Genomic DNA, 57671 nt, shown 5'->3' on the forward strand with positions numbered 1-57671 from the left:
GCGCTGCGCGCTCGGGTCGAACCCTTGGTCCGGCTGTTGGGGGTTCGAACCTCCCGGATCCCGGTTATATGACGAAAAAACCGGCCTTCGGCCGGCTCTTTCGTCATATGGCGCGCCCGGGAGGATTAGCTCGGCCCTGCGGGCCTCGTGCTCTCGCGCTGCGCGCTCGGGTCGAACCCTTGGTCCGGCTGTTGGGGGTTCGAACCTCCCGGATCCCGGTTATATGACGAAAAAACCGGCCTTCGGCCGGCTCTTTCGTCATATGGCGCGCCCGGGAGGATTCGAACCCCCAACCTCCTGATCCGTAGTCAGGTGCTCTATCCAGTTGAGCTACAGGCGCGTTGTGAGAGCCGCGGATTATGGGGGGTTTGGAGGGCAGCGTCAAGATCGTCGCTGGTCGCCAGCCTCGGGCGAATTGGGGCGAAACGGACAGTTGATCGGTTATGCTTTGGTGTATCGGAAAGGACGTGAGGGAATCGGGATGAGGATCATCGGAACGGCAATCACCACCACCTGCGGCATCCTGTTGGGCCTCGGTCTGGCAAAGGCGGAACCCGTTCAGATCGAGGTCGCCAAGACCGCCAGCTGCGGGTGCTGCAGCGCCTGGGTGGATCACCTAAGGGACAACGGCTTTGAGGTCGTGGCCCACGATGTCAGCCACCAGCAACTCAACGGCATCAAGGCACAGCTGGATATCGATCCGGTCCTCACCTCCTGCCACACGGCGATGGTGGATGGCTATTTCATCGAGGGCCACGTCCACGCCGATGAAATCCGCGATCTGCTCTCCGAGCAACCCGAAGCCCGTGGGCTGACCGTCCCTGGGATGCCGATCGGTTCGCCCGGCATGGAAATGGGTGACCAGCAGGATGCCTACGAGACCCTGCTGGTGATGGATGACGGCGTGACGGCCGTTTTTGAGGCGCACCACCCCGATACCCGATCCCGTTAAAAAGAAAATGGGGGCAGTCGACACTACCCCCGAACGGGCCGTCCCTGGCCCCGGGGGTGAAGCACCCCCGCCAGCTCCTTCGGTGACTTACTGCGTGACGGTCACGCCCTCGGCGTCAATGCCGTCCTCAATGCGGCTCGATTCGACGATGAGCTCTCCGCTCCCTTCGTCTTCCTGCACGACCTCAAGGCCGGTGTCATCGCTGTCGTCGTTGTTGACGGTGTGCGTCTCCGTCACGGTGACACGGACGTTGCCCGGGCCCTCTTCCTCGAAAACGACGCCCTTGCCGCCGTTGTCCCGGGACACCGAGCCGAGCACCACGCCATGGACGCTGCCGGCGTCCTCTTCCGACATCTTGAAGCCGTCATCCGCGTTGCGGTAGGCAAGCGTGTTGATGTAGTCCAGGTTGCCACCGCCCGGGCCGGCCTCGTCCATATCCACACCTTCATCGTAGTTGCCGCTGATGGTGCTGCTGATCATGGTGAGGTTGAGGTCGCCGGCATCGGCCTCGTCGTAGTCGATCCCGTCATCGACATCGATGCCGATCTCGTATGCCTCGACGTAGCCCGAGTCGTAGAGATCGACTTCGCGCTCGAAGCAGCTGTCATCCGGCGTGCCCGTCACGTCACCCGGGATGTCCGCCTCGCGCACCTCGCCATCTTTGAACTCACCCTCCGGCTCGGCGGGCATGTAGGCGGCGAGCAAGGCAGGGTCACAATACGCGCCGTTGTCGATGAAACGGGTCCGCGTCATGGTCGAATGGATGGAACCCGCCTGGCCTTCATCAAGCTCCAGTCCATCCGCACCCACCCGGGTGAACAGGGACGCCAGCCCGGTGACATGAATATCCCCCTCACCGCGCTCATCGACCCGCAGGCCATCGGCATCGAACTTGCCATTGCCGACGCCATCAACGGTGACGTTATTCAGGCGCACACGAACCGAGGCGGGCGACCCCTGGCCGCCACCCCCCGCACCGGCACCACAGTCATCGGCCAGGGTGCAGTCAGAGACGTGGATGCCATGGTTGGCCACGCCCTTGACCAGGACGTTATCCAGAGCGAGATCAACGATACCGGTCTGATCGTCGCGGACATCGATGAAAATGCCCTTGCCGGCGGTCTGTCCGTTGGTATCCCCGCGGTTGACGATGCTGAACTGACCCGGTCCCTCGAAAGCGAGATCACTGATGGCGAGGCTCCCGCCATTCGCGCTTACGAGCAGATGCGTGTTGACATCGGAGCGAAGGCGCTGGCCATTGCCGATGATCTCCAACGGAGCCTCACCCTGGTAGACGAGACTCTCGGCGATCACGATGTCATCGCCGGTTGCAATGACGACCTGCGAGGGTGCGTCCGTTGCGGCCGCCTGCGAGAGCGCTGCGCGCAACGAGCCATCGCCCGCATCCTGGGCATTGGTCACCATGATCGGGGCGGTTGTCTGGGCCGCGGCCACCCCGGCGAACAGGGCGGAGAGCGCGAGGGCGCTTGTCACCTTCATTGATCCATTCCTCATTGCGTGAACATGTCTCCGATCACGCTAGTACCCCCCTGTGACAGATCAATGAACGAAAGATGACGGGATCAAGTCATGGCAGCCGCAAATACGGAGGTTATACTGCGTATTTGGGCATTTCCGGGGGCAGAACAATGCTGGAGCGATTCTTTGGGCTGGCCGAGAACGGGACGGACATCCGTCGGGAGGTTCTCGCCGGTCTCACGACCTTTCTGACCATGGCCTACATCGTTGTGGTCAATCCGAGCATCCTTTCCGATACCGGCATGGACTGGGGCGCGGTATTCGTGGCGACCTGCCTGGCCGCCGCCCTCGGCAGCCTCATCATGGGCCTTTATGCCAACTATCCCTTCGGGCTGGCCCCGGGCATGGGACTCAATGCCTATTTCACCTACGGGGTTGTACTGGGGATGGGCATTGCCTGGCAGACCGCGTTGGGCGCGGTTTTCCTCTCCGGCATCCTGTTTTTGATCATCTCCGTCCTGCCGATCCGTGAGTGGCTGATCAACGCGATTCCCATGTCACTCAAGATGTCGATCTCCGCGGGTATCGGCTTTTTTCTTGCCATCATCGCGCTGAAAAACGCCGGAGTGGTGGTCAATAGCGACGCCACGCTGGTCACCCTCGGGGATCTCACCACGCCGTCCACGCTGCTGGCCATGCTGGGATTCGTGATCATGGTGGCACTCAGCTACCGCAAGATTCCGGGCGCGGTGCTGATCGGCATCCTGGCGGTCAGCATCCTCGGCGTGCCGTTTGGCGTAGCCGAGTTTGACGGCGTCATCTCGCTGCCACCGGATCCAAGCCCGACCTTCATGCAGATGGATATCGCGGGCGCCATGGAACTCGGGCTGGTGTCCGTAGTTCTGGTCTTCCTGTTCGTTGATCTTTTCGACAGCACCGGCACCCTGGTGGGCCTCTCGCACCGCGCCGGCTTCCTCGACAAGGATGGCCGCATCGGCCGCCTGCGCAATGCCCTGGTCGCCGACTCCGGCGCCAGTATCGGCGGCGCCGTCCTCGGCACCTCCACCACCACAACCTATATCGAGAGCGCGGCGGGTGTGAATGCCGGCGGCCGCACCGGACTCACCGCCGTGGTGATCGCCGGACTGTTCCTACTGTCGCTGTTCTTCCTGCCGCTGGTCAGCGCGATCCCGGGCTATGCCACGGCGCCGGCGCTGCTGTTCGTCGCCTGCATGATGGTCCGTGGCCTTGCCGAGCTGGACTGGGATGACATCACCGACACGGCGCCAGCGGTTGTCACGGCCATCGCCATGCCGCTCACCTACTCCATCGCCGACGGCATGGGCCTGGGTTTCATTACCTACGTGCTCGGCAAGACCCTGGCCGGCAAGCCCGGTCAGGTTCACATCGCCGTCTGGCTGATTGCGGCGCTGTTCGTCCTGCGTTTCGCCTTCATTCACTGACCGCGACCCGCGGCCCCTGTCCGGCAGAGCCGATCGCCTGCCGGACAGGGGCCCGCATCATGCAGGCCGCGAGGCTCGGTAGGCGATCGCGGCATGCAGAATGATCACGGCCAGCAAGGAGGCCAGATGGATCGATAGCGGCGCCGGGACGACTGCGAAAATCCAGACCGCGAGCGGGAGGAACAGCAATAGCGCCGTCCACAGCCCGGGGTTGTACCGCCGAAGCCGCACGGCCCAGGCAGCATGCAGAAGCGCGTTCACGATCACCAGATAACCCGCCAGGACACCCCATGCCGGGTTGCCGCTCGCGAGATAGAACACGGCGAGCAACACGAACCAGACGCATACCACATTGACCACCCAGATATCCGCCGCCGTGAGGCCTCTGCGCTCCGGGCCAAGCAGTCCTTTCAGAAAGACCGCAAAACGATCCGCATCATGCTCTTCGAACTGATGAATCATATAGATGGGTAACGCAAGGTAAACGGGCAGCGCGATTCCGGCACCAGAGAGCGGGTAAAGCCCGATGAGCAGTAGCGCCGCCGGCGGCGTTGCATACACCCAGTATTGAAAGATTCGGTTCAGCAAGATCAAAAACTCCGTTATTCGGCCCCGGCCAATATCGGGCCGCCCTGGACGCCGCCGGAATCATAGCGCGGTATTGGACAGGGCGCTCGACACGGAAAAGTCACAGACCGTCGATATTGTCATGATTCCTATCAGGCAAAGGGATGGCGACTTTCCGATGAGCACCGCATCCGGGGCATCCATGCAGGCGGAGGCCCCCGCCGCCAAAACGGTTCAGGGTTACATCGACGAAACACCCGTATGGCGGGATGGTACCAACGTGCCCAGTGCGCCGATGACGCGCATGCAGTGGTGGATATGGGTGCTGGCCACGGCGGGCAAGTTCTTCGAGGGGCTCGTGGTTTTCATGACCGGCGTTGCCCTGCCCCTGATCGTCTCCGAATTCGGGCTTTCCGCCGCCGAGAAAGGCGTGGTCGGCGCCGCAACGCTTGCCGGCATTCTTTTCGGTGCCTCGGCGTTGGGCGGCCTTGCCGATACGTTCGGCCGCAAGCACATGTTCATCGTAGAGATGATCATTTTTGTGGTTTTCCTCGCCGCCTTGAGCGTGAGCCCCAGTTATCCGCTGCTCGTCGTTTTCCTGTTCGGGATGGGTCTGGCACTTGGCTGTGATTACCCGACGGCCCACCTGATGATCTCCGAGAGCATCCCGAGCCGCAGCCGCGGAAGACTGGTGCTGAGTGCATTCGGCTTCCAGGCGGTGGGCGCGCTCGCCGGGACCGCGATCGGCTATCTGATCCTCGCCAACCTCCAGGACGTCACGGCCTGGCGGTGGATGTACGCGACCGCCATCATCCCGGCGATCCTTGTCATCATCGGCCGCTTCACGATTGCCGGCAGCAGCCACTGGCTGCTCGAGCGCGGCAGAACGGAAAAGGCGGAGAGAGAACTCAAGCGGCTGCTGCAGCGCAGTCCGGAATACCCGAAGAAGATTCGTCTCAGCGCCCCGGCAGAACCCCAGCAGAGCGCTTCCCGGCAGAGCGGATTGCGTGGTTACCGCGAGTTGTTCAAGGGACGTAACCGGCGCGCCACAATCCTCGCCTCGATGCCGTGGTTCCTCCAGGATCTGGGCACCTACGGGATCGGCATTTTCACGCCGACGATCCTTGCCGCCGCCCTTGGGCATCAGACCGCCAATCCACACAACATCACGGCGATCATTCAGAACGATATCCTGGCGGCAAAGGGCGCCGCACTCATCGATATTCTGCTGATTGTCGGGATTGTCGCAGCAGTGCTGCTGGCCGATCGGGTGGGACGCATCCGCCTGCAGGTGATCGGCTTTGTTGGCTGTGCGATTGGACTGGCACTCGCGGCCTTTTCCCAGAGCTTCAGTGGTCGGATGCAGATGACGCTGCTGGTCATGGGATTCATGCTGTTCAATTTCATGACCAACATGGGCCCGAACGCACAGACCTATCTGATCGCTGGCGAGGTTTTCCCGACACGGCTGCGCGGACGCGGTGCAGGATTCGCCGCCTCATTCGCGAAAATCGGGGCTGTCCTGACGGCCTTTCTGTTTCCCATGCTTCTGGCGAAGATTGGCACGCAGACCTTGCTCATCATTCTCGTGGGCACTTCCCTTCTGGGTGCATTGATCACCGCGTGGTTCCGAATCGAGACGACGGGAAAGAATCTCGAGGAGATTGGCGGGTAGCCTTGCCTCTGGAACAGAGATCAAGTCCCGTGGTCCGGTGCGGCCGGTGTAGAATGGAAAATGCGGGATTGACGGATACACATGGGGAAAAACGATGAAGAAGATCATCCTTACCGGTGCACTGATTTGTCTCGGCGGAACCGCCCTGGCGCAGGAGCATACGCTGACCACTTACACCCAGCTCAGCTCTCCGGAGTACCACGATACCGGCACGTCAGGCCCTTCAGTGGGCGATATGTACCTGCGGTATGGCGAGGTTGCACTCACGCCGGACGGACCCGTCGTGGGCGACTATTACACGCAGGCGACACTGGTCTTTCACGATGAGCAGGCTGGGAAAAGTGCCCGGTCATTCAAGAAGGAATTCATCCTCCCTGGAGGCTCGATTTACACAATGGACTTCGTCGCGCTTGATCATGGCAAGCCGGTGGAGGCCGAGCATGTCTCCGAGGGCGCGATCATCGGAGGAACCGGCGACTATGCCGGTATCCGCGGGACTTACACCCTGCGGATTGTGTCGTCAGGCGACAGCGCCGAGACGACGCTTCGCTACTGGCTGGGGAAATAGAAGAACCGGGACCACCCCCGGCTCTGTCTGAGCCACAGCCGAGGGCAGTCCGGCGCTCGGCCGGTCGACGCCATCTTCCAAGCTGATTACATCGTGAAGCGTTGGGATGACTTTCAGTACCACCACTGCAGTTGCGCCTGCAGCAGCTGATTGTGGGACTGATTGGCATGGGTCGTGGAGTAGACCAGACTGAACCGGCTACGCTCGCCGGCCCGTGCACCAATGCCAAGTTCAAGCACCGCCGAGTCCTGCGCGATGGGTGCCGCCTTGACAGTGAAGTCAGGTCCCGTTTCAAACGACAGGGTCGTCTCCGGGGCACGATCTCCCCAGGCATGCTGCCAGCCCGCCGAGACCGACGCCTGCCAGACTGACGCGTCCTCGTCCTTCTGCCACTCATGCATCCAGCGCGCCCCCAACGTCCCGAAACCCACTTCCGAGTCCACGGAACGGCCCGAGAGAGCGGCCTCGGCACCGGTTTCTGAAAAGCCAGAGGTATGGAGCCAGGCCTGATCGAGGCGCGCAAACGGCGTCAGCTTCACGCCCGCATCCTCTGCAGCCGGAATGCTCAACTCGGCAAATACCCGAGTCGCGCGGGAGTCGACCGTCGAGCGCGCATCGCCCCGGTCGTCCACGGCAATCGGGCGGAGCACATCGGCCTCATTCCAGGATTGCATCACGCCACCGTTGAGGCGCAGCCCATCGTCCTCGTGCGTTGCATAGGCGAGCAAATGATAGGCCGAGGTGTTTGCCCGGCTCGAGACCACTTCGGTGGTCGTATCGCCCGTTCCAAAGGCTGCGCCTACCCGCAGTCGCGGGTTCACTGCCCGATCCGCGCCAACCAGGATGCCACTCATGTCCGCGCTCGCCTTGCGTGCGTCTGCATTGGAATCGAACGAAGCCCGGTTGCCATAGGCCTGCGCCCAGAATGTCGTGCCATCCGCCGACTCACCGACCTGTGCCTGGCGACCGGTCTGCGCGTCGGTCAGCCAGCTGTCGTTGAGCCGCCAGTTGACCATCTGCCCCAGCAACCGCCCGCCAGAAAGCAATGCGGCCTGATTGGCGCTGTATACCTCCCCTGACCACGCCTGATACCGCTGCGGCAATACGCTCGAGTCGTCGTTGAGCAGCACATCGCGGTAAGGCGTCGCCTCCGACCCCTGGGCATCGATGGCCCGCGCCACGGCGCGCTGGTTGTTGGTCTGCGCAAAGCCGGCCATGGAGACCGCGTTGCGCTCCGCCACCACGCCCAGCGTGTCACCGGTATTGTTGAAATCGAGGTCGATGAAGGTGTAATTCGTGTGCAGATTCTCGAATGTACCGGTGAGCGTACCCGCCTCGATCATCGAGTAGGTCCGATCGAGGACGATGCCATCCGCGGCATCGAGCTGGAACACCGCGCTATCTTCGATCGTCGCGGTTCCCCTAACGACAACCCGATCGGCGTTCTGATCACCGTCCACTTCGTAGACGTAGGTCGCCCCGTCGCCGAGGGTAAGGTCGCCCTCCACGGTGAGCGTACCGACAGAGTTGCCGGGCGCGAGGGTACCGGTGATACTCACGTCGCCTACCGTGCCGGTGCCCTCAAGCGTTGCCGCCGACGCCACGGTTAGCGCCGATTGCGCGATCGACCCATCCACCCGCAGCACACCGCCGGTAATCGTGGTCGCTCCGGTGTAGGTATTCCTGCCGGTCAGTGTCAGCCGGCCTTCACCGGCCTTGCTGAAGCCACCCGTCCCCGAGATGTTGTTACTCCAGACCGAGTCATGGCCGTCCGTGTTCACTGCGAAGGTCGCCGGGAAAATCGAGTCATTGCCCTCGATCAGCGAGGGGTGGGCGAATACCGCCGGCCCCTTCACCGCCTGGCCGATATTCACGAGGCCATGGCCATACTTCCTGGTCGAGTCTTTCTGGCCGACCACGGTTGCCGTGGTCAGCAGGACCTCGTTGATCTGGCGTGCCGTCATGTAGGGGAAAGCCTGCCTGAGCACCGCGGCGGAACCGGCAACGAACGGCGCCGCCTGCGAAGTACCGTTCATATCGCCGTAGGTATTCATCGGAAAGGCCGAGTAGATAGCCAGGCCCGGAGCCGCGATACACCAATCTGCCGCAAGACCGCATTCATTGCTGAAGCTCAACAGCGTGACCTCGTCCGTCTCCTCGTCGATATCAACCGCGGTCACGGCAATCAATGATCCAGCCAGATCGGAGAAGTCGTACTGCTCGACGATCGACTCCGGCACCTGGTTGCCCTCCCAGGTATCCGGATTCTGGTCGTCTGCGTCTGTTGTGTAGGCGCGATAAAGCGCATCGGCGGGATCATCAGTGTAGCCAAGAGCCGAGTTATCCGGCGTCACTAACGGCAGAGTGCCGAAGCCATCGGGCAGAATCGATGCCTCCGGCTGGTCGATCCGGTTGTTCCCCGCTGAGAACACCATCACGATATCGTTCTCTGCCAGGCGCTGGACATGGTCGGCCTTGGCCAGCAGGTCCTCGGCGTAATAGAACTCGAAGTCGACCTCGCGATAGTGTTCAGAGCTCTTCATGGGCGCAGCGCGCGGGCCGAAGCTGCCGTTCATCACCGACACACCGGCCTCCACCAGATCCTCGGACCAATCATCAACGGCCGGGTATCCGGCATCCGACGTTGCGACCACATTGGCAATGGAGGCGTCGTAGGCCACTCCCATCATGCCGAAGCCATTGCGACCCGCCGCTGCGATCCCTGTCACGTTGGTACCGTGCAAGGGAAAATCAGGATAACCCGCAGCGGGAAAGGCGGGCTGCGGCGTCGGCCAGAAGACGCGGCCAGCGAACTCCGGATGACTCAACTGAACGGCGGAATCCGCGATGCCGATCTTGACACCCTTACCGGTAAAACCGCGCGCATAGGCGTCTGCCGCGAATGTGTACTTAAGCCCCCAGTTTCTCAGGTACTCCGGGGTGATAAAGTCGGATGGGGAAGCCCCCTCGCCCATCACCGGCGCCGCCAGACACATGGTGATGACGCCACCCGCGACACCGATCGTTCGTTTTTTCATGGTTTATCCATCTCCTGTTTTCCGGTCGCGGGTTGCCATCGTTCACAGAGGCACCGTAACGCTTGCCGACACCCATCGATCCGTGCCGCGCTCGCTATCGTTTCTCAGATCAAGATCCACCGCCAGACGAACACCGCTGGCGAGTGTTTTTACGACCCCCAGATTCAGCGTCCGATAGGCCTTTCGGGAACTATCCAGCGGCAGCGTCATTTCACTGCCCGCCCAGCTGGTCAGGGCCAGTTCTTCGGCATCGCCGTCAAATTCATGGTTCAAGGCAACGGAGCCATAGGGTGTCCACGAACCCGCGGTTCGCGCGAACTGCCATCCAAGCGCACCGGCCAATGAGCCATACCGCTGGCTGCCGACCGTCAGCCGAGTGGACTGCTCCCCGTCCTGCGCGTCCTCGGTATAGCCATTGACCCTGACATGCTGCGCAAGCAGACGAGCGAAGGGCCCATGCATCAGTGCGCCGGCCTCCATGGTGTAATCCAGTTCGACACCGCCCGCCAGAATATCCCCCCGGGTGTCACCGGCATGCTGCCGGGTCTCATCACCAATGCTGAACCGCCGGATCGAGTCATAATCCTGTCGCCCCACCGTCAGAGCGCCTGTCAGAGAAAGTGCGCCCTGCAGGTATCCACCGTAGAGACTCGCCTTGTAATCCCGGCGCTTCAGATCACCCGCGTCATTCCAGTCTGATCGGCTGTCATCGACGCGCAGAGCAGCACCGACCATGGCGGTTTCGCTGAACCGCCGCTCCACGCCAACCATCGCCGCGCGGGGTCTGCGATCGCCGTAGGTCATCTCCGCATCGCCACCCTCGGCGCTGCCCCAGAAATCCGTTTCACCGACCCTCGCGTGTCGCAGATTGATGCCGGCCCGGCGCTGCAACCGGGTCTGATAAACCGCCTGATCACGGACTGTCGATTCGGGAAAATCACTGAAGAAAAAACCAGCCGACTCAACGCTGGCAATAAAGTCCTGCACCCGCTGGGTATTTATGGAAAGGGCCAGGAGGAGACCATCACCCTCGGTCGTGAAATAGGCCTCCGGATCATAGGGAAGCGAGCCGCTGTACTGGGAATAGCTCAACAGAAGCACGCCGTCTTCCGGATCATTCCAGACATCGATCTCGGTGAATTTCGCTCCGCCACCTGGCTGGCCGTCAGGGTAAGTCTGCGACGGGTCCAACGGGTCGACCGCATAAAGCTTCGCCCCCTCGGATTCCTGGATCACCCCGTCACCATTTGCGTCCACCCAGTCAAAGCCGGTAACGAGAATGGAATGACCGCCCTCCATATCCGGATAGAAGAAATTGATAAGCGTTGCATTCCCAGCGGCCAGAGAAGATTCAATGAACTCCCACGTCGGAATCGCATCGATTATTCTGTCGCGACCCGGGTAATCGGGCTGGATCGGGTCAAAAACCTCCGCCGGAATCATCCCCTCGATGCTGACAAGATCAAAGCCGTTGTCCGCGAGGATATACTTCTCGAGACCCCGCAGCGCGTCCTGCGCTCCAGTCCCCTCGCCGGGCTGGGTATCCATGTAGGGTTCGGTGATGAGAAGCGTATCGGTTTCTATCCAATCCGCGTAGGAGCGGCCCGTCAGACGATCAGCGAAGTAAAATTCATAGGCATTCTGGAAAAATGTCATGGCATTGGTGCTCGACGTCGGCACACATGCCTCGGCCCCGACGAAGTCGTGGGCCGCGTCGTCGAGGCTGTACTGGTTCAGCCAGCCGAAATCAGCCCGGTTCTGTATTACCCGGTACTGCTCGGCAGCAACCTGTGGCGCGACGGCAAGGACGCACGCGAGGCATATCACTCTCAACGTCTTTCGCACGAAATATCCCGGGTGGTCTGGAGAGGGCACCCGATAGGCATGACCTCCCCGCGGCTGAGCCCTCATTGGTAGCCCAACGGCCGCCTCGTGTACTGCCTGTCCGCACTCGTCACGGAATCCACGAAAAGTGACACCGACCGTGTGATCTTGCCCAGTAACAGTGGACACTCGATTACGCCACTATCCGGGCCTCGAACGCATCAGGGCTGATGGTTCCAAGGGCAGAATGGCGACGGGTTCGGTTGTACTCCACTTCGATATATTCGAAAAGGGCCTGGCGCAGGGCATCGGGGTGCATCAGTCGCACACCGTGGATGCTCTCGACCTTCAGGCTGTGGAAGAAGCTCTCCACCACCGCATTGTCGTAGCAGTTGCCTCGGCCGCTCATGCTGGCGACCAGTCCGTAGCGACGGATCAGGTTGCGGTGATCCCAGCCACAGTAAACGCTGCCGCGATCCGTATGCATGATCACATCGCTCGGCTCCCCACGCCGGGCAAGCGCCGCTCGCAGGGCCGTGCAGGCGAGCTCAGCGTCGATGCGCGTGCTGGTCGCCCATCCGATCACCTTTCGCGTGCACAGATCTAGGATCACCGCGAGGTAGAGCCAGCCCTGTATGGTCCGCAGGTAGGTGATGTCACCCGCCCACTTCTCGTCTGGCCGTGTCGCACTGAAGTCCTGAGCCAAGAGATTGAGCGCGACACCGAGCGAGTGGCCCGAGTCGGTGGTATGCCGAAAGGGTTTGGCCGCGCGGGCCCGCAACCCCTGCCGGCGCATACTCTCAGCCACGGTTTTGCGGTTCATGGTCATGCCCTCAGCCTCCAGCTCCTCGCGAAGGCGAGGCGAGCCGTAGCGGCGCTTCTTTGCCTCAAAGAGCTCAATCACCTTTTCATCCCGCTTGGTCCGCTCAGCCAGGCGTTGCGAAACGCTGTCCCGACGGCGCAGCCATGCGTAGTAGCCACTGCGCGAGACGCCGAGGACCGCGCACTGCAGGGCGATGCTGTGGGCCGATCGATGCTGGTGGATGGCGGCGTACTTCAGTCCAGCTTCTTTGCGAAGTACGCCGCGGTTTTTTCCAGGATCGTGACCGTTTCGGTCTTGTCGGCAAGCTGGCGCTTGAGCCGGGCGTTTTCCTCGCGGAGCTGGCGCTCGCGGTCAGTGACGGACTTCTCGTGTGCTGCCTTAGCCCGCCACTGATAGATCTGCGTCGCGTGCAGGCCGAGCTCACTGGCCGCGGCTGCAACACCGATGCGCTCGGCGAGTGCCAGCGCCTCGGCACGATATTCCGCGCTATAACGGACCCTTTTGCGCTTTGGCATGTCGTTGGCTGCTGTTGCCATGGTTCACCTCCAGTCTACTAACTTACTGAGGTGTCCACTGCCGATGGGAAAGATCAGAGCGTGTACGCACCGTCAATGAACAGCGACACCTGGCTTGCGTCAATGGGCAGCGCGATGGCCGATTCGCTATCGATTCCGTACACGAGTGCTCGCCCATGGTCCACAATGGCCACATCGACCAGCTCGATTTCCGCCTCGTGGACCTCCCCATCGGCGACCCAGGTCAATACCGCGTTCGGCGGATCGTTCTCGAAGCTGTCCTCGCCGTCGTTCCACAGGGCAACAAACTCATGCGCATTCAGATACTGATGGGCACGATTCGGCCGGTCGGTGAACGCGAATATCTCCCGTTCCATCGGGACGATCAGGACATTCCCTTCCTGAATCTCCACCGCATCCGCCGTGTGGGCAAACAGCCATTCGGCACGGTCATCTTCTGTAGCGAAGGCAGGGGCCGCGAAAAGACCGGCCGTCATGGCCACTGTAATGATTGACTTGTACACCGTAGATCTCCATTTTTCGAAAAATTCCGCCACTTTACGGCCCCATCGAACCGGGGGCACAAGCAGCATTATTTCAACCCCATGGGCGACTAGAAGAGTCCCCCGGGTCCAGCATCGGCCTGATACCCGCATGCGCCCATTCCATTGGGTATGCAGCTGCCATCCACGTAGATCGAGACGTCGCGCATTGTCTCGGGCAGTGTGCCGGGGTTGGCTCCGGTTATGGCGTATCGGATCGCGCGTCCCCGATCGAGCACGGATGCGTCCATGAACACGAGCTCCTGTCTCTTAAGAATTCCATCCTCGATCCAGCTGATGACCACATTGGGCGGATCGACACGGAAACTGTTACTGCCCTCCTCCCAGCCCGACACGAACTCATGGGCGTTGAGATGCTCATGTCGACGTTCGGGCCGATCCGTGAAAGCGAAGATCTCTCGCTCCATCGGCACGACGATCGCTTCTGAGTCGATCACTTGCGCATTCTCGGCGCCCTGTACGAAAAGCCACTCCGGTCGCTGATCATCGGCGCCATATGAGGGTGTTGAAAAAATGGCGACGGCGAGGGCCGCGGTGCTGATGGTTTTTCTCACTATCGATCTCCACATGTTGTTTTTTTGTGCGCACGCATACTGCGTTCCAGCGCAACAGACTCAGGCCAATCACTAGAAACTGTCGGATATACCTTCAGTGATACCCGATTCAACACATCTGGCAGATCGACAGCTGACTCCATATCGATCCGATAGATGATGTTCCGTCCGAAGTCCGCTACAGCCGCGTCACGCAACTTGATCCCGGCCTCATCAACCGTTCCATCCGCGTCGTCCGCCGTGTGAACGAAAAGCCACTCCGCTCGCCCGTCCTCATCGGTCTCTGGTATCACTAGTAGCCTAATCTCCGCATCTGATACAGCATCGCCTAGTGTGCCATGCTATCGATATACAGCGACCCGCTGACCGGTCGGTTGAGGCTCATCCCTCCGTCCACTATCGAGACCTGGTAGTGAAGAGCCCGCCCGTGATCCGCTACGGCTGCATCCGTCAGTTCAATCTCAGCCCGCCGCATCTCACCGTCCTCTTCCCATGTGAGTACGGCGTTGGGTGGGTCCTGGCTGAAGCTGTCCTCGCCATCGTTCCAGATCGCCACGAATTCATGTGCGTTGAGATAAAGATGGTCTCGGGCGGGTCGGTCGGTGAAGGCAAAGATCTCCCGCTCAAGCGGAACGACAAGCGTCGTTTCGTCCACCAATTCAACACCATCCGCCGAATGTACAAACAGCCACTCCGCCCGATCTTCATCAGCGGCGAATACAGCGGTTGTGAGCATGGTGCCCGTGATGGCCATGGCAGCGATTAGCTTCTTCACAGTCTGGTCTCCCTTCGATAACGTTTCGACGGTACTGTCCAGCTATACACGGGCACAGGCCCACAAAAGGTCAACTCCGTAGACGTTGACACGGCCATCCTCGGCTACCGCACACTGCTGTAGCCAGCTGCAATAGCCATCGCATTAAAAACCTCAGAAAACCCATCCACGAACAACGACACGTGACGAGCCTCCTCGGGAACGCTCGTGCCCGCCTCAGAATCAACTTCGTAGACGATGACTCTGCCATGATTGGCTGTCGCGACGTCCACCAGCTCAAACTCAGCCTCGTGGACCTCCCCGTCGACCACCCAGGTCATCACCGCGTTCGGCGGGTCGGCCTCAAAACTATCTTTACCCTCGCTCCAGAGTGCGGCGAACTCATGGGCGTTGAGGTAGTGGTGTCTCCGGTAGGGCCGTTCGGTGAATGCAAAGATCTCCCGCTCTAGCGGAATGGCAAGCGTTGTACCATCAACAACCTCTGCACCGTCTGCCGACTGCACAAACAGCCACTCCGCCCGATCTTCATCGGCCGCGAGTGCAACGGTGGAAAGACTGGCGGCCGCCATGAAAGCGGTGGCAATCAGTTTTTTCATATTCCAGATCCTAGTATCAGCTTGCAGGTGACCTGCGAGTCTTCAAAGCAGGCGAAAGTGTGATCCGTCATATTTTGAAAGGTTCCCGAAAAAGTGCAAGCGCGGGATCGAGGAAGTTTCCGGGTGCCGGGAACGCCGCGTGAGGCACTGCTGGAGCGCGCATGAATCCACGCAGGGACTGAATCCAGGTATCTGACGGGAAGAGAAAAGGGGCCGGCGGCCCCTTTTCGTGATGGGTAGAGAGGGAGGGATTGTTTCGGCCCTCGATCGTCCTCTGACGAAACATGAGGGGCATGGTCTCGCCCTGCAACAGTGGACACTCGATTACGCCACAACCCGGGCCTCGAACGCATCAGGTCTGATGGTTCAAGGGGCGGGATGGCAGCGGGTCCGGTTGCACTTCGCTTCGATGGTCTCGAAAAAGGACCTGACGCAGGGCGTCGGGATGCATCAGCGGCACACCATGGACGTTTCGACCTTCAGGCTATGGAACAAGGCCTCCACTGCCCGTGGACAGTATCAACACGGATAGCCGATGTAGACTGCCCAGCAAAGTCCATCAATGTACAAAGCAGCGTCCTGCCCAGCTTCCGCCAGCACATCCGCCTCCTCGATGGCAATCTCATACTGGATTGCTCGGCCATGACTCACCACCTTCGCATCCAGCAGTTCGACCTCCAGTTCCTGAACCCCGCCATTCTCGATCCAGGTGAGAACGGCATTGGGCGGATCATCACCAAAGCTGTCCTCGCCATCGTTCCAGACCGCCACGAATTCGTGTGCGTTGAGATAACGATGGTCCCGGGCGGGCCGGTCGGTGAATGCGAAGATCTCCCGCTCCAGCGGAATGACAAGCATGGTTTCGTCCACTAACTGAATACCATCCCCGGACTGCACAAACAGCCACTCAGGCCGATCATCGTCGGCGGCGATTGCAACGGTGGAGAGACTGGCGGCTGTCATGACCGCAGTGGCAATCAGTTTTTTCATATTCCAGATCCTGATATCAGCTTGCAGGTGGCCCACGAATCTTTAAGGCAGGCGAGACGAAGATCGTATTCTGAAAGGTTCCCGAAAAAGTGCAAGGGCGGGATCAGCGCCCTGTCCGCGGCTTATGCGATGACGAGTACTTCTTCCTCAAGATCCGAGCCGGTCTCATCAACGCATATCAACGAACAGGGATACGTGATGCATGGTATCCGGCACAGTTGCGTCCGACATCAAGTCAAACTCATAGATGATGCGCCGTCCATAGTCGGCTACGACGGCATTGACGAGTTCGACCTCTGCCTCTTCAACCTCGCCATCCGCCATCCAGGTCATCACTGCGTTGGGTGGATCGTCGTGAAAGCTATTCTTACCGCCGTCCTAGAGTGCGACAAACTCATGGGCATTCAGGTAACGATGCTCGCGATCGGGCTGATCAGTGGACGCGAACACGTCCCGCTCCATGGGTAAGGCAAGCAGGCTCCCGTCCCGAATCTCAGCCACGTCCGCCGTATGGGCGAACAGCCACTCGGGCTCGCTTTCCGCGGCCGCGAGTCCCATCGCAGAGAAAAGAACGGCCACGATCGCACCGCCTTGGATCACGCTCTTCAATGAACGACTGAGCATCATCATCGGTTCAGTGCCTATCTGTCACATTGGGAACGCGGTCGGGTTAGACATGAAATCATCGATATAGAGCGCGGCATCAATCCCCTCAGCCGGGCCGCTCGCGTCACCTTCCACAGCGATCTTGTAGTGAACGGACCGACCGTGGTCCTCGACCTCGGCGTCCAGCAGCTCGACCTCCAGTTCCTGAACCTCGCCATTCTCGATCCAGGTCAGAACGGCATTGGGCGGATCATCCGCAAAGCTGTCCTCGCCATCGTTCCAGACCGCCACGAATTCGTGTGCGTTGAGATAACGATGGTCCCGGGCGGGTCGATCGGTGAACGCGAAGATCTCCCGCTCAAGCGGAACGACAAGCGTGGTTTCGTCCACCAACTCAACACCCTCTGCCGACTGCACGAACAGCCACTCCGCCCGATCATCATCAGCGGCGAATGCACCGGTGGAGAGACTGGCGGCCGTCATGACAGCGGTAGCAATCAGTTTTTTCATATTCCAGATCCTGATACAGATTGAAGAGGGCCTACCAGTCATCGACGTAGGCGAAAATATGATCCGTCGTATTCTGAAAGGTTCCCGAAAAAGTGCAAGCGCGGGATCGAGGAAGTCTCCGGATGCCGGGAACGCCGCGCGAGGCACTGCTGGAGCGCGTTGAATCCACGCAGCAACTGGATCCAGACATCTGACGGGAAGAGAAAAGGGGCCGATGGCCCCGTTTTTGTGTCTGGCGGAGAGGGAGGGATTGATTCGGCCCTCATCCTTCGGGCCTCACCCTTCGGGCGCCTCGCTCATGCTCGGCGTCCCAACTGCCTGACGGCGATTGGTCGAACCCGATCCGCCTGCTCCGGGGGTTCGAACCCCGGCTTTCATCAGGCAAAGAAAAAGGGGCGCAAGGCCCCTCTTTCTTTGCCTGGCGGAGAGGGAGGGATTCGAACCCCCGGAGCCTTTCGGCTCACCGCATTTCGAGTGCGGCGCTTTCGACCACTCAGCCACCTCTCCAGCGAGCGCTGAGTGTACATCATCCCCGGATCGGGGTAAAAATCCTGGGGACCGTCATCGCTCAGTAACAGGACCGGCTTAGTGTCTTCAGGATCAACCAAACCGCAGGCTGGAGAACACGATGAAAAAGCAGACCATTGCGCTGACTGCCCTTGCCGCCGCTGCGATTGCCGGCGCCGCCAGTGCCGAGTTCGCACTGGATGATCGTTACGTCGATAACGATGGCGATCTGATCGCTGACATTCCCGAAAACGCCTCAGAGTGGGTCGACCCGGGCACACTTGTCTTCGCCTACACCCCGGTCGAGGATCCGGCGGTCTATGCCGAGGTCTGGGAAGGATTTCTTGACCATATGGCTGAGGTGACCGGCAAGAACGTCCAGTTCTTCCCAGTGCAGTCCAACGCCGCCCAGATCGAGGCGATGCGGGCGGGACGTCTGCATGTCGCGGGATTCAACACGGGCTCCAACCCCATCGCCGTGGCCTGCGCCGGCTTCCGGCCATTCGCCATGATGGCGGCCGACGACGGTTCATTTGGCTATGAAATGGAGATCATCACCTACCCCGGGTCCGGCATCGAGTCGGTTGAGGACATCCGTGGCCAGGAACTGACTTTCACCGCTGAGACTTCCAACTCTGGCTTCAAGGCGCCATCGGCGATTCTGAAGGCAGAGTTCGACATGGCGGCTGGCGAGGATTTTGATGCAAGCTTCTCCGGCGCCCATGACAACTCCATCCTTGGGGTCGCCAACCAGGACTACCTCGCCGCCTCCGTGGCGAACTCGGTGAAGGGGCGCATGCTCGACCGCGACGTCATCAGCGATGACCAGATCGAGGTGGTCTATCAATCGCAGACCTTCCCCACCACTGGATACGGCGTTGCGCACAACCTGACACCGGCGCTCCAGGAGAAGATCCAGGAGGCGTTCTTCGGCTTCGACTGGGAAGGCACGGCGCTTGCCGAGGAGTTCGGCCGGAATGGTGAGGACCAGTTCATCCCCATCACCTTCCAGGACGACTGGGCCGTGATCCGCACCATCGATGAAGCCAACGGCGTCGTCTACGACTGCGAATAAGCAGACAGCGACTCATGCTAATGGACGGGCGGCCGGTCGGCCGCCCGTCTCCTCGTTTCGACCGGGGAACACTTCCCATGCTGGAAATCAGCGATCTCACCAAGACTTACGCGACTGGTGACACGGCGCTCTCGGACGTTACGCTCGCCGTCCCGCAGGGGCAGATCATGGGCTTGATCGGTCCATCCGGCGCGGGCAAATCAACCCTGATCCGCTGCATCAACCGCCTCGTCGAGCCAACCTCCGGCAGGATTCGGCTTGGTGATGTGGATCTGGCGATAATCGGCCACCGCGAACTGCGTCGGCAACGGCGCCGGATCGGGATGATTTTCCAGGAATATTCTCTCGTCGAGCGCCTGACCGTGATGGAGAATGTCCTCTCCGGCCGGCTGGGGTACGTCCCCTTCTGGCGCAGCTTTACCCGCCGGTTCCCGCCGGAGGATATCCAACGCGCCTACCAGCTGCTTGATCGCGTCGGACTGATCGAGCAGGCCGACAAGCGCGCCGATGCCCTGTCCGGTGGTCAGCGCCAGCGTGTTGGCATCGCCCGCGCCCTCGCGCAGCAGCCCGAGCTCCTGCTCGTGGATGAACCCACGGCCAGCCTTGACCCGCGGACCTCACGCCAGATCATGCGACTGATCACGGAGATCTGCACCGAGCAACATCTACCGGCGATCATCAACATCCACGATGTCCCCCTCGCCCAGCAGTTCATGCAGCGAATCGTGGGCCTGCATGGGGGCCGCGTTGTGTTCGATGACGTGCCTGCCAAGCTCAATGAATCAACACTCACCACGATCTACGGCGAGGAGGACTGGAACCCGAACCGCGAGGAAGATGCCCCCGCCGGGGCGGGTTCGGCGCAGGCGGCCGATGCGTCAATCGAGGCCGCAGCCCGATGAGTAGCGACGCCCTGTCGGGCTACCCCAGGACCTGGCGACGTCCGCCGCAGATCATCACCGATCGCCGCTGGCGGATCGGCATTCAGCTGGGCATTCTCGCGTACCTGCTTCTCGCCGGCGGCTCGATCGAGGTGGATTGGCAGCGTGTGGTGGAGGGCCTGGAACGCGGCCAGCGGTTTGCGATGGGCTTTCTGCACCCCGACTTCGCCAGTCGCTGGGGAGATATTTCACGCGGGCTCATCGAGAGCCTGACAATGACGCTGACCTCGACGGTCATCGGCGTGTTGATCTCGGTACCCATCGGGATTGGCGCCGCGCGCAATCTCGCCCCACGCAGTATCTATCTGGTCTGTCGCGCCATCATTGCGGTGAGCCGCGCCCTGCAGGAGATCATCATCGCGATCTTTTTCGTGGCGATGTTCGGCTTTGGTCCCTTTGCCGGCTTCCTGACCCTGAGCTTCGCCACCATCGGATTCCTGGCAAAGCTGCTCGCCGATGACATTGAAGAGATCGAGCCCGGACAAGCGGACGCCGTTCGCGCCACGGGCGCCTCCTGGTGGCAGCTGATCAACTATGCGATCCAGCCACAGGTCATGCCGCGGTTGATCGGCCTTTCACTCTATCGGCTTGACATCAATTTCCGCGAATCGGCGGTGATCGGCATTGTCGGAGCCGGCGGCATCGGCGGTACGCTGAACACGGCGATCGATCGATATGAGTACGACAGTGCCGGCGCCATCCTGCTGGTCATCATCGCCGTCGTGATGGTTGCCGAGTACGCCTCGGGTTACGTCCGGAAGTTCGTCCAATGAGCCGGTCCAGCGAGCAGACGGCCATCTGGCGCCATCGCACGACCCGACAGCAGCTGATGCTCTGGTTCGGCTGGCTCGGGCTGGTCATGCTCTTCGTCTGGTGCTGGCAGCTCATGAACCGGGAGACCATGTGGTTCTTTGTGCTGGATGCACCCCGCCAGGCGGCGGATATCGGTGGGCGGATGTGGCCGCCCCGCTGGGAATACCTGCCGGAGCTGCTGATTCCGCTGTGGGATACCATCAACATTGCCACCATCGGGACCATCGGGGGTGTACTCATGGCCGTGCCGACCGCTTTCCTGGCGGCGCGCAACACGACCCCTTCCCCCCGGTTCCTGCGCCCTGTCGCCCTCTTCATCATCGTGACCTCGCGCTCCATCAATGCGTTGATCTGGGCATTACTTCTCGTCGCCATCATCGGCCCGGGCATCCTCGCCGGCATGGTGGCCATCGCCCTGCGCTCGATCGGTTTCGTCGGCAAACTCCTCTATGAGGCCATAGAAGAAACCGACCCGCTTCAGGTGGAAGCGGTGGCGGCCACCGGCGCAGGCCGGGCGCAGGTGCTCAACTACGGCATCGTGCCGCAGATCATGCCGGCCTTCTGGGGCATCTCAGTATTCCGCTGGGATATCAATATCCGCGAGAGCACGATTCTCGGCCTGGTGGGGGCCGGCGGTATCGGCCTGAAGCTGCAGGGGTCGCTGAATACCCTCGCCTGGGGCCAGGTCAGCGTGATCCTCCTGCTCATTCTCGGCACCGTGGTGGTGAGCGAGTGGATCTCGGCCCGCATGCGCCACGCGATCATCTGAGCGGAACGCGCTAGACTATGCGGTATCGTCATCGCGTCACGGGAACAGGATGGATCAAAGCACCGCCACCGACGCTCTCACAGCCGCCCCACCCGGGTTCACCGCCTACGAGGCGATCCGGCACCGGCTACCGGCACCCGCAAGAGAGGGCGCCTGCCGCCGGGCCAGAGATCTTGGCGACATTGCCGATGCCTATGACACGATCCTGCTGGACGCCTATGGGGTGCTGAATCGGGGCATGGAACCCGTCCCGGGCGTACCGGAGCGCATCCGCTCCCTGCAGGCCACGGGCAAGCGCATCATGGTCGTCTCCAATGCCGCAGGATTCGCGCACCGCACACTCATGGAGCGGTACGCACGACTGGGCTATGACTTCGATGCCGAGGACGTCATTACCAGCCGCAAGACACTGGTACGGCAGCTAGCGCAGGAGTCTCCCCGGCACTGGGGCATGATCGCCGGACAGCATTTCGGCCCAGATGAATTCCCGCCCCTCGACTACCGCATGCTGGCCGATGACATCACCGACTACGATGCCGTCGAGGGATTTCTGCTCGTTGGCGCATCGGAATGGAGTCCCGCGCGGCAGGCCTTCCTCGTGGAAAGTCTCAGGCGGCGACCGCGCCCGCTGTTCGTGGCCAACCCCGATCTGCTCGCCCCGCAGGAAGGTGGATATTCCACCGAGCCGGGCACCTACGCCCATGAAATACAGGACGAGACCGGGGTCGAGCCGGTTTTCTACGGCAAGCCGTATGGCAACATCTTCGCGCTGGCCATGGAACGACTGCAGCCGGAGACCGGCTTTGACCCCGAGCGTACGCTGATGGTCGGAGACACACTCCATACCGATGTGCTGGGCGGACAGACGGCCGGCCTTCACACCGCGCTCGTGACAGACAGTGGCGTACTGGCCGAAATGGACATCGATGCCGCCATCGCCACCTCGGGGATCGCTCCTGACTGGATTCTCGATCAGGCCTGAGCGGATCCCCCCGGGAGCAGCCTTGATTCCACGTATCGATTTCCGAAAGCTTGAAGCGGGTAATGCGGACACACTGCGCGAGGTAGCCTCCGGCGCCCGTGAGGTGGGCTTCCTTCTGTTGGAGAACACACCCGTCACCGCCGAGCAGCAACGGGCGGTGCTCGCGGCCTACCGGCAGTTCTTCCGTCAGGATCCCGCCCTCAAGGCCGAAGTGGATATGGCCCGCACCGGCGCGAACCGCGGCTGGGGGGCCTCCCGGTCGGAGCGCGTCGACCCCGTGGCCAACCCGGACTACAAGGAAGTCTTTGATTGCGGCGTCCCGCTCAGCGCGGATGATCCACTATCCAGTCTTCCGGTTTACTCGGAAAACCTCTGGCCCCGCTCACCGGCCGATTTTCAGGTAACCGTCGAGGACTATTTCATACGGGCCCGGCAGGTAGCGATGACGATGCTTCGGGGCATTGCCCGCGGCATCGGCCGCGATCCGGACGCGTTCACCGACAAGTTCGCCCGGCCGATGGCACTACTACGCGGCAACTACTATCCGCCACGACCGGCCTGGGCCGGCGACCGCGATTTCGGCATCGCAACCCATACCGATTACGGATGCCTCACATTGCTCGCCACCGACGGCCGAGGTGGCCTCGAGGTGGAACTCCGGGACGGCCGCTGGCATGGCGTCCATACGGAACCCGGCGCATTCGTGATCAACTTCGGGGAAATGCTTGAGATGTGGAGCGCGGGTGCGGTCAAGGCCACACCCCATCGAGTCATTGGTGGCACCGAGGAGCGGATATCGGCACCACTTTTCTTCAACCCCGATTATGAGGCCAACGTCGCGCCGCCCGGATGCGGCCGGAGAATCAGCGCCGGGGAGCATCTCAGCCAGCGCTATGCCGAAACCTACCTGCACATGGGGAACGGCTGATAAGCGATCCCGCCGATCAGCCGTTCAGCCGTTCAGCCAGTCCAGTGAGCAGTCCATGATCAGTGGGCTTGCCGGCGGCAGATCAAGCGTCATCCTCGCCACCACACGGGGTTCGCCACTGACCCGGGTACGGATGCTGGCGCAGTCGCCCACCATGCCCGTACTGACCACGGCGCCCTCAAAGGTGGTACCAGCCGGACTGGTGTTGCGCAGGGTGGCGCCCACCGCCGCACGCCCCTGACGGCTGAGCCGTGCCAGACGTGCCACCGTGCCGGTGCCTGTGGGACAGCCCCAGAGGACACCGGGATGCCCGTAGGTGCCACCGGTGGCCACCCAGCAACCGGGCGTTTCCTCGCGTTCCGGCCACATCCAGTGCAGGAATCGAGGCAGGCCCACATCCCCCAGCACCGGGTGCCTGAGATCGAAATCCCGCTGCACCGCCTCGATCACCTGCGCGGCGAGGGCCAGCGCCTCTGCGTCGCCGGCCCGTTCAGGCGCCAGGCCGACGGCATCGGCGTCGACCATCACATAATGGCCACCGCTCCAGACCAGGTCATACGCGACGGTCCCGATACCTGGTAGTTCGATCGAGGCATCGGCACGGTGGACGAAGGTTTCATCACCTTCCACGCACACCGAGGTGACCTGACCCGCCTGCAGCGTCACATGGGCATCCACCCGACCGCCAGGCGTCTGTAGCCGCACGCATTGCACGCCATCCTCCGTCGTCCGCGGAACCCGCCCGCTCTCGACGAGCGCGCAGGCGGTCGCCATGGTGTTGGAGCCGGAGAAGAACGGATAACCCATCACCTCCATGATGATGAACCCCGCCTCGGCCTCGGGATCATCCGGCGGCGTGATCAGATCGACGCAGAAGGCGGGCAACCCATAGGGCGGCTCGATCAGCAGCCGGCGCAGGCCGTCCCCCGGCCCGCTGAGCCATTCCATGCGCTGCCGCACGCTACGGGTTGCGTCGACGGGCACACCGGAGAAGACCACGCGATGAATGTCAGTGCCAACGGCGACATCCGTCCACTCCAGGCGCGCTCCCCCGTCAGCGACCGGCATGGGGCGCCCCGACCTGTTCCCAGTGCCGGTCGGGAACCACCACCAGCTTGCCCACGTAATCCTTGTTCATGAAATCGGTCTGCGCCCGGTGGAAATCCGACAGCGGGTAGGCGGCATCAAGCAGCGGTCGGATACGACCGGCGAGTGCATGTCCGAGCAGCCGCCTGAAATCGCTGCGCCGGCCCTGCGAGGAGCCGTGCAGCTGGAGCTGCTTGAGGTACATCGTACGCAGGTCGAGATCCACCACCGGCCCGGCGATGGCGCCAGCCGTGGTATAGCGGCCCTCCGGACGGAGAATGCGCAACAGATCGTTGAAATGGGGTCCGGCGACGAGATCGGCCACAACGTCGATGGCCTCGCCGCCAGTGGCCTCCTCCACCGCGGCGACCCAGTCATCGGCGGCACGGTCGATGACGGCTTCGGCGCCGATCGCCTTCAGCGCCTCTGCCTTGTCGCTCCGTGTCACGGCGTAAGGGATGGCGTCACGAGCGCGGCAGAGCTGAACAATGCCGGAACCGACCCCCCCCGAGGCACCGGTGACGAGGACGCGCTCACCGGCCTCGACCGCAGCGCGCTCGAGCATATGCTCGCCGGTCAGATAGGCGCAGCAGAAGGTGGCGAGCTCGGCATCGGTGAGATCCGTCTCGACAGCATGCGCATTTTCAGCCGGCACGCACTGGTACTCCGCATAGCCACCATCCCGCCCATGACCGATGTAGTCGATGTCGGCAAGGCTGTCGTCCTCGCGATTGTAGAGACTGAAATCCACGACGACCCGCTCGCCGATACGCGACACTGGCACGCCATCGCCAACGGCGACGACCCGGCCGACACTATCCGTCCCCTGGATACGCGGAAAGGTCAGGGTCGAACGCCCGCGCCGCCACGTGGAGACCGCCTGGGGATCGGTATCGCTGCCATAGGCGCCCTCGCGTACCCACACATCGGTATTGTTCATGCCGCAGGCACGGACCTCGATAAGCACCTCGCCGGCGGCCGGCTTGGGCACGGGAACGTCAGTGCGGTATTCCAGGGCATCGAGTCCACCATGGCGGGTGAGCAGGACGGCGGCCATGGTCTCGGGGATTGCTTTCGAATTCACGGTTTCTCGCTGGCTCGGGGCGCCGGGGCGCTGATTGATGGGACCGGTGGCAGGCGACCGGAAAGGCGTTCCAATGTAGTGGGGAACTGGCGCTCCGCTCAAGCCCCTCGGCGAGCCCCGAAGAACTCCTGCAGCATCGCGGCGGCCCTCTCCCCCTCAAGCCCGCCCTCGACCGCGATTCGATGGTTGTGTGTCGAGTCTCGATGCAGGCTCATGGCGCCACCACAGGCGCCGGTCTTTGGATCACTGGCGGCAAAGACGAGGCGCTCGACACGGGCATGAATCATGGCGCCGATGCACATGGGACAGGGCTCGAGCGTGACGAACATTGTGCTCCCCGGCAGACGATAGGCCCCCAGACGGGCGCCCGCGGCCCGAAGGGCGACGATCTCGGCATGCGCGGTGGGGTCATGCAACGCGATCGGCTGATTGAACCCCTCACCGACGATCCCGCCGTCAAGCACCAGGACCGCACCGACCGGCACCTCGCCAGTCGTCGCCGCCCTTGCGGCGAGCGAAAGCGCGTGACCCATAAAGACCGAATCTGCGGCTGTCCCATTCATCGTCCGACAGCCTAGCGCGGCGCCATGCCATGAGCCAGCGGGGGATGATCCCCGGCGGGGCATACGGCGACGGTTTTCTGGTTTAATCTCCCCTCGCACTTTACAGACCGGCGCGTTGTGACCGAAGCGCCGGGCCAGGGAAATCATCAGGGAGAACTGAAAATGAAAGCGAAACGGATGCCCTTCCGGTCAATTCCCCTCGGGATGACGATGGCGCTGATGTTGATGCCGCTGGCCGTATCCGCCAGTGATGCCGACCGCGCGGTCGGCATGCATGCGTCGAAATATGAGCACTATGTCGAATGGCTGCGGTCACTCGACACAAAGCCCGAGCCCTATGTCGAATCGGTCCAGGCACTGCAGGATCTGATCGAATCGGACCCGGGCATCCAGATCAACATGAACCGCATGATCGAGCAGGTACCAGAGGCCATCCGCCCCGCCCGCAACGTGGACGAACTGCTCGGCATCATGAACGGGATCATCCACAAGGCCCCGGAATACCAGGCGCCGAGTCACTTCCCGATGTCCGCGCTTTTCGTGCAGATGATGTACACCCCGGCCGGCGAGTATCTTCTGACCAACCGTGAGCTCAACGCGGCCCTGAAGGCCGTGCTCGATGAGTGGAAGGCCTACCTCGACTCGCCGGACTCGGTGCATGTCCTCAATCGGGAGAACGGGTGGCTGAGTCCGGAGTCGTACCGCGAGAATGACCTTGATTCGTTCATCATTCCGGATGCCGACGATCCCCACGGGGGATTCGAATCGTTCAACGCATTCTTCCACAAGCGGATCAAGCCCGAGCTCCGTCCCATCGCGGCGCCCGATGACGGGAGCGTCGTGGTGCTGCCGAGTGACGGCACCGTCTACAAGATAGAGCCGGAGGCGAAGCGCACGGCGAAATACTGGCTGAAAAGCGAACCCTACTCGCTGGAGGAAATGCTGGCGGGCAGCCCCTATACCGACCGTTTTGTTGGCGGCACCATCGTCCAGACGTTCCTGAGCGGCAACAACTACCATCGCTTCAACAGCCCGGTGAGTGGCGAGGTCGTCGAGGCGCGCGTCATCGACGGCTTCATGTTCAGCGAACTGAGAGTGCTGGGCTTTGATGGCGATGCCGGTATCGAATCCCAGGGCTACGACGCCTCGGTGAACACGCGGGGTCTGGTCATCGTGAAAGCCGACGACGAGGATCTGGGTTACGTGGCGTTCTCACCGATCGGCATTACCGAGATTTCATCGATCACGCTGGGCGTGAAGCCCGGCGATCGAGTCCGCAAGGGCGATGAACTCGGTTACTTCAGCTATGGCGGCTCGACGGTAACCACCCTGTTCGAGCCGGATGCCGTTACACTCGACCCGGCGATCAAGGAAAAATCCACCGTCGAGGCGAACGCGCGGTTCGCGACAGCCCGATAACCAAAAACGCTCCGCCCCTCCTTCACGCCTGCTCGGAGGGGCTGGACGCGGGAACGGATCCGGCGGTCATGCCGGCTCGCCGCCGGAGATTGGTTTCACAAATCTGAATGGGAACTTGAATATGCCTGCTGCACGCAACATGGCCGTTCTGGGGTTTCTTCTATGTACATCGTCTCTGGCATATGCCCAGGATCCGGATATTCTTGGCACATGGAAAGGCGCATCCAGCGCCACCGTCATCGGTGCGAATGAGCACTTCGACACTGAGCGCGGCAGTAGCGCCAGATTTCTCAAGACCGAGTTCACCCTTGTCATCGACAGGGCTGAAGGGCGAAGCTTCTCCGGCCGCGTCTCTTCGGGCGGTGAAGAGGAGCCGCTCGTGGGTGCGTTCAGGGCCGACCTCCTGTCGGGCGTCATGGCCGACTATGACGGCACGTATTCCTTCGAGTTGACGGCACCCGACAAGCTGGAGCTCTGCTATCACCACGCCGCGAGTGCAACCGGGCGAAGCCTCGTGGCTGCATGTAACGAGCTGGATCGTCAGTGATCATCGGACCTCGATGAACACCTACTCCCACTCGATCGTCGCGGGCGGCTTGCCGGAGATATCGTAGACCACCCGCGAGATCCCCTCGATTTCGTTGATGATGCGGCGCGAGACGTGATCGAGGAAGTCATAGGGCAGATGCGCCCAGCGCGCGGTCATGAAATCGATGGTCTCCACCGCCCGCAAGGCCACCACCCACTCATAGCGTCGGCCATCGCCTGTTACCCCCACTGAGCGTACCGGCAGGAAGACGGCGAAAGCCTGGCTGGTCTTCTCATACCAACCGCTGGCGCGCAGCTCCTCGATAAAGATGGCGTCGGCCTGTCGCAGGCAGTCGGCGTATTCCTTGTGAATCTCGCCGAGGATACGGACTCCGAGACCCGGGCCCGGGAACGGATGGCGGTGGATCATCTCCGCGGGCAGGCCGAGTTCCAGTCCAATGCGGCGCACTTCGTCCTTGAACAGCTCCCGCAGCGGCTCGAGGAGCTTCAGGTTCATGCGCTCGGGCAGCCCGCCGACGTTGTGATGCGACTTGATGACATGGGCCTTGCCAGTGCTGGCACCCGCCGACTCGATGACATCGGGGTAGATGGTGCCCTGGGCAAGCCACTGGATATTGTCGAGCCTGCCGGCCTCCTCGTCGAATACCTCGATGAAGGTCCGCCCGATGATCTTGCGTTTGGCCTCGGGGTCGGCCTCGCCCGCCAGCGCGCCCAGAAAACGATCCTCGGCGTCAACGCGGATCACCCGGATCCCCATATGCCGGGCGAAAGTCTGCATGACCTCGTCGCCCTCGCCGAGCCGCAGGAGCCCATTGTCGACGAACACGCAGGTCAGCTGATCGCCAATGGCCTTGTGCAAAAGCGCCGCCACCACCGACGAGTCGACCCCACCGGAGAGACCCAGCAGGACGTTCTCATCACCCACGACATCGCGGACGCGGGCCACCAGGTCGTCGATGATGTTACCGGCGGTCCAGTCGCCCGAACAGCCGCAGACCTCGTGGACGAAGCGCTCGAGAATGCGTTGGCCCTGATGCGTGTGCGTAACCTCGGGATGGAACTGTAATCCGTAGAGGCCGCGCGCATCATCGCCAATCCCGGCAATGGGCGCGGCCGGTGTACTGGCGATGACCTTGAAGCCGTCGGGTAGCTCGGCCACCCGATCGCCGTGACTCATCCAGACATCGAGCAGGCCATGCCCCTCGGCGTTGGTGCGATCCTCGATATCCCTGAGCAGCACGGAGTGACCGCGGGCCCGCACCTCGGCGTAGCCGAACTCCTTGGTCGATGAGGCCTCGACGACGCCGCCCAGCTGATGGGCCAGCGCCTGCATGCCGTAGCAGATGCCCAGCACCGGGACGCCGGCCTCGAGCACCGCGTCATCAACCCGCGGGGTCCGCTCGCTATCCTCGTGAACCGACTCCGGCCCGCCGGAGAGGATGATGCCGCGGGGGGCAAAGTCCCGTATGGCGGTACCATCAACATCCCAGGGGCGGATTTCGCAATAGACACCCGCCTCGCGGACGCGCCGGGCAATGAGCTGGGTGTACTGCGAGCCGAAATCCAGAATCAGGATGCGCTCGGCATGGATGTCCTGGGTCATGCGCTCAGTCGCTGCGGTAGTTGGGCGCTTCCTTGGTGATGCTCACGTCATGGACGTGGCCCTCTCGAACGCCGGAGTTGGTGATACGGGCAAACTTGGCCCGCGAGCGGAATTCGTCGATATCCCGGCAGCCGCAGTAGCCCATGCTCGCGCGCAGCCCACCGAGGAGCTGATGGACGATGACGTTCATCGGCCCCTTATAGGGCACGCGACCCTCGATGCCCTCGGGCACCAGCTTGTCGACATTCCCGGCATTCTCCTGGAAATACCGGTCGGACGAGCCCTGGCTGCTCGACATGGCACCGATCGAGCCCATGCCGCGATAGGACTTGTAACTGCGCCCCTGGTACAGCTCGACCTCGCCCGGTGCCTCTTCGGTGCCGGCGAACATGCTACCCATCATCACACAGTGCGCACCCGCCGCCATGGCCTTGGCCATGTCACCGGAGAACCGGATACCGCCGTCGGCGATGACCGGGACATCGCGGCCCTTGAGGGCGCTCACGGCGTTGTCGATGGCACTGATCTGAGGCACGCCGACGCCGGCGATGACCCGCGTCGTACAGATCGACCCCGGACCGATCCCCACCTTGACGGCGTCGGCACCGGCTTCGACCAGCGCGACGGCGGCATCACCGGTGGCGATGTTGCCACCGACGACCTGCACATCCGGGAAGTGCTTCTTGACCCACGCCACTCGATCAATGACGCCGCGACTGTGGCCATGGGCCGTGTCAACCACGAGCAGATCGACCCCCGCCGCGGCGAGCGCCTCGACGCGTTCCTCCGTCCCCTCGCCGGTGGATACAGCGGCGCCGACCCGCAGCCGGCCGTGCTCGTCCTTGCACGCGTTCGGGAAGTCCTCAGCCTTCTGGATATCCTTGACGGTGATCATGCCCCGGAGCTGGAACTCGCCGTTGACCACCAGCAGCTTCTCGATCCGGTGACGGTGGAGCAGCGTGAGGATTTCGTCGCGCTCGGCCCCTTCCTGCACCGTCACCAGACGGGCCTGTGGCGTCATCGCCTCGGTCACTGGCAGATCGAGCCGGGTCTCGAAACGCAGATCCCGGCTGGTCACGATGCCGACGAGCTGACTGCCCTGGACGACAGGCACGCCGGAGATGCCGTGCTGCCCCATGAGCAGCAGGACCTCGCGGATGCTGGCCTCGGGGTGCACGGTGATCGGCTCCTTGATCACACCGCTCTCGAACTTCTTGACCGTCCGCACCTCACGGGCCTGCGCCTCGATGCTCATGCTCTTGTGCACCACGCCGAGCCCGCCCTGTTCGGCGAGCGAAATGGCGAGCCGGGCCTCGGTGACGGTATCCATGGCGGCCGACAGCAGCGGTATGTTGAGCCGGATGTCGCGGGTCACGCGGGTGGCCAGATCGACATCACGGGGCAGGACCTCGGAGTAGTCCGGCAGCAGAAGAACGTCATCAAAGGTCAGGGCTTCCTGGGCGATCTGCATGGCGACGTCCTCTCGTGGCGCTTGGCGGGATAACCGTCCATTATACGGCCGGATTCGTTACAGCGGCAATGTATCGCCCCCCCCCAGCCAACCCGCCGGTCAACTGCTAGGCTGTGCCCATGAGCGAAGCGGAGCGTCAGGACATCTACAGCGTCTCAAGGCTGAACCAGGAGGTCCGCATGCTCCTGGAACAGGCCTTCCCGTTGATATGGGTCGAGGGCGAGATCTCAAACCTCGTCCGCCCCCGCTCCGGTCACGCCTACTTCACGCTGAAGGATGCCGAATCCCAGGTGCGCTGTGCGTTGTTCCGCAACCGCGCGATGCGGCTGCGCTTCACGCCCGAGAACGGCGATCAGGTGCGGCTGCGGGCCCGGATCGGCCTCTACGCCCCGCGCGGGGAATATCAGCTGATCGCCGAGCATATGGAGCCCGCCGGCGATGGCGCATTGCAGCGGGCCTTCGAGGCACTGAAGGAGCGCCTTGGGCGTGAGGGCCTCTTCGACCCTGCACTCAAGCGCCCGATTCCCGCCCTGCCGAAGCGGATCGGTGTAATCACATCGCCAACCGGCGCGGCCATACGCGATGTCATCAGCGTGCTGGGACGGCGCTTCCCTGCACTGCCCATCCTGATCTATCCGGTCCGCGTGCAGGGCGACGGCGCCGCTGAGGAGATCGCCAGCGCCATTGATCTGGCCGATCTCCGCGACGAGGTGGATGTTCTCGTGGTTGGCCGCGGTGGTGGTTCACTGGAAGACCTGCAGGCGTTCAACGAGGAGGCGGTCGCCCGCGCCATCCAACGCTGCTCATTGCCGGTGATCAGCGCCGTCGGCCACGAGGTGGACATCGCCATTACCGATCTGGTGGCTGATGAGCGTGCCGCCACGCCATCCGCCGCCGCCGAGCGGCTGTCACCCGATGGCGAGGCGTTGAGTGGAACGCTTGCCCGGGGAGTCGACCGACTGCGTCAGGCGCTGTCGCGGACGCTCCGCACACGCGCCGAGACAGTCGCGGGCCTGGACCGCCGACTGGCTGCACAACACCCGGGTCGCCGGTTACGGGATCGCGCGCAGCGGCTCGATGAACTCGACCAGCGGCTGACGCGGGCCATCCAGACAACGCTCTCCGGCCGGTCGACGGCCCTGCGCAACCTGGAGCGGCGATTGCGGACCCACCCGCCGAGTCATCTCATCCAGCGCCTGGGCACCCATCGCGCCCATCTCGGACAGCGACTCGAGCGCGCCATGCGGGAGGTGATCGCGCTGCGCAGGGCCCGGCTGCACGAGAACGGTCGTGCGCTGGAGAGTGTCAGTCCCCTGGCGACGCTCCATCGCGGATACGCCATCGTCCAGCAGGCCTCCGATGGCACCATTCTCCGCGAGGCATCATCGGTGAGTGTCGGCGAGCAGATCCAGGCCCGCCTCGGCCAGGGAACACTCCTGGCCCGGGTCGAGGGCCATGACGACGATACGCCGCTCACCGGCGAGAACTGATCCAGGGCAAAACCGCATCGCGTCTGGCTTGTTGAGTTGGCGCCCCACGCGCATCATGGCGGCACTATCCGCACCGCACCCTTGGGAGATTATGGATCTCGACGTCAGCCTCGGCCGCTACGGCCTCGACTTCGCCAGCCTGCAGACGCCTGAGGGCCTCTATCGGCTTGACCAGGCCTTTCTTGATGACCTGAAGACCGCAGCGCCCTCACTGGCCGCCCGGCTGCTCGACTACCGCGGCCGCGGGACGGACCTGCCTGGCACCGAGAACAGCGAGCTGCTGATCGAACTCGGTCCGCATGTCGAGACCTTCATCGGCCGGCTCTTCGGGATCGAATCAGAGCTGAATGCGCTGCGCGAATCGATCCTGGCGGACGACGTGGTGATGCAGTTCAAGCAGGCCTTCGTCCAGCGCCGCGTCAAGAAACACCGCCGTCCGGTTGAGTACGGCTTCGAGGAACTCGATGCCGCGGTCCGCGCGAGTCTCGGGCACGTCGAGAACGACGACGAGGAGCGTGCCATCGCACGATTCGGCATGGCACTGCTGGAGGACGAAGCGGCCAACGCCGATGCCATTGAGACACTCACCGCCTGGTGCAAGCTTGCGCGCCAGACAGCCGCCGGTCAGGCGCGCGTGAGGGGCTGGGCGAGCTTCCGGCTCCCCGAGCGGGTCGACCACTTCGATCTGGTGCCCACCGAGACGGTGGAGGTGGACGGTGTGGATCGACGGCAGGCGGATCCCGGGCGCTGGCGGCACCGCGACGGCTTTTCGCTGACCGATGGCCGCATGGGCAGTCGCGACGTACAGAGCGAGATCCACTATTGCATCTACTGCCATGACCACGAGGGCGATTTCTGCTCCCGCGGTTTCCCGGAGAAAAAGGCCCAGCCCGAGCTCGGCTTCAAGGTGGATCCGCTGGGCGTCACGCTCACCGGCTGCCCGCTCGAGGAGAAGATCTCCGAGATGCATGTCCTGCGCCGCGATGGCTACAACCTCGCCGCACTGGCCATGATCATGGTCGACAATCCCATGGTCCCGGCGACCGGCCATCGCATCTGCAATGACTGCATGAAGGGCTGCATCTACCAGAAGCAGGACCCGGTCAACATCCCGCAGATCGAGACCCGCGTGCTCACGGACAGTCTCGACCTCACCTGGGGCGTGGAGCTCTATCATCTACTGACCCGCTGGAACCCGCTACGCCGCGAGCAGTACATCCAGCGCCCGGACAACAACCGCCGCGTGCTGGTCGCCGGCATGGGCCCGGCAGGCTTCACCATGGCGCATCATCTCACCATGAACGGCACGGCCGTGGTGGGTATCGACGGACTCAAGATCGAGCCGCTGCCAACGGATCTGCTGAAGCATCCGGTCGAAAAGTGGGCCGACCTGCAGGAAGATCTCGATGAGCGCATCCTGCTCGGCTTTGGCGGTGTCGCCGAGTACGGGATCACTGTGCGCTGGGACAAGAATTTCCTGAAACTGATCTATCTGACGCTGGCCCGGCGGCACAACTTCCGAGTGTTCGGCGGCGCCCGGCTGGGCGGTACCGTCACGCTGGAGGACGCCTGGTCACTTGGCTTCGATCACGTCGTCAACGCCACTGGTGCCGGGCTGCCGCGGGTGGTGCACATGGGCAACAGTCTGGCCCGGGGAATGCGCCAGGCAAGCGACTTTCTCATGGCACTGCAGCTCACCGGCGCCGCCAAGGCATCAAGCCTGGCGAGCCTGCAGGTGCGGCTGCCCGCCGTGGTCGTCGGTGGCGGCCTGACCGGCATCGACACTGCCACCGAGGTCCAGGCGTATTACGTCAAACAGGTCGAGAAGATCCTGGAGCGCTATGAACGGCTGTCGGAGCAACTCGGCACCGAGGCCGTCACCGCCGGCATGAACGACGAGGATCAGGCAACCCTGACCGAATTCGTCGACCATGGGCGGGCCATCCGCGAAGAGCGGGCCAGGGCCGCCGCTGAGGACCGCGAGCCCGACTTCAATCCGCTCATTCGCGCCTGGGGCGGCGTCACCGTTGCCTACCGCAAGGGCATGACGGATTCCCCCGCCTACGTGCGCAACCACGAGGAAGTCATCAAGGCCACGGAGGAAGCGCTTTACTATGCCGAGGGGCTCGAGCCACTCCATGCCGAGGTGGACGAGTACGAGCATGTGAGCGCCCTCATCTGCCGCGAACTGGCCCATCGGGATGGCCATTGGGTGCCGACGGGCGCCGAGCGCCGACTGCCCGCGCGGGCCATTTTCATCGCTGCAGGCACGGTGCCCAACACGATTTACGAGCGCGAACATCACGACACCTTCCGGCTCGACGGCAATCACTTCCTGGCGCATACGCCCACCGATCAGGGACTGGAGCCCGTGGACGACACCGAGCACTGCAAGTCGAAGGTCTTCGGTCCCTTCACCTCCTACAACGAAGGGGGGCGTCGGGTCACCTTCATCGGCGACACGCATCCGGCCTTCCACGGTAGTGTGGTCAAGGCCATCGCCTCGGGCATGCGGACCTATCCCTATGTCGAGGCCACCATGGCCCATGAGGCACCGGGCAGTGACGAGGCGCATGCCGATTTCCTCGGGCGGATGGACGATCTGCTCACCGCCCGGGTGGTGGAGGTCCGGCGGGACAATCCCGCCATGGTGGAGATCTGGGTGCGTGCACCGATGGCGGCGCGTAACTTCCGCGCGGGACAGTTCTTCCGGCTGCAGACCTTCGAGTCGCTGTCGCCGGTGGTGCAGGACACCCGCCTGCAGATTCCGCTGATCACCGTCTCGGGTACCGGCGTCCGCGATGACTGTATCCGGCTGATGGTCCTGCAGTGGGGGGCTGGCCCCCGGCTCGTGGGACGCCTGCAGCCAGGCGATCCGCTGGTCCTGATGGGGCCAACCGGCGCACCGACCGATATGCCCACCAACCGCACGATCATGGTCGTGGCCGGTCGCTGGGGTGCCGCCGTGATGCTCGATATCGGTGCGGCGCTGCGTGCCGCCGGCAATCGCGTTCTCTACGTGGCGGCGTTCGGCGGTGCCGGCGATGTCGACCACCAGGACGAACTGGAGGCTGGTGCGGATCAGATCATCTGGTGTACCGCGAAGGATGAGCTGATCGAGGCCCGACGGCCTCAGGACGTGAGCCTTCATGCCACCGACATGATTGATGTGGTCAAGCGCTACGGCGCCGGTGAAATCGGCCCGGCTCAGGGCGGTATCCCACTGTCGGATGTCGACCGCATCATGGTCATGGGGGGCACAGGACTCCTCAAGGGCTTCCAGCATGCCGTCCGCGGCGATCTGGCTGGACTCGTGGCGGAAGACTGCGATGCATTCGGGACCGTTGGCAGCCCGATGCAGTGCATGATGCAGGGCGTCTGTGCCCAGTGCCTGCAGTGGCAGGTCGACCCCGAGACCGGCAAGCGCACGCGACCGGTGTTCTCCTGCGCCGGCCAGGATCAGCCACTGACCTGGATCGACCTGGACAATCTCTCCGCCCGTCAGCAGCAGAACCGGCTCAGCGACCGGCTGAACGCCCAATGGCTGGAGCAGGTCCTGCCGGAGGCAGAGACGGGTTAGCGCTCGAGAACCACCATCGCGATGGCGTAGCGGCGTTCATCGCTGATGCTCAGGTGCGCGGCTTGAACACCCAGCCGCTCGGCCCGCCGGGCGGCCGGTCCATCAAACCTGAGCACAGGTGCGCCCGCCTCATCGTGCGTCACGCGAACGTCACGGAAACCCGCCTCCCCGCCGATTCCGCAGCCGAGTGCCTTGGCCGCCGCCTCCTTGGCGGCGAAGCGTCGCGCCAGAAATGCAGCCGCCTCACCCGGGCCGCTGGAGAGCGCCCGCCGGTAGCCGGGCCATTCACTGCCTGCCAGCAGGCGGGCGGCCAGACGCTCGCCATGGTCGGCCTGCATCCGCTCAAGGCGCGCTGTCTCGACGATATCCGTGCCGATACCGACGATGCTCAATGCCGCGCCTCGCGGATGAGCCGCTTCATCTCCCGCACCGCCTCCGTGAGCCCCGTGAAGAGCGCGCGGGAGACGATGGCGTGCCCGATATTGAGCTCGGTGATCTCGGGAAGCGCGGCGACCGGCGCGACGTTGTGATAGTGCAGGCCATGGCCGGCGTTGACCTGCAGGCCGAGCGAGTGCCCCAGCGCGGCCGCCTGCTGGATGCGCTGGAACTCGGCGTGAATATCCGTATCACTGCGGGCCTCGGCAAATGCCCCGGTATGCAGTTCCACCACCGGCGCACCGGCCTCCACGGCGGCATGGAGTTGCGCCGGATCCGGATCGATGAACAGCGACACGCGGCAACCGGCGTCCGCCAGTGACTGGCAGGCAGCCGCGCACCGCCCGACCTCGCCGGCGACGTCCAGCCCGCCTTCGGTGGTGAGTTCCTCGCGGCGTTCGGGGACGAGACAACAGTCCGTCGGCTGCACGCGAGCGGCGATGGCGAGCATCTCATCGGTGATCGCCATCTCCAGATTCATGCGGGTCTGAAGGGTTTGGGCAAGCAGTTCAACGTCGCGGTCGTTGATATGCCGGCGATCCTCACGCAGGTGCACCGTAATGGCATCGGCCCCGGCTTGTTCCGCCAGCTGGGCGGCATGAACGGGATCGGGGTAACGGGTACCGCGACTCCGGCGCAGACTCGCCACATGATCAACGTTGACGCCAAGCAGCGGCTCAAGGCTGCCCTGATGATGGGCCATTTTCCTGTTCTCCCCTGGCTGTGAAGCGGCTGTAGAGCTCGCGTGTCTTGAGCGGTCGATTACCCAGATGCGGTTTCAGTGCCGCCCGCATCAGATCGCGGCTGGCGCGGGCCGTGGACTCGGTCAGTGATTCCGAGGCCAGGGCCAGCAGGGTCGCGCCGCTGACCACCACGCCCCCTGTCTGCGGGCCAGCGACCGGCGTGGCGCCATGCGCGGGATCGTACCGGTACCACTGATCAGGCACCAGCGGTGCATCACGTGTATCCCGCTTCAGGGGCAGGCCGTAGCCGAGCAGGGCCAGGAGGTCGCGCTCGAAGCCGCGCAGGGCGACCGGTTCGGACACGCCCTCGGCCAGCCCCTCAAGCAGCGTCAGATAACGCTCGAAGAGCCCGGGATGGGGATCCTCGCGCCCGAGCAGCCGGATGAGCAGTTCATTGGCGTAGAGTCCGCTGACCAGTCGCCTTCCGCGAAGCAGGAATGGCCGGCCGGCCGGCTCAGCACCGCGCAGCGAGCCGAGTTCGGCGCGGCTCCGCCAGGACAGGGCCAGGGGCTGCAGGGGCTGGAGCAGGCCCGCCAGTCGCGAGCGGCCACTGCGGACACCCCGGGCCACCACTCCCACACGGCCATGATCGCGGGTGAGCAGTTCAACGAGCAGGCTGGTGTCCCGATAGGGTCGCGCATGGAGGACGAAGCCCGGTTCCAGCGTCACGTCCCGTGGGCCCGAATTCATTCCGGCGGGGTATATCCAAGTGACTGAAGCATCCGTACATCATCGGACCAGCCCTCGCGGACCTTGACCCAGAGCTTGAGGTAGACGCGTCCACCGAAGAGCCGCTCCATTTCCCGGCGGGATGCCGCGCCGATCCGCTTGATCCGCTCGCCACCCTCGCCGATGACGATGCGGCGCTGGCCGACGCGCTCCACCCAGATGATCGCGGCTATGCGGCGCAGCCGCCCCTCCTGCTCGAACGCCTCGATCTCAACGGTACTGGCGTAGGGGAGCTCATCGCCGAGCATCAGGGTGACCTGCTCACGAACCAGCTCGGTCGCCATGAAACGCTCGTCACGATCGGTCACCTGATCACGCGGGAAGAGCGGCGGGCTGCTTGGCAGGTGGTCAATGATGGCCGTTTCAAGGGCTTCGAGGTTGTCTCTCTTCTCTGCCGAGACCGGCACGACCGCTGGAAATTCCGCGCGCTCCGCCATCCGGGCGATCTCGGGGAGCAGGCGGTTCTTGTCGCGCACGCGGTCCGCTTTGTTGATCACGGCGATCACTGGCGCATTGCTGCCCCTGAGCCGCCGGAGCACGCGCTCGTCTGCCTCGGTCCAGCGACCCGCCTCGGTCACGAAGACCACGACGTCGACTTCGCTCAGTGCGCTGCCGGCCGCCTCGTTCATGTAGCGGTTCATGGCGGTGCGCCCGCCCTCGTGGAGACCTGGCGTATCGACATAGACGATCTGGGCATCATCCCGCTGATGAATGCCCAGGATACGATGCCGGGTGGTCTGCGGCTTGCGGGTGGCGATGCTGACCTTCTGGCCGAGCAACGCGTTGAGCAGCGTGGACTTGCCGACATTGGGTCGGCCCACCAGCGCGACGAAGCCGGCCGGCAGGGTATCCGGCGGGGGGGATCCATGGAGGTCAGTCATCGTCGGCTCCGGCGATTTTCGAGAGCAGGTCGTCCGCGGCGGCCTGCTCCGCCTGGCGCCGGTTTCCGGCGACACCCTGCCCTGCCAGCTGAAGGGATTCACAGTTGCAGAGTACGCGGAAGGTCTGCTCATGAGCACGGCCGCTGACGTGCTCGACATCATAATGGGGCAGTTCCAGATGCCGCGCCTGCAGATACTCCTGCAGGCGGGTCTTGGGATCCTTGAGTGCCTCCATGTCCGGCAGTCGCGCCAGATGCACACTGAACAGGCGCAGCACGAGATCGCGACCGGCCTCGTAACCGCCGTCGAGATAGACCGCGCCGATGACTGCCTCAAGGGCGTCGGCGAGAATGGAGTCGCGACGACGACCACCGGTCTTGAGCTCGCCGCTGCCCAGGACGATGTGCGGGCCAAGGGCAATATCCCGGGCGATCTCCGCCAGCGCGTTCTTGTTCACCAGAGCGGCCCGCAACCGGCTGAGCTCGCCCTCGCGCAGGTCGGGCCGACGCTCGAAGATTTCCGAAGCGATCACGAAGTTGAGGATGGCGTCACCGAGAAACTCCAGACGCTCGTTGTTGGGGCCATCCGAGCTGCGATGCGTCACCGACTGCTGCAGCAGCGTCGGTTCGTCAAAGTCCCACTGGATCCGCTCGGCGAGGCGTTGGAGATCATTCATCAGCACTGCGCTCCCTGCAATCACTCAATGACGTCACCCATGCGTGACCAGTTCGGGCCACCGTTCCAGCTCAGCCAGATGAAAAAGGCCTTGCCCACGAGATTCTCACGCGGTACCGGCCCCCAGAAGCGACTATCACTGCTCCGGTCCCGATTGTCCCCCATCACGAAGTAGTGCGCTTCCGGCACGGTAAAACTGAATCCCCGGCCACTGCTGCCCCGGTGTTCGATCATTTCGTGCCAGTCATCGCCGAGGCGCTCGCGGAAGAGATTGAACGCATCATCCCCGCTCCACTCGCCGAGGCGCTCAATGGGAACGGGCTCGCCGTTGATCGCAAGCCGCTTGCCGGTATAGGTGATGGTATCGCCGGGCAGCCCGACGATGCGTTTGATGTAATCCTGAGAGGGATCCACCGGGTAGCGGAAGACCACGACATCGCCCAGCGCCGGCTCACCAACCGGCACGATCAGATCATGGCTGACCGGCAGCCGAAGCCCATAGCCGAACTTGTTGACCAGGATGAAATCGCCCGCTTCCAGCGTGGGCAGCATGGAGCCGGATGGGATGCGGAATGGCTCGACGATGAAGGAGCGCACGACGAGCACGATAATGATCACGGGAAAGAGCGATCGGCCCAGGTCCACCCACCAGGAGACCCGTGCATCCGCCGGTCGTCGGCGGCGGCGCCATCGATCGAATAACCAGATCACACCACTGACCGCGGTCAGCAGGACAAGAAGCAGCTCGAAATCCAGCATCCGATTGGCCCGCCTGCGCGTCTATTTATCCTGATCGACCTGCAGAACCGCCAGGAACGCATCCTGGGGGATCTCCACCCGGCCGACCTGTTTCATGCGTCGCTTGCCCTGCTTCTGCTTCTCGAGGAGCTTGCGCTTGCGGGTGATATCACCGCCATAGCACTTCGCCGTCACGTTCTTGCGCAGCGCCTTGACGGTGGAGCGGGCGATCACCTTGGAGCCCACGGCAGCCTGGATGGCCACCTCGAACTGCTGGCGGGGAATGATCTCCTTGAGCTTCTCGGTGAGTTCACGGCCCCTGCCCTCGGCCTGATCCCGATGAACGATCACCGACAGGGCATCGACTCGATCGCCGTTCACCAGGATATCCAGTTTCACCAGTCGCTCACGCTGGAAACGCCGGAACTCGTAGTCGAATGAGGCATAGCCCCGCGAAGCCGACTTCAGGCGGTCGAAGAAATCCAGCACCACCTCGCCCATGGGCATCTCGTACTCGAGCGCGATCTGGTTGCCGACATACTGCATGCCCTTCTGCGTTCCGCGCTTTTCCTCGCAGAGCTTGATCACCGCACCGACATAGGCCTGCGGCACCAGGATGCTGGCGTGAATGATGGGCTCGCGGATCTCCTCGACATCGTTCACCGGGGGCAGCTCGGAGGGGTTGTGCACCAGATGGGCCTCTCCCTCCTTGTCCACCACCTCGTGCACCACCGTCGGCGCTGTGGTGATCAGGTCGAGGCCGTACTCGCGCTCGAGGCGCTCCTGGACGATCTCCATGTGGAGCATGCCCAGAAACCCGCAGCGAAACCCGAACCCGAGCGCTTCGGAGTTCTCCGGCTCGTAGTGCAGCGCCGCATCGTTGAGCCGCAGCTTGCCGAGGGCATCGCGGAACGCCTCATAGTCCTCGGAACTGGTCGGAAAGACACCGGCGAATACCCGCGGCTGAACCACCTTGAAACCGGGCACCGGGTCGCCGGTGGGGTTTTTCGCGTGGGTGAGCGTATCACCCACCGGCGCCCCGTCGATGTCCTTGATACCGGCCACCACGAAACCGACCCGGCCGGCGCTGAGCGAATCCCAGGTCTTGCGCTGGGGCGTAAAGATGCCCAGCTCATCCACCTGGAACTCACGCCCCGTCGACATGACCTTGATCTTGTCTCCCTTTCGCAGCTCGCCATCAAAGACGCGGACCAGACACACCACCCCGAGGTAGTTGTCGAACCAGGAATCGATGATCAACGCCTTGAGCGGACCGTCGGCGTTGCCTTGCGGCGCGGGGATGCGTTGCACCAGGGCCTCGAGCAGGTCGTCGATGCCATCACCGGTCTTGGCACTGATGGGCACCACCTCGGCCCCGTCCAGCCCGATGATCTCCTCGATCTGCTGGATCACCCGATCAGGCTCTGCGGAGGGAAGATCGATCTTGTTGAGGACTGGGATCACCTCGAGGCCCTGCTCCACTGCCGTATAACAGTTGGCGACGCTCTGTGCCTCGACGCCCTGCGAGGCGTCCACCAGCAGCAGTGCGCCCTCGCAGGCGTAAAGCGAGCGGCTGACCTCATACGAGAAATCCACATGACCAGGCGTATCGATGAAATTCAGCTGGTAGGTCTGTCCGTCGGCGGCGGTGAAGTCGAGGGAGACGCTCTGCGCCTTGATCGTGATGCCCCGCTCGCGCTCGAGATCCATGGAATCGAGCATCTGCTCGTTCATCTGGCGGGACTGGAAGTGCGCCGATCGCTCGATCAGCCGATCCGCCAACGTGGATTTGCCATGATCGATATGCGCAATAATGGAAAAGTTTCTGATCTGGTCCATGAAGTCCTGGCCCGGCTCAGGCCGCCTGCGGAAACGAGGAAGCCGCAGCAACAAGGGTTGCTGCGGCCCGGCCGACCGACGGCCGACACATCAATCCGACACGATACCCATCAGGGCATACGCAGGGCAAGGAAGCGCTGGCTCTGATCCCTGAGGACGAGCAGTGGGACACTCCGGCCGGACTCGATGCTGGAGACGAGATCGCGGAACTGCCCGAGGCTGTCGATGGATTCACGGTTGACCCGTGTGATCACGTCACCCGGCTCCACGCCGGCTTCCGCCGCCGGTCCGCCGCTGACACCGGTCACCACGACTCCCTCGACATCCGGGTCGAGTCCGAGTGCCTCGCGGCGTTCCGCATTGAGCGGCTCGACGCTCAGCCCCAGCTCCTCGAAATCACCCGACTGGCCATCACGCCCGTCGTCGCGCCGCTGCCCGGCATCTTCCGGTAGCTGGGCGAGGGTCACATCAATGGTCTCGCGTCCGCCGTCACGCATGACGACGACCGGGGCGGTTGAACCAACCGGCGCCCGACCGACCATCGGAGGTAGCGAACCCGACGTGGGCACGTCACGTCCATCGAATTCCACGATGACGTCCCCAGGCTCCAGACCGGCCGCCGCTGCCGGGCTGTCCGGTAGCACCTGCGCCACGAGTGCGCCCTCGGGCCGATCCATGCCAAAGGACTCCGCCAGGTCACGGGTGACATCCTGAATCACCACGCCGAGCCAGGCACGACTCACCTCACCGCCCTCGCGAAGCTGGTCGGCGACCTCCATCGCCAGCTCGATGGGGATGGCGAACGAGATGCCCTGGAACCCACCGGAGCGGCTGTAGATGTGCGAGTTGATGCCGATCACCTCGCCGTCGAGATTGAACAGTGGCCCCCCCGAGTTGCCCGGATTGATGGCCACGTCGGTCTGCAGGAACGGCACATAGTTCTCGGTGGGCAGGCTGCGCCCCTTGGCGCTGATGATGCCGGCCGTCACCGAGTGCTCGAAGCCGAACGGCGCGCCGATGGCCAGCACCCACTCGCCGACCTCGACATCGGACGACTCCCCCGTCTTCACGGTCGGCAGATCATTCCCGTCCACTTTCAGCAGCGCCAGGTCGGTCCGGTCATCGGCACCAACCAGCTCCGCAGTCAACTGCCGCCGATCATTGAGGCGCACGACGATCTCACTCGCGCCGTCAACGACATGATGATTGGTGAGGATATAGCCATCCTCTGAGAGGATGAATCCCGACCCGAGTGACCGCGAATCCCGCCGCGGGGCTGGATCACCATCCTCGTCCATGAACCGATCCATGAAGTCGCGGAAGGGATGCCCCTCCGGCAGTTCGTCCGGATCGGGCATACCCGGGATATTCGGCATGCCGCCCTGATGCGCCTCGATCTCCTGGGTGGTGCTGATGTTGACCACCGCCGCGCTGTTGTCACGGACCAGCCCGGTGAATTCCGGCAGATTCTGGGCGATGGCATTGCCGGCCGACAGGGTCATGACCGTGACGAACGCCATGACGAGCATGCGAGGCATGCGGACGCGATTGACTGGAGTTTTCATGAATCTATTGTCCTGGCTGACTGCTGTCGATATTGGGGACAAGCGAGCGGGCGATGCGTTCCACCGTCACCGCCGGCACCTCGCCCACGACGATGGCCTGATAACCGTCATGCATTCGTCCATAGGCGTTCATCGCGCCCATCTGCATGCCACCCTCGAAACGCCCGGCCTGGCTTTCCGGCTCGATATACACCGATACCGTGGCCAGCCCATCAGACAGCATCATGTGGCGGACAGGGTGGGGGCGACCGGGGAGCTGTTGGATACGGTCCATCTGTACGGCGAACCCCGCGGGCTGGTCCGCCATCGCCCACTCGTGCTGCGGGTGAGCGTCGGTTTCAGCGCGGGCGAGGTCATTGGTAATCCGCGAATACTCCTCCTCCCTGCCCGATAGCGTGGGCTCGAGCAGCGCCGGGTCGATCCGATCCAGGATTTCGATATCCAGCATCATGAGCTGCTCGATGACCTGATCATCGGGCCCAAGCACCTCCGCCCGGGTGAGCAGGCCGGTTTCGCTGTCGAGCCAGACCGAGTAGCCGTAACGGAACTCATCCTGAGGCTCGAGCATGATCTGCATCGCGGGACGACCGGCGACCCGGTCTTTCCCCACCAGGCGCAGCTCATAATGGGGGCGCAGGCGGTCGACGTCCTCGGGGATGCGCGCACTGAGGGGACGACGAAGCTGGCGCTGGTCGATGAGCACCGATTCGCTATTACCCAGGATGCAGGTGACGGAATCACCGCCACGGAGAATTTCACGGTGTTGTCCCGACAGGGAAACGAGACGTTCACGGATACCGGTCTCGGAGTCCGCGGCGCGCCAGATTTTCATGCTGCCTATATCGCTGCCGTGTTGATACACGAACTCGCCGATGAAGCTGTGGCTGTCGCGGGCCTCGTTGGCCCACTCCACCCAGCCGGCGGCCGACTCCGGTGACTCACTGGCCAGGGCGATCGGGCAGACGGCGACGCAGGCGAGCAGGAGAACGCGCCGGGCCGCGGCTTCGACGATGGGCCCGAGCCCTCTAGCGTTCCGCATCATGACTGACGATACGGGCGTATTTCAGCGTTCCACCAAGGCGTCCGGTTGCCGCGTGCTCACTGTGGTTGACGAAGTAGGGACTGAGACGGCGGCGGACCTCCACGTCCCCCGATGCCGCAATGCCGGGTTCGATACTGCCCTCGCCGCCGACCCGGGACAGGTTGCCGGCGGCGGGTTCGGCAGGCACGCGGACCGCCACGTCCATCGATGGCTGGGACGGCTGGGATGGTCCGGACACCATCGGCCACGCCACCACCAGACCGAGCGCCACGCTGGCCGCGAGCGCCACGCCGCCCACGGGCTGCAGGATGGGGGACAGCCGATGCCAGCCGCGGTTGCGGCCCGCCTCTCCGGCTGCGGCTTCATGCGACGGCTCATCGCTCAATGCCTCGCTGACGAGACCCGCAAGCCGGTCCGCACCCGGGACATAGTCGCCACGGGCGGCCGCATTGATCGCATGGTAGCGGCTGAGCCGCTCGCGGAGCGCTGGATCCGCCGCGATCCGCCGCCCGAGGAACCGGGACTCGTCCCGCCCCAGCTCACCGTCCACGAACGCGGAGAGTTGTTCCAGTGAATCGTCTTGCATCGTCGTCACCCGTCTGTCCCAGATATAAGCGGCCGGAGCCGCTTATCTATTGCCTCGCGGGCACGGAAAATCCGTGACCGAACCGTACCGATCGGGCAATCCATTGCCTCTGCGATCTCCTCATACGTCAATCCCTCGAATTCCCGCAGCGTAATGGCGGTGCGCAGGTCATCCGGCAAGTCCTCGATGGCGCTCATCACGGTCTCCTGCACCTGGTCGCGCTGGGCGAGCGCCTCCGGCGACTCCTGATCCTTGAGACGCGATTCAATGTCGTAACGTTCGGCATCCTGTGCATCGATATCGTTATCCGGCGGCCGTCTGCCCTGGGAGACGAGATGATTCTTGGCCGTGTTGATGCCGATGCGATAGAGCCAGGTGTAGAAACTGCTGTCGCCACGGAATCGTGGCAGGGCCCGGTAGGCCTTGATGAAGGCTTCCTGAGAGACATCCAGCGCCTCGGCGTGATCATGGACATAGCGGGAAATGAGCTTGACGAGCTTGTGCTGGTACTTGAGTACCAGCAGATCGAAGGCCTGCTTGTCACCGGCCTGAACACGCTCAACCAACTCCTTGTCCGCATTCGCGGTACTCATTTGCCCTCCGCGCCCGGCGCCCCCGGCAGCCGGACGCTGCCAGAACAAATTGACCAGGGAATACAGTAGAAGTTCACAGTGGTGGCAAGGCTAGCGGATGCCCCGGAGCCCCGCAAACGCCTCACCACGCCTTTGCCTCGCGGCGCAAACGCCGGTGCGACTCGGCATCGAGCGCATCCGATGGAATGACCAGGGCACGGCGACAACCGCTGCCCCGCAGTGAGAGCACGACCAGCGACGGCAGGATCAGAGCGTCAGTGATGCGTGCCACCTCCACACTGCCATCAGCGCAGAGGACGCGGCATCGCCTGGGCGACTCCAGTCTGAAACCCCATGGACCCCGCGCGGGGTCGGGCCAGTGACAGCGCAGGGTGACGACCGTCACCGCCAGCGTGAAGAGCACGCCGAAAGACCTGAGCAGGGCGGGCAGGCCGACACTGATGAGCAGTCCGGTGGCCGCAAGGGCGGGCAGGAGGAGGAGTGCGACGCGCAAACGCCAGCTAGGCCTGAGTCGATAGACCGGAGGCGCCTCTAACTCGGTTGACGATATCGACAAGGGCACCCTCCCTGGGCCGCTGGCCGTTCACGAGCCAATCGATGAGATGGTCATCCTCGCAGTCAAGCAGCTGCTCGAAGGCTGTCCGCCCGGCCGTATCAAGTGACCCATAGCCGCCGGACGGCGCCTCGAGGAACCGGGTCAGCAGGCGATCCAGCTCTGTCGTGCCGCGCCGGCAACGCCAGCGCAGCCTGGATATCTCGCTCATACGCCGCGGCGGATCACTGCCGGGCGACCATGAGACGCTTGATCTCGGCAATGGCCTTGGCGGGATTCAGGCCCTTGGGGCAGGCCGACGCGCAGTTCATGATCGTGTGGCAACGATAGAGCTTGAAGGCATCGTCGAGATCATCAAGGCGCCCGCCGGTATCCTCGTCCCGACTATCGGCGATCCAGCGATAGGCCTGCAGCAGGACGGCCGGTCCCAGATAGCGGTCCGGGTTCCACCAGTAGCTCGGGCAGGAGGTCTGACAGCAGGCGCAGAGGATGCACTCGTAGAGCCCGTCGAGTTCCTCGCGATCCTCCGGACTCTGCAGGCGCTCCTGGTCCGGGGGCGGCGGTGTCTGCGTGCGGATCCAGGGTCGGATCGACGCATACTGCGCGTAGAAATGGGTCATGTCGGGAACGAGATCCTTGACCACCCTCATCGACGGCAGCGGGTAGATCCGCACGTCGCCATCGATTTCATCGATCGCCTTGGTGCAGGCCAGGGTGTTCCTGCCATCGATGTTCATGGCGCAGGAACCGCAGATCCCCTCGCGGCAGGAGCGGCGGAAGGTCAGTGTCGGATCGATTTCGTTCTTGATCTTGATGATGGCGTCGAGCACCATCGGCCCGCAGCTGTCCAGGTCCACCTCGTAGGTGTCCAGCCGCGGGTTCTCGCCGGAGTCCGGCTCCCAGCGATAGATCTTGAAGATCCGGGTATTCACCGCACCACTCGGCGCGGCGTAATGCTCGCCCTGCTTGATCCGGGAATTGGGGGGCAGGATGAACTGGGCCATGGCAAACCTCTCCTGGGTCAGTACACGCGCTTCTTGGGCGGAATGACTTCCATCTCGTCAGTCAGCGTGGTCATGTGCACCGGTCGATAGTCGAGCTGGACATCGCCACTCTCCTGCAGCCAGGAGACCGTGTGCTTCATCCAGTTCTCGTCATCACGTTCGCTGTAATCCTCGCGGGCGTGAGCGCCGCGGCTCTCCTGGCGGTTGAGCGCCGAGTCCATGCTCACCACCGCATTCCCGAGCAGGTTCTCGAGTTCCAGAGTCTCCACAAGATCGGTGTTCCAGACCAGCGAGCGATCGGTGAGCTTCACATCTCCGAACATCGCCTGGATTTCATGGATGCGCTTGTGGCCCTCCTCGAGGGTCTCCTGGGTGCGGAAGACGGCGGCATAGTCCTGCATCGTCTTCTGCATCTGCTCCCGGATGCCGGCGGTCGGGTTCTCGCCATCCGCATTGCGGAGGCGATCGAGCCGCGACAGCGAGTATTCGGCGCTGTCCGAGGGGAGCGGCTTGTGCTCGCCGGTTTCCGCAACGATCTCCGCGGCCCGGATGGCCGCCGCCCGGCCGAAGACCACGAGGTCGAGCAGGGAATTCGAGCCGAGCCGGTTCGCTCCGTGTACGGAGATGCAACCCGCCTCGCCGATGGCCATCAGCCCCGGGACCACCGCATCCGGATCGCCGTCGCGCGGCGCGACCACTTCCGCGCGATAGTTGGTCGGGATACCGCCCATGTTGTAGTGCACCGTCGGCAGCACCGGGATAGGCGCCTTGGTGACGTCGACGCCGGCGAAAATCCTTGCCGTCTCGGCGATACCCGGCAGGCGCTGATGGATGACCTCAGGCCCGAGATGCTCAAGATGCAGATGAATGTGGTCGGCGTTGGGGCCGACCCCCCGTCCCTCGCGGATTTCCACGGTCATCGACCGGGACACCACGTCGCGAGAGGCGAGATCCTTGGCGTTGGGGGCGTAACGCTCCATGAAGCGCTCGCCCTCCGAGTTGGTCAGATAACCGCCCTCGCCGCGCACGCCCTCCGTGATCAGGCAGCCGGCGCCGTAGACGCCGGTGGGGTGGAACTGCGTGAACTCCATGTCCTGCAGTGGCAGGCCGGCGCGCAGCACCATGCCGCCACCATCGCCGGTGCAGGTATGCGCCGAAGTACAGGAGAACCAGGCCCGTCCATAGCCGCCCGTCGCCAGCACAACGATATGGGCACGGAAGCGATGGATCCTGCCGGTGGCGAGCTCCAGCGCGATCACGCCGCGGCATGCGCCGTCTTCCATGATCAGGTCGAGGGCGAAGAACTCAATGTAGAACTCGGCCTGATGGGCCAGGGACTGCTGATAGAGCGTATGCAGAATCGCATGGCCGGTCCGATCCGCCGCCGCACAGGTGCGCTGGGCGGTGCCCTCGCCGAAGTGCGTGGTCATGCCACCGAACGGCCGCTGATAGATCTTGCCCTCCTCGGTCCGGGAGAAGGGAACACCGTAGTGCTCGAGCTCGATGATGGCCGGGATCGCCTCCCGGCACATGTACTCGATGGCGTCCTGGTCGCCCAGCCAGTCCGAGCCCTTGATGGTGTCATAGGCATGCCAGCGCCAGTCATCCTCGCCCATGTTGCCAAGGGCTGCGCTGACACCGCCCTGCGCCGCCACGGTATGGCTGCGGGTCGGGAACACCTTGGTGACACAGGCGGTCTTCAGGCCCTTTTCGGCCATGCCGAATGTGGCGCGCAGACCGGCACCACCGGCACCCACCACCACGACATCATAGGTGTGATCGACAATCTCGTAATCGGCGGTCATCGGTCAGCCTCCGAATGCAATCTTGAGGACGGCAAAGATCGCCGCCGTGGCGAGCAGCAGGGCGAGGAAACGCACGGCCAGCACCAGGGCAAGCCTTACCCCCTTGTGGCTGACGTAGTCTTCGAGCACCACCTGCAGCCCAAGGGATGCGTGATAGAACAGAACGCCGAAGGTGAGGACCATCACGATCGCGTTGAACGGGCTGCCCAGCCAGGCTACGGCGTTCGCGTAGCCGCCGCCCGTGTGCATCGCCAGCCCGACCACCAGCCAGAGCATGAGCGGGACCATGCCGATCGCCGTCATGCGCTGCACCCACCAGTGGGCTGTTCCGTGGTGAGAGGCACCCAGCCCCCGGGCTTCTTTGATGGGTGTTCGGTATTGCATGGGATCTCTCCTCAGACCAGGGCGATGAGCCAGGCGATGAGCGTGAGTGCCACCGCCGCGCCGATGGCGATCTGACCGGAACGCTCCGCGGTCTCCAGCTCGAAGCCGTGACCGGCGTCCCAGATCAGGTGCCGGATACCATTGCAGAGATGGTAGAAGAGGACGAACGTCCAGAGGAAAAGCAGAATCTGCACGGGCAGGCTGCCAAGAATGGCGCTGGCCGTCTGGTAACTGTCTGGTCCAGCGGCAGCGGCGAGCACCCAGTAGACCAGCACCAGGGACCCGGCGGACAGCAGCACCCCACTGATCCGGTGGCTGATGGAGGTCAGCGCGGTGAAGGGCAGACGGTAGACCTGAAGATGCGGGGAAAGTGGACGATTATCCGTGCTCATCGCGGCTCTCTCCGGGGGCCATGTGTTTTGGAATTATCCCAATAAACTACGCTCAAGCGGCTTCGCGCGCAAGATCGCCGCAGCGCAACAAAACACCGACTGATCACTCAGAAGTCGGTACAGCGGCCGTTACTCTCCCAATCGCCGTAGCGGGTCGGCTCGGGTCCGCGTTTCCCCCCGACTTCCTTCGGCCAGGTCTCCGGCCGCTGCCAGTCGGTCTGAGTCCCGGTCCCGGTCTCGGTCCCGGTCCCGGTCTCGGTCTCGGCGGACGGGGATACCTCTTCGGCCGATCGGATCCCGTCGGCCGCATCCAGGTGCTGTTCTTCGCGGTCATCAGTCATGGGAGTCCCTCCGGGTACATGTTGAATGACGCCAGTGGCATCATCTCATGGACATTCACCCGAACGCATTCGATCCGGAGCTGAGCATGCCTGAACCCTTGCCGACCGTGGATGAAATGGAAATGGCCCTGGCGGACAGCGGCATTGTCTGCCCTCTCCCCTCACTGGGCGTTCTTCATGTGGCAGGTGAGGACAGCGGCGAGTTTCTTCACAACCAGCTCACCCAGGCCGTCAACAGCCTGGACGAGTCGACCACCACCCTTGCCGCCTGGTGCAACCCCAAGGGTCGGACCCGTGCGCTTTTCCGCGTCGTGCCGAGCGACACCGGCCTACTGCTGATCGCCGATGCCGGGCTGCTCCAGGCAATCCAGCCAAAGCTGCAGATGTTCATCCTGCGTTCACGGGTCGCCCTCACGGATCTGACGCCGGCCGAGGCACTGCTGGGGCTCGCGGGGCCAGTGGCCGAAACCCTGCTCACCGAGGCCGCTGGCTCACTGCCGAGCCAGCCCGACGGACTGGCGCGGGCCGGCGATCTGCACATCATCGCCCTCCCGGGCGACCGGGGGCTGCGCTATGTGCTTCTCGCGCCGAAGGAGCAGACCAAGGCATTCTGGGAGCGCTTCCGGGACGTACTGACCGAGGGCAGCGAGGCGTTCTGGCAGCTCCAGGATATCCGCGCCGGCCTGCCCGCCATCTCGAACGAAACCAGCGGATCGATCATCCCCACCATGCTCAACCTCGAGCCGCTGGGCGGGATCAGTTACGTGAAGGGCTGTTACCCGGGGCAGGAAGTGGTCGCGCGAATGCACTACCGTGGCCGGCTCAAGCGCCGCCTCTACCGTGCCCGCGTGACCGGGGATCCGCCGCCACCGGGCACCCCCGTGAATGATTCCGAAGGGGGCGAGGCCGGGCTCGTGGTCAGCGCCGCCGGGGCACCTGGCGGAAGGAGTGAGATGCTTGCGGTCCTGCGGATCGACAAGGCCGGCGACGGCGAGCTGACGGCCAACGGCACCGGCCTCGAACTGCTCGACCTCCCCTATCCGCCGCCGGCCTGACGCGCCGGCTCAGGCCTCCGGCCGCATCGCCGGGAACAGCAGCACATCGCGGATGGAGGGGCTGTCGGTGAGCATCATCACCAGACGATCGATACCGATGCCCTCACCCACTGCCGGCGGCATGCCATATTCGAGCGCACGAATATAGTCCTCGTCGTAATGCATGGCCTCTTCGTCACCGGCGGCCTTTTCCTCGGCCTGATGCCGGAAGCGGCGGGCCTGGTCCTCGGCGTCGTTGAGCTCGGAGAATCCGTTGGCGATCTCCCGGCCGGCAATGATGAGCTCGAAGCGCTCGGTCACGGTGGGGTCGTCGTCGCGGGGCCGGGCCAGTGGCGATACCTCGGTGGGATAGTCGATGACGAAGGTGGGCTGGCGCAGACGGCTCTCGGCGGTCTTCTCGAAGATCTCCAGCAGCAGCTTGCCAGCGCCCCACTGGGCCTGGACATCGATACCGAGCTCCCCGGCGCGTCCGGCCAGGGCCTCGCGGTCGTCCAGCCGTCCGACCAACCCCGGGTTCTCGGCCAGCACCGCGTCGCGCATGCTCAGTCGCGTGAAGGCCGGCGCCAGATCGATCCGCTCACCCTGCCACTCGATCTCCTCGCTGCCCACCACTTCCCGGGCCAGACCGCGCAGCAGACCCTCGGTCAGGTCCATGGCATCGCGGTAATCGGCGTAGGCCTCGTAGAACTCCAGCATGGTGAACTCAGGATTATGCCGGGTTGAGACACCCTCGTTGCGGAAATTGCGGTTGATTTCGTAGACCCGCTCGAAGCCTCCCACCACCAGGCGCTTGAGATAGAGCTCCGGCGCGACACGCAGGTAGAGATCCAGGGCAAGGGCATTGTGATGGGTCACGAACGGCTTGGCGGCCGCGCCCCCCGGTATTGGCTGCATCATCGGGGTTTCCACCTCGAGGAACCCCTGTTCGTGGAACAGATCACGGATATACCGCACGATGCGGCTGCGCATGTTGAAGATGCGCCGCGCCTCGGGGTTGGTCATCAGATCGAGGTAGCGCTGGCGATAACGGGCCTCGGTGTCACCGAGACCATGGTACTTCTCGGGCAGCGGCCGTAGCGACTTGGTCAACAGGCGCAACTCGTCGCATCGCACCGAGAGCTCCCCGGTTCTGGTGCGCATCAGGGTGCCCGCGGCCCCGACGATATCGCCGACATCCCACCCCTTGAAATCCTCGTATACGCCCTCCGGCACTTCATCGCGCCGGATGAAGAGCTGGATGTCACCCGACATGTCGCGCAGGGTGGCGAAGCTGGCCTTGCCCATGACCCGCTTGAGGATCATGCGTCCCGCGATGCTGACGCGGATGGCCTCCGCCTCCAGACGATCGGCGTCCCAGTCCGCGCAGCGTTGCTGGAGGTCACCGGCCCGATCCCGGGGCCGGAAGTCGTTCGGGAACGCCTCACCGCGCGCCCGCCACTCATCCAGCTTGCGCCGCCGCTCGGCGATCAGGCGATGCTCTTCCTGCTCTTCAGCCATGGTGTTCTCTTCTTGCGGGTACTTGACTGAGCCGCGCCCTAGAGCCCGGCCTTGAGGCTTGCCTCGATGAAAGGGTCCAGGTCGCCATCAAGGACGCCCTGGGTATTACCGACTTCAACACCGGTACGCAAGTCCTTGATTCGACTTTGATCGAGCACATAGGACCGAATCTGGCTGCCCCAGCCGATATCGGCCTTGGAATCCTCCACCGCCGCGGCCTGCTCGCGTTGCGCTTCCATCTCGCGCTCGTAGAGCTTGGCACGCAGCTGGTTCATGGCCGTGGCACGGTTCTTGTGCTGGGAGCGATCGTTCTGGCACTGCACCACGATGCCGGTGGGCAAGTGGGTAATCCGCACCGCCGACTCCGTCCGGTTGACATGCTGACCGCCGGCGCCACTCGCCCGATAGACGTCCACGCGCAGGTCGGACGGATCGGTCTCGACCTCGACGTCTTCGTCCAGCTCGGGGCTCACGAATACCGAGGCGAACGAGGTATGCCGACGGTTACCGGAGTCGAACGGCGATTTCCGCACCAGTCGGTGAACGCCGGTCTCGGTGCGCAGCCAGCCGAAGGCGTGATCACCTTCAACGCGGATCGTGGCGCTCTTGATACCCGCCTGCTCGCCCTCGGACACCTCGATGAGCTCGCCCTTGAAGCCCTTATGCTCGATCCAGCGCAGGTACATGCGCAGGAGCATTTCGGCCCAATCCTGCGCCTCGGTCCCGCCGGACCCCGCCTGGATATCGAGAAAGGCGTTGGCGGGATCCATCTCCCCGGAGAACATGCGACGGAACTCGAGCCCCTGTACGGTCTTTTCGTACTCCGCCAGGTCGCTGGCGACCGCGGCCAGCGTCTCCTCGTCGTCCTCCTCGCGGGCCATTTCGAGCAGCTCACCGGCATCCCCGAGCCCGGTGATGAGCCCACGCATCTGCCCGACCACCCGCTCCAGGGCGGCCCGCTCACGGTTCAGGGCCTGAGCGCGGTCCGGGTCGTTCCAGACGTCGGGCTGCTCCAGTTCACGATTGACTTCCTCAAAGCGCTCCTCCTGCTCCGGGAGGTCAAAGATACCCCCTCAGGGACTCGGTGCGTCCCTTGAGGTCATCGAGCTGACTGGCGAGTTGATTGGTATCGAGCACGTTATCCCTCTTGATTTGTGCGTTGCCGGTGCTGCTTCAGCGCACTGCTTCCCAGGCGCGGGCCAGCCGCTTTTCCGAGACCCGCTCGCGCGTCCCGAGATCCTGCGCGAACAGTGACACGCGGTACTCCTCGATCAGCCAGCGAATCTGGTCCAGCGCCGGATCACGAATGGCTTTGCGCGCATGACGGGCCATGGCCTCATCCAGGCGGCGCTGATGCGGCTGTATGGTGGCGAGGCCCGCCTGGTCCCGGCTCGGATCGCGCTGGATCCGCTCCACCCGCCGCTCCATCGCCGCCAGGTAACGCGGCAGATCCTCAAGGCGCTCGGCCGGGGTGTCCAGCATGAATCCCGGATGAATCAGCCCGTCAAGCTGGTGGCGCAGATCCTGATAACTGTCCACCAGCCCGAGCGGGATTTCACCAGTAACGGCACGCCGTACACGCTTCTGCCGCGCAAGGATATCAGAGACGCGATCACGAAGCCGCTCCGCCGCGGGCATAATATCCGCGCGTCCCTGCTGACAGGTGGTCAACCAGCTTTCCCGGTCCCGCGGGACCTCGTCACGCAGGAAAACATGATCGAATACCGCCTCGGCAAACTCACGCTTGAACGCGTCGGCTGAATCGACATCGCGGTAGTCGATCGCCATGCGATCCAGCCCGTCCAGCCCCCGCCGCAGATGGCGCGCCTGCTGCGCAAAGCGCTTCATGAGCAGGGCCCGGACGCCGGCACGATGGCAGGCCGCCGCCCGTTCAGGCCCATCCAGCAGTCGCAGCGCAAGACCATCCTGCTCGACGCGCAGCGCGGGATAGCCCTGCAGGGTGATGCCGCCCTGCTCGAAAGGCACCCGCTCGGGCAGCCCGCCAAAGTCCCAGTCGCTGATGCCGGTACGCTCGAAACCTGAATCACCGGGCGCCTCGAATCCCTCGGCGGCATGCGCGGCGAACTCGCGCTGCAGAACGGGCAGGTCACGGCCGCTGCCGAGGACCTGACCCTGACGGTCGAGGACGGCAAAACGCATGCGCAGGTGCATCGGCACCGCGACCTCGTCCCAGATCCCGGCGGGCAGATCGACACCGGTCATGCGGCGGAGCTCATGGCGGACCGTCGACTCCAGCGAACCTTCCCGGGCCGTGATCGATTCCAGCACCGCACGGGCGAAGTCCGGCACGGGCACGAAGTTGCGGCGCAGCGCCTTGGGCAGCGCCCGAATCAGCGTGATGACCTTCTCCTCCAGCAATCCCGGCACCAGCCACTCGAAGGGTTCGGGTGCCAGCGAGTTGAGCGCCGCCACCGGAATACGGACGGTCACGCCATCATCGTCACTGCCCGGCGCGAAGTGATACCGCAACGGCAGACGGATGCCGTTCAGGTCCAGATGATCGGGGTAGTCCGCCGGCCCCGTGTCCACCGCGCGCGCCATGAGCTGACCACGATCCAGCCGAAGGGACCGATCGTCGCCGCCATCCCGCAGCCATCGCTCAAGACTGGGGCCATCCACCACCGATTCCGGCAGGGCCTCGTCATAAAAGGCGATCAATGCATCCGGCTCGACCACCACGTCGCGGCGCCGGGCCTTGGCCTCGAGCGCCTCGACTTCTTCAACCAGCGCAAGGTTGGCTTTCAGGAACGCCGGGGCATTCGGCGGCGGATCGCCGAGCAGACCATCGCGGATGAATATCTCCCGCGCTTCCATCGGCGCCACTCGGGCATGATCGATCTTGCGGCCACTGACAATCGGCAGGCCATAGAGGGTCACGTCTTCGCGGCCGAAGACCTTGCCCTTGCGGGCATCCCACCAGGGATCGTGATACCGGTGCTTGACGAGATGCCGCGCCAGCGGTTCGATCCACTCAGGCCGGACCTCGGCCGCCGTGCGGGCAAACACACGGCGGGTCTCAACGAGCTCGGCGGCCATGATCCAGCGGGGCCGTTTCCTGGCGACTCCGGAGCCGGGGTGGATGGCGAGTTTCAGCCCCCGCGGGCCGACATACTCTTCGCCGTCGTCGCGACGGGCGATATTGGAAAGGAATCCGCTCAGCAGCGCCCGGTGAATGGCGATGGGCTTCGCCGGTCGTTCGTTCTCGGCCAGTCCCATATCGCGGACCAGCCCGTGAAGCTGACCATGCACGTCGGCCCACTCGCGCATGCGGACATGCGAGAGGAAATGCTCATGACACCAGGCCTGCAGTTTGCGCCGGCTCAGATGGTGTGCCTGCTCACGATACTCATCCCAGAGCCGGAGCAGCCCGGCGAAGTCCGACTGCCGGTCCTGCCAGCGGGACTGCGCGGTGTCCGCCGCTTCACGATGATCCATGGGACGCTCGCGGGGATCCTGGATGGATAGCGCAGCGGCCAGGACCAGCAGTTCCCGCAGTGCACCCTCGCGCTCGCCCGCCAGCAGTATCCGGGCGATCCGGGGATCCACCGGCAGGCGGGCCAGTTGGCGGCCGAGACGGGAGAGGTTCTGACGCCGGTTGAGCGCGCCCAGCTCGTCCAGCAGCTTCAGGCCATCCTTGACGAACCGCGGGTCCGGCGGCTCGATGAACGGAAAGTCCTCGATGGCGCCCAGCCGCAGGTGCTTCATTTGCAGGATGACCGAAGCGAGGTTGGTCCGCAGGATTTCGGGATCCGTAAAACGCGGCCGTGACTCATAGTCGGTCTGGTCATAAAGCCGGATGCAGACGCCCGGCCCCTCGCGGCCACAGCGCCCGGCCCGCTGATCCGCACTGGACTGGGCCACCGGCTCCACCGGCAGCCGCTGGACCTTGGTGCGGTAGCTGTAGCGGCTGATCCTCGCAAGACCGCTATCCACCACGTAGCGGATGCCGGGCACGGTCAGGGAGGTCTCGGCGACATTGGTCGCCAGGACAATGCGACGCCCGCGATGGGGGGCGAAGACTCGCTGCTGCTCGGCGGTCGATAGCCGGCCATAGAGCGGCAGGATCTCGGTATGCGGCGGGTGGTGCTTGCGCAGCGCCTCCGCGCACTGGCGGATCTCCCGCTCACCCGGCAGGAACACCAGCACATCCCCGCGGCCCAGGCCGGCGAGCTCATCCACCGCCTCGAGCACGGCCTGCCGAAGACTGCGCTCGCGTTCGTCTTCGGACTGCTCGATCAGCGGTCGATAGCGGACCTCCACCGGCCAGGTACGCCCCGATACCTCGATGACCGGCGCATCGCCAAAATGTTCGGCAAACCTTGCCGGGTCGATGGTCGCCGAGGTGATGATGACCCGCAGATCCGGCCGCCGGGGCAGCAGCCGCTTGAGATAGCCCAGCAGGAAATCGATGTTGAGGCTACGCTCATGGGCCTCA

General features: G+C 63.6%; 54 protein-coding genes and 2 tRNA genes (1 of these 56 cut by a window edge). 15 read left to right on the forward strand and 41 right to left on the reverse strand.

The features are described 5' to 3' along the window. Nucleotides 1-263: 263 nt before the first annotated feature. A tRNA-Arg gene (locus V6X63_RS08350) sits at nt 264-340 on the reverse strand. Between the two features lie 141 nt (nt 341-481). Between V6X63_RS08350 and V6X63_RS08355 the strand changes: the two genes are divergently transcribed. Continuing rightward, entirely contained in the window at nt 482-952 is a 471-nt protein-coding gene (locus tag V6X63_RS08355) for a DUF411 domain-containing protein (RefSeq protein ID WP_367978619.1), read from the forward strand. An 87-nt stretch (nt 953-1039) separates the two neighbouring features. Here V6X63_RS08355 and V6X63_RS08360 read toward each other — a convergent pair whose 3' ends face one another. Then, nucleotides 1040-2452, reverse strand: coding sequence for a hypothetical protein (locus V6X63_RS08360; RefSeq protein ID WP_367978620.1), 1413 nt, complete (start codon nt 2450-2452; stop codon nt 1040-1042). 149 nt (nt 2453-2601) lie between these two features. On the opposite strand from V6X63_RS08360, the gene V6X63_RS08365 reads away from it, so the two are divergent. Then, complete coding sequence (locus V6X63_RS08365; RefSeq protein WP_367978621.1) at nt 2602-3894, forward strand: NCS2 family permease; 1293 nt, start codon at nt 2602-2604, stop codon at nt 3892-3894. Nucleotides 3895-3951: 57 nt separating this feature from the next. Here V6X63_RS08365 and V6X63_RS08370 read toward each other — a convergent pair whose 3' ends face one another. Continuing rightward, on the reverse strand, nt 3952-4482 hold the full coding sequence (locus V6X63_RS08370; RefSeq protein WP_367978622.1) for an HXXEE domain-containing protein: 531 nt from the start codon (nt 4480-4482) through the stop codon (nt 3952-3954). Between the two features lie 157 nt (nt 4483-4639). Here V6X63_RS08370 and V6X63_RS08375 point away from each other — a divergent pair, with 157 nt between their 5' ends. Further along, on the forward strand, nt 4640-6136 hold the full coding sequence (locus V6X63_RS08375) for an MFS transporter (protein ID WP_367978623.1): 1497 nt from the start codon (nt 4640-4642) through the stop codon (nt 6134-6136). 94 nt (nt 6137-6230) lie between these two features. Then, nucleotides 6231-6704: an allene oxide cyclase barrel-like domain-containing protein gene (locus V6X63_RS08380; protein ID WP_367978624.1), complete on the forward strand. Its 474-nt coding sequence runs from the start codon at nt 6231-6233 to the stop codon at nt 6702-6704. A 113-nt stretch (nt 6705-6817) separates the two neighbouring features. Here the strand turns inward: V6X63_RS08380 and V6X63_RS08385 are convergent, their stop codons facing one another. From V6X63_RS08385 to V6X63_RS08440, 12 genes are all read right to left on the reverse strand, one after another. Then, on the reverse strand, nt 6818-9742 hold the full coding sequence (locus tag V6X63_RS08385; protein WP_367978625.1) for an autotransporter domain-containing protein: 2925 nt from the start codon (nt 9740-9742) through the stop codon (nt 6818-6820). Nucleotides 9743-9784: 42 nt separating this feature from the next. After that, nucleotides 9785-11569 carry an autotransporter outer membrane beta-barrel domain-containing protein gene (locus V6X63_RS08390; RefSeq protein WP_367966377.1) on the reverse strand — a complete coding sequence of 595 codons (1785 nt, stop codon included), beginning with the start codon at nt 11567-11569 and terminating at the stop codon, nt 9785-9787. Between the two features lie 190 nt (nt 11570-11759). Continuing rightward, a protein-coding gene (locus tag V6X63_RS08395) for an IS3 family transposase (protein ID WP_367978626.1) occupies nt 11760-12925 on the reverse strand; the annotation gives its coding sequence in 2 pieces (ribosomal slippage) (nt 11760-12661 and nt 12661-12925; 1167 coding nt in all). 53 nt (nt 12926-12978) lie between these two features. Next, nucleotides 12979-13428 carry a hypothetical protein gene (locus V6X63_RS08400; protein WP_367966375.1) on the reverse strand — a complete coding sequence of 150 codons (450 nt, stop codon included), beginning with the start codon at nt 13426-13428 and terminating at the stop codon, nt 12979-12981. Between the two features lie 89 nt (nt 13429-13517). Then, complete coding sequence (locus V6X63_RS08405; protein WP_367978627.1) at nt 13518-14021, reverse strand: hypothetical protein; 504 nt, start codon at nt 14019-14021, stop codon at nt 13518-13520. A gap of 328 nt (nt 14022-14349) precedes the next feature. Further along, on the reverse strand, nt 14350-14796 hold the full coding sequence (locus V6X63_RS08410; protein WP_367978628.1) for a hypothetical protein: 447 nt from the start codon (nt 14794-14796) through the stop codon (nt 14350-14352). Nucleotides 14797-14900: 104 nt separating this feature from the next. Further along, nucleotides 14901-15392 (reverse strand): hypothetical protein, encoded by a 492-nt coding sequence (locus V6X63_RS08415; protein WP_367966370.1) that lies wholly within the window; start codon nt 15390-15392, stop codon nt 14901-14903. A gap of 519 nt (nt 15393-15911) precedes the next feature. Beyond that, nucleotides 15912-16382, reverse strand: coding sequence for a hypothetical protein (locus V6X63_RS08420; protein ID WP_367966369.1), 471 nt, complete (start codon nt 16380-16382; stop codon nt 15912-15914). Nucleotides 16383-16550: 168 nt separating this feature from the next. After that, a complete protein-coding gene (locus V6X63_RS08425) occupies nt 16551-16715 on the reverse strand; it encodes a hypothetical protein (RefSeq protein ID WP_367966368.1) in 165 nt (54 codons plus the stop codon). A gap of 45 nt (nt 16716-16760) precedes the next feature. Then, nucleotides 16761-16991, reverse strand: coding sequence for a hypothetical protein (locus V6X63_RS08430; RefSeq protein WP_367966367.1), 231 nt, complete (start codon nt 16989-16991; stop codon nt 16761-16763). 39 nt (nt 16992-17030) lie between these two features. Next, nucleotides 17031-17498: a hypothetical protein gene (locus V6X63_RS08435; RefSeq protein WP_367966366.1), complete on the reverse strand. Its 468-nt coding sequence runs from the start codon at nt 17496-17498 to the stop codon at nt 17031-17033. 419 nt (nt 17499-17917) lie between these two features. After that, a tRNA-Ser gene (locus tag V6X63_RS08440) sits at nt 17918-18005 on the reverse strand. Between the two features lie 121 nt (nt 18006-18126). Between V6X63_RS08440 and phnD the strand changes: the two genes are divergently transcribed. The 6 genes from phnD (at nt 18127) to V6X63_RS08470 (ending at nt 23513) form a co-directional block, all read left to right on the forward strand. Further along, nucleotides 18127-19080, forward strand: a complete 954-nt coding sequence (gene phnD, locus V6X63_RS08445; protein WP_367966304.1) for a phosphate/phosphite/phosphonate ABC transporter substrate-binding protein — start codon at nt 18127-18129, stop codon at nt 19078-19080. 77 nt (nt 19081-19157) lie between these two features. Then, on the forward strand, nt 19158-19982 hold the full coding sequence (phnC, locus tag V6X63_RS08450; RefSeq protein ID WP_367966303.1) for a phosphonate ABC transporter ATP-binding protein: 825 nt from the start codon (nt 19158-19160) through the stop codon (nt 19980-19982). Further along, entirely contained in the window at nt 19979-20794 is an 816-nt protein-coding gene (gene phnE / locus V6X63_RS08455; RefSeq protein WP_367966302.1) for a phosphonate ABC transporter, permease protein PhnE, read from the forward strand. The genes phnC and phnE (V6X63_RS08455) overlap by 4 nt, the downstream gene beginning before the upstream one ends. Then, complete coding sequence (phnE, locus tag V6X63_RS08460; protein WP_367966301.1) at nt 20791-21603, forward strand: phosphonate ABC transporter, permease protein PhnE; 813 nt, start codon at nt 20791-20793, stop codon at nt 21601-21603. The genes phnE (V6X63_RS08455) and phnE (V6X63_RS08460) overlap by 4 nt, the downstream gene beginning before the upstream one ends. Before the next feature lie 49 nt (nt 21604-21652). Continuing rightward, entirely contained in the window at nt 21653-22585 is a 933-nt protein-coding gene (locus V6X63_RS08465; RefSeq protein WP_367966300.1) for an HAD-IIA family hydrolase, read from the forward strand. Nucleotides 22586-22607: 22 nt separating this feature from the next. After that, complete coding sequence (locus tag V6X63_RS08470; RefSeq protein ID WP_367978629.1) at nt 22608-23513, forward strand: isopenicillin N synthase family dioxygenase; 906 nt, start codon at nt 22608-22610, stop codon at nt 23511-23513. A gap of 24 nt (nt 23514-23537) precedes the next feature. On the opposite strand, the gene V6X63_RS08475 is transcribed toward V6X63_RS08470, so the two are convergent. From V6X63_RS08475 to tadA, 3 genes are all read right to left on the reverse strand, one after another. Then, nucleotides 23538-24581, reverse strand: coding sequence for a proline racemase family protein (locus tag V6X63_RS08475; RefSeq protein WP_367978630.1), 1044 nt, complete (start codon nt 24579-24581; stop codon nt 23538-23540). Then, nucleotides 24568-25683, reverse strand: a complete 1116-nt coding sequence (locus V6X63_RS08480) for an alcohol dehydrogenase family protein (protein WP_367978631.1) — start codon at nt 25681-25683, stop codon at nt 24568-24570. Before V6X63_RS08480 ends, V6X63_RS08475 begins: the two co-directional genes overlap by 14 nt. Before the next feature lie 98 nt (nt 25684-25781). After that, nucleotides 25782-26345, reverse strand: coding sequence for a tRNA adenosine(34) deaminase TadA (tadA, locus tag V6X63_RS08485; RefSeq protein ID WP_408022307.1), 564 nt, complete (start codon nt 26343-26345; stop codon nt 25782-25784). 63 nt (nt 26346-26408) lie between these two features. Here tadA and V6X63_RS08490 point away from each other — a divergent pair, with 63 nt between their 5' ends. Continuing rightward, complete coding sequence (locus tag V6X63_RS08490; RefSeq protein ID WP_367966295.1) at nt 26409-27665, forward strand: phophatidylserine decarboxylase associated domain-containing protein; 1257 nt, start codon at nt 26409-26411, stop codon at nt 27663-27665. 139 nt (nt 27666-27804) lie between these two features. Continuing rightward, nucleotides 27805-28212 (forward strand): hypothetical protein, encoded by a 408-nt coding sequence (locus V6X63_RS08495; protein WP_367978633.1) that lies wholly within the window; start codon nt 27805-27807, stop codon nt 28210-28212. A gap of 21 nt (nt 28213-28233) precedes the next feature. Here V6X63_RS08495 and guaA read toward each other — a convergent pair whose 3' ends face one another. Together guaA and guaB are read right to left on the reverse strand one after the other, a co-directional pair. Then, nucleotides 28234-29817 carry a glutamine-hydrolyzing GMP synthase gene (gene guaA, locus V6X63_RS08500; protein WP_367978634.1) on the reverse strand — a complete coding sequence of 528 codons (1584 nt, stop codon included), beginning with the start codon at nt 29815-29817 and terminating at the stop codon, nt 28234-28236. Nucleotides 29818-29821: 4 nt separating this feature from the next. Beyond that, nucleotides 29822-31288, reverse strand: a complete 1467-nt coding sequence (gene guaB, locus V6X63_RS08505; RefSeq protein WP_367978635.1) for an IMP dehydrogenase — start codon at nt 31286-31288, stop codon at nt 29822-29824. A 119-nt stretch (nt 31289-31407) separates the two neighbouring features. Here guaB and xseA point away from each other — a divergent pair, with 119 nt between their 5' ends. Next, complete coding sequence (xseA, locus tag V6X63_RS08510) at nt 31408-32778, forward strand: exodeoxyribonuclease VII large subunit (protein WP_367978636.1); 1371 nt, start codon at nt 31408-31410, stop codon at nt 32776-32778. Between the two features lie 91 nt (nt 32779-32869). Next, the gene (locus V6X63_RS08515; RefSeq protein WP_367978637.1) at nt 32870-36358 is read left to right on the forward strand and encodes an FAD-dependent oxidoreductase; all 3489 of its coding nucleotides are present in this window, start codon (nt 32870-32872) and stop codon (nt 36356-36358) included. Here the strand turns inward: V6X63_RS08515 and acpS are convergent. The 18 genes from acpS to V6X63_RS08605 all read right to left on the reverse strand — a co-directional run bounded on the left by acpS (nt 36355) and on the right by V6X63_RS08605 (nt 50663). Continuing rightward, a complete protein-coding gene (gene acpS / locus V6X63_RS08520; RefSeq protein WP_367966289.1) occupies nt 36355-36750 on the reverse strand; it encodes a holo-ACP synthase in 396 nt (131 codons plus the stop codon). The genes V6X63_RS08515 and acpS overlap by 4 nt on opposite strands. After that, complete coding sequence (gene pdxJ, locus V6X63_RS08525) at nt 36747-37496, reverse strand: pyridoxine 5'-phosphate synthase (RefSeq protein WP_367966288.1); 750 nt, start codon at nt 37494-37496, stop codon at nt 36747-36749. The genes acpS and pdxJ overlap by 4 nt, the downstream gene beginning before the upstream one ends. Next, on the reverse strand, nt 37471-38226 hold the full coding sequence (gene recO / locus V6X63_RS08530; protein ID WP_367966287.1) for a DNA repair protein RecO: 756 nt from the start codon (nt 38224-38226) through the stop codon (nt 37471-37473). The genes pdxJ and recO overlap by 26 nt, the downstream gene beginning before the upstream one ends. Then, on the reverse strand, nt 38223-39146 hold the full coding sequence (gene era, locus V6X63_RS08535; RefSeq protein ID WP_367966286.1) for a GTPase Era: 924 nt from the start codon (nt 39144-39146) through the stop codon (nt 38223-38225). Before era ends, recO begins: the two co-directional genes overlap by 4 nt. After that, entirely contained in the window at nt 39139-39825 is a 687-nt protein-coding gene (gene rnc / locus V6X63_RS08540) for a ribonuclease III (protein WP_367967820.1), read from the reverse strand. The genes era and rnc overlap by 8 nt, the downstream gene beginning before the upstream one ends. 17 nt (nt 39826-39842) lie before the next feature. Continuing rightward, nucleotides 39843-40580, reverse strand: coding sequence for a signal peptidase I (lepB, locus tag V6X63_RS08545; RefSeq protein ID WP_367966285.1), 738 nt, complete (start codon nt 40578-40580; stop codon nt 39843-39845). A 21-nt stretch (nt 40581-40601) separates the two neighbouring features. Further along, entirely contained in the window at nt 40602-42398 is a 1797-nt protein-coding gene (gene lepA, locus V6X63_RS08550) for a translation elongation factor 4 (protein WP_367978638.1), read from the reverse strand. 110 nt (nt 42399-42508) lie between these two features. Continuing rightward, nucleotides 42509-43936, reverse strand: coding sequence for a DegQ family serine endoprotease (locus tag V6X63_RS08555; RefSeq protein ID WP_456242979.1), 1428 nt, complete (start codon nt 43934-43936; stop codon nt 42509-42511). 31 nt (nt 43937-43967) lie between these two features. Beyond that, nucleotides 43968-45005 carry a MucB/RseB C-terminal domain-containing protein gene (locus tag V6X63_RS08560; RefSeq protein WP_367978639.1) on the reverse strand — a complete coding sequence of 346 codons (1038 nt, stop codon included), beginning with the start codon at nt 45003-45005 and terminating at the stop codon, nt 43968-43970. Beyond that, nucleotides 44989-45591 (reverse strand): sigma-E factor negative regulatory protein, encoded by a 603-nt coding sequence (locus V6X63_RS08565; protein WP_367978640.1) that lies wholly within the window; start codon nt 45589-45591, stop codon nt 44989-44991. Before V6X63_RS08565 ends, V6X63_RS08560 begins: the two co-directional genes overlap by 17 nt. Nucleotides 45592-45596: 5 nt before the next feature. Further along, complete coding sequence (gene rpoE / locus V6X63_RS08570) at nt 45597-46184, reverse strand: RNA polymerase sigma factor RpoE (protein WP_367966280.1); 588 nt, start codon at nt 46182-46184, stop codon at nt 45597-45599. Between the two features lie 121 nt (nt 46185-46305). Further along, nucleotides 46306-46677 carry a hypothetical protein gene (locus tag V6X63_RS08575; RefSeq protein WP_367966279.1) on the reverse strand — a complete coding sequence of 124 codons (372 nt, stop codon included), beginning with the start codon at nt 46675-46677 and terminating at the stop codon, nt 46306-46308. Nucleotides 46678-46684: 7 nt separating this feature from the next. Further along, on the reverse strand, nt 46685-46948 hold the full coding sequence (locus V6X63_RS08580; RefSeq protein ID WP_367966278.1) for an FAD assembly factor SdhE: 264 nt from the start codon (nt 46946-46948) through the stop codon (nt 46685-46687). Nucleotides 46949-46961: 13 nt separating this feature from the next. Then, the gene (locus V6X63_RS08585; protein ID WP_367966277.1) at nt 46962-47741 is read right to left on the reverse strand and encodes a succinate dehydrogenase iron-sulfur subunit; all 780 of its coding nucleotides are present in this window, start codon (nt 47739-47741) and stop codon (nt 46962-46964) included. 17 nt (nt 47742-47758) lie between these two features. After that, nucleotides 47759-49546, reverse strand: coding sequence for a succinate dehydrogenase flavoprotein subunit (gene sdhA, locus V6X63_RS08590; RefSeq protein WP_367966276.1), 1788 nt, complete (start codon nt 49544-49546; stop codon nt 47759-47761). Nucleotides 49547-49549: 3 nt separating this feature from the next. Then, nucleotides 49550-49930 (reverse strand): succinate dehydrogenase, hydrophobic membrane anchor protein, encoded by a 381-nt coding sequence (gene sdhD, locus V6X63_RS08595; protein WP_367966275.1) that lies wholly within the window; start codon nt 49928-49930, stop codon nt 49550-49552. An 11-nt stretch (nt 49931-49941) separates the two neighbouring features. After that, on the reverse strand, nt 49942-50322 hold the full coding sequence (gene sdhC / locus V6X63_RS08600) for a succinate dehydrogenase, cytochrome b556 subunit (protein WP_367966274.1): 381 nt from the start codon (nt 50320-50322) through the stop codon (nt 49942-49944). A gap of 107 nt (nt 50323-50429) precedes the next feature. Next, nucleotides 50430-50663: a DUF1674 domain-containing protein gene (locus V6X63_RS08605; RefSeq protein ID WP_367978641.1), complete on the reverse strand. Its 234-nt coding sequence runs from the start codon at nt 50661-50663 to the stop codon at nt 50430-50432. Between the two features lie 86 nt (nt 50664-50749). On the opposite strand from V6X63_RS08605, the gene ygfZ reads away from it, so the two are divergent. After that, nucleotides 50750-51718: a CAF17-like 4Fe-4S cluster assembly/insertion protein YgfZ gene (ygfZ, locus tag V6X63_RS08610; protein ID WP_367978642.1), complete on the forward strand. Its 969-nt coding sequence runs from the start codon at nt 50750-50752 to the stop codon at nt 51716-51718. A 9-nt stretch (nt 51719-51727) separates the two neighbouring features. Here ygfZ and lysS read toward each other — a convergent pair whose 3' ends face one another. The 3 genes from lysS to hrpA form a co-directional block, all read right to left on the reverse strand. Beyond that, on the reverse strand, nt 51728-53215 hold the full coding sequence (gene lysS / locus V6X63_RS08615) for a lysine--tRNA ligase (RefSeq protein ID WP_367966271.1): 1488 nt from the start codon (nt 53213-53215) through the stop codon (nt 51728-51730). Nucleotides 53216-53253: 38 nt separating this feature from the next. After that, nucleotides 53254-54352, reverse strand: a protein-coding gene (prfB, locus tag V6X63_RS08620; RefSeq protein WP_367978643.1) for a peptide chain release factor 2 whose coding sequence is annotated in 2 segments (ribosomal slippage) — nt 53254-54276 and nt 54278-54352 — 1098 coding nt in all. Because the reading frame shifts where the segments join, the coding sequence is not laid out codon by codon here. Between the two features lie 36 nt (nt 54353-54388). Beyond that, nucleotides 54389-57671, reverse strand: partial view of an ATP-dependent RNA helicase HrpA gene (gene hrpA, locus V6X63_RS08625; protein ID WP_367978644.1) — the 3' portion only. The gene runs 494 nt beyond the window's last position; only the last 3283 of its 3777 coding nucleotides appear in the window; its start codon lies off the right edge, out of view; the stop codon is at nt 54389-54391.

Origin of the sequence: Spiribacter onubensis (assembly GCF_040838425.1) — a bacterium.
Lineage (GTDB): Bacteria > Pseudomonadota > Gammaproteobacteria > Nitrococcales > Nitrococcaceae > Spiribacter > Spiribacter onubensis.

Coding starts and splice junctions, on each gene's coding strand:
- V6X63_RS08355 (WP_367978619.1), top strand. CDS start 482: ATGAGGATCATCGGAACGGCAATCACCACCACCTGCGGCATCCTGTTG.
- V6X63_RS08360 (WP_367978620.1), bottom strand. CDS start 2,452: ATGAAGGTGACAAGCGCCCTCGCGCTCTCCGCCCTGTTCGCCGGGGTG.
- V6X63_RS08365 (WP_367978621.1), top strand. CDS start 2,602: ATGCTGGAGCGATTCTTTGGGCTGGCCGAGAACGGGACGGACATCCGT.
- V6X63_RS08375 (WP_367978623.1), top strand. CDS start 4,640: ATGAGCACCGCATCCGGGGCATCCATGCAGGCGGAGGCCCCCGCCGCC.
- V6X63_RS08380 (WP_367978624.1), top strand. CDS start 6,231: ATGAAGAAGATCATCCTTACCGGTGCACTGATTTGTCTCGGCGGAACC.
- V6X63_RS08385 (WP_367978625.1), bottom strand. CDS start 9,742: ATGAAAAAACGAACGATCGGTGTCGCGGGTGGCGTCATCACCATGTGT.
- V6X63_RS08415 (WP_367966370.1), bottom strand. CDS start 15,392: ATGAAAAAACTGATTGCCACCGCTTTCATGGCGGCCGCCAGTCTTTCC.
- V6X63_RS08420 (WP_367966369.1), bottom strand. CDS start 16,382: ATGAAAAAACTGATTGCCACTGCGGTCATGACAGCCGCCAGTCTCTCC.
- V6X63_RS08425 (WP_367966368.1), bottom strand. CDS start 16,715: ATGACCTGGATGGCGGATGGCGAGGTTGAAGAGGCAGAGGTCGAACTC.
- V6X63_RS08435 (WP_367966366.1), bottom strand. CDS start 17,498: ATGAAAAAACTGATTGCTACCGCTGTCATGACGGCCGCCAGTCTCTCC.
- phnD (WP_367966304.1), top strand. CDS start 18,127: ATGAAAAAGCAGACCATTGCGCTGACTGCCCTTGCCGCCGCTGCGATT.
- phnC (WP_367966303.1), top strand. CDS start 19,158: ATGCTGGAAATCAGCGATCTCACCAAGACTTACGCGACTGGTGACACG.
- phnE (WP_367966302.1), top strand. CDS start 19,979: ATGAGTAGCGACGCCCTGTCGGGCTACCCCAGGACCTGGCGACGTCCG.
- phnE (WP_367966301.1), top strand. CDS start 20,791: ATGAGCCGGTCCAGCGAGCAGACGGCCATCTGGCGCCATCGCACGACC.
- V6X63_RS08465 (WP_367966300.1), top strand. CDS start 21,653: ATGGATCAAAGCACCGCCACCGACGCTCTCACAGCCGCCCCACCCGGG.
- V6X63_RS08475 (WP_367978630.1), bottom strand. CDS start 24,581: ATGCCGGTCGCTGACGGGGGAGCGCGCCTGGAGTGGACGGATGTCGCC.
- V6X63_RS08490 (WP_367966295.1), top strand. CDS start 26,409: ATGAAAGCGAAACGGATGCCCTTCCGGTCAATTCCCCTCGGGATGACG.
- V6X63_RS08495 (WP_367978633.1), top strand. CDS start 27,805: ATGGCCGTTCTGGGGTTTCTTCTATGTACATCGTCTCTGGCATATGCC.
- guaA (WP_367978634.1), bottom strand. CDS start 29,817: ATGACCCAGGACATCCATGCCGAGCGCATCCTGATTCTGGATTTCGGC.
- guaB (WP_367978635.1), bottom strand. CDS start 31,288: ATGCAGATCGCCCAGGAAGCCCTGACCTTTGATGACGTTCTTCTGCTG.
- xseA (WP_367978636.1), top strand. CDS start 31,408: ATGAGCGAAGCGGAGCGTCAGGACATCTACAGCGTCTCAAGGCTGAAC.
- V6X63_RS08515 (WP_367978637.1), top strand. CDS start 32,870: ATGGATCTCGACGTCAGCCTCGGCCGCTACGGCCTCGACTTCGCCAGC.
- pdxJ (WP_367966288.1), bottom strand. CDS start 37,496: ATGGCCCATCATCAGGGCAGCCTTGAGCCGCTGCTTGGCGTCAACGTT.
- recO (WP_367966287.1), bottom strand. CDS start 38,226: ATGAATTCGGGCCCACGGGACGTGACGCTGGAACCGGGCTTCGTCCTC.
- era (WP_367966286.1), bottom strand. CDS start 39,146: ATGACTGACCTCCATGGATCCCCCCCGCCGGATACCCTGCCGGCCGGC.
- lepB (WP_367966285.1), bottom strand. CDS start 40,580: ATGCTGGATTTCGAGCTGCTTCTTGTCCTGCTGACCGCGGTCAGTGGT.
- lepA (WP_367978638.1), bottom strand. CDS start 42,398: ATGGACCAGATCAGAAACTTTTCCATTATTGCGCATATCGATCATGGC.
- V6X63_RS08555 (WP_456242979.1), bottom strand. CDS start 43,936: ATGCCTCGCATGCTCGTCATGGCGTTCGTCACGGTCATGACCCTGTCG.
- V6X63_RS08560 (WP_367978639.1), bottom strand. CDS start 45,005: ATGATGCGGAACGCTAGAGGGCTCGGGCCCATCGTCGAAGCCGCGGCC.
- V6X63_RS08565 (WP_367978640.1), bottom strand. CDS start 45,591: ATGCAAGACGATTCACTGGAACAACTCTCCGCGTTCGTGGACGGTGAG.
- rpoE (WP_367966280.1), bottom strand. CDS start 46,184: ATGAGTACCGCGAATGCGGACAAGGAGTTGGTTGAGCGTGTTCAGGCC.
- V6X63_RS08580 (WP_367966278.1), bottom strand. CDS start 46,948: ATGAGCGAGATATCCAGGCTGCGCTGGCGTTGCCGGCGCGGCACGACA.
- V6X63_RS08585 (WP_367966277.1), bottom strand. CDS start 47,741: ATGGCCCAGTTCATCCTGCCCCCCAATTCCCGGATCAAGCAGGGCGAG.
- sdhA (WP_367966276.1), bottom strand. CDS start 49,546: ATGACCGCCGATTACGAGATTGTCGATCACACCTATGATGTCGTGGTG.
- sdhD (WP_367966275.1), bottom strand. CDS start 49,930: ATGCAATACCGAACACCCATCAAAGAAGCCCGGGGGCTGGGTGCCTCT.
- sdhC (WP_367966274.1), bottom strand. CDS start 50,322: ATGAGCACGGATAATCGTCCACTTTCCCCGCATCTTCAGGTCTACCGT.
- V6X63_RS08605 (WP_367978641.1), bottom strand. CDS start 50,663: ATGACTGATGACCGCGAAGAACAGCACCTGGATGCGGCCGACGGGATC.
- ygfZ (WP_367978642.1), top strand. CDS start 50,750: ATGCCTGAACCCTTGCCGACCGTGGATGAAATGGAAATGGCCCTGGCG.
- lysS (WP_367966271.1), bottom strand. CDS start 53,215: ATGGCTGAAGAGCAGGAAGAGCATCGCCTGATCGCCGAGCGGCGGCGC.